At 45.5% G+C, this 53,120-nt stretch carries 50 protein-coding genes; 29 read left to right on the forward strand and 21 right to left on the reverse strand.

Annotation, left to right across the window (positions count from 1 at the left end):
* Positions 1 to 115 precede the first annotated feature (115 nt).
* Both ICN23_RS04970 and ICN23_RS04975 read left to right on the forward strand, forming a co-directional pair.
* On the forward strand, positions 116 to 667 hold the full coding sequence (locus ICN23_RS04970; RefSeq protein WP_370624756.1) for a glycosyltransferase: 552 nt from the start codon (positions 116 to 118) through the stop codon (positions 665 to 667).
* Between the two features lie 59 nt (positions 668 to 726).
* Positions 727 to 2,742: a glycosyltransferase gene (locus ICN23_RS04975; protein ID WP_216231151.1), complete on the forward strand. Its 2,016-nt coding sequence runs from the start codon at positions 727 to 729 to the stop codon at positions 2,740 to 2,742.
* Positions 2,743 to 2,748: 6 nt separating this feature from the next.
* Here the strand turns inward: ICN23_RS04975 and ICN23_RS04980 are convergent, their stop codons facing one another.
* A complete protein-coding gene (locus ICN23_RS04980; protein WP_216231153.1) occupies positions 2,749 to 4,077 on the reverse strand; it encodes an MFS transporter in 1,329 nt (442 codons plus the stop codon).
* Between the two features lie 187 nt (positions 4,078 to 4,264).
* Here ICN23_RS04980 and ICN23_RS04985 point away from each other — a divergent pair, with 187 nt between their 5' ends.
* Positions 4,265 to 4,849: a phasin family protein gene (locus ICN23_RS04985; protein ID WP_216231154.1), complete on the forward strand. Its 585-nt coding sequence runs from the start codon at positions 4,265 to 4,267 to the stop codon at positions 4,847 to 4,849.
* Between the two features lie 88 nt (positions 4,850 to 4,937).
* Here the strand turns inward: ICN23_RS04985 and ICN23_RS04990 are convergent, their stop codons facing one another.
* The 5 genes from ICN23_RS04990 to hemA form a co-directional block, all read right to left on the reverse strand.
* Complete coding sequence (locus ICN23_RS04990; RefSeq protein WP_255532702.1) at positions 4,938 to 6,131, reverse strand: DNA recombination protein RmuC; 1,194 nt, start codon at positions 6,129 to 6,131, stop codon at positions 4,938 to 4,940.
* A gap of 96 nt (positions 6,132 to 6,227) precedes the next feature.
* Entirely contained in the window at positions 6,228 to 6,536 is a 309-nt protein-coding gene (gene grxD, locus ICN23_RS04995; RefSeq protein WP_068320233.1) for a Grx4 family monothiol glutaredoxin, read from the reverse strand.
* Positions 6,537 to 6,642: 106 nt separating this feature from the next.
* Positions 6,643 to 7,485, reverse strand: coding sequence for a peptide chain release factor N(5)-glutamine methyltransferase (gene prmC, locus ICN23_RS05000; protein ID WP_216231157.1), 843 nt, complete (start codon positions 7,483 to 7,485; stop codon positions 6,643 to 6,645).
* A 3-nt stretch (positions 7,486 to 7,488) separates the two neighbouring features.
* Positions 7,489 to 8,568, reverse strand: a complete 1,080-nt coding sequence (prfA, locus tag ICN23_RS05005; protein WP_216231158.1) for a peptide chain release factor 1 — start codon at positions 8,566 to 8,568, stop codon at positions 7,489 to 7,491.
* Complete coding sequence (gene hemA, locus ICN23_RS05010) at positions 8,569 to 9,885, reverse strand: glutamyl-tRNA reductase (RefSeq protein ID WP_216231159.1); 1,317 nt, start codon at positions 9,883 to 9,885, stop codon at positions 8,569 to 8,571.
* A 1-nt stretch (position 9,886) separates the two neighbouring features.
* Here hemA and ICN23_RS05015 point away from each other — a divergent pair, with 1 nt between their 5' ends.
* Positions 9,887 to 10,183, forward strand: a complete 297-nt coding sequence (locus tag ICN23_RS05015) for a hypothetical protein (protein ID WP_255532703.1) — start codon at positions 9,887 to 9,889, stop codon at positions 10,181 to 10,183.
* Here the strand turns inward: ICN23_RS05015 and ICN23_RS05020 are convergent.
* From ICN23_RS05020 to ICN23_RS05035, 4 genes are read right to left on the reverse strand one after another with little or no spacing between them, the layout of a single operon-like run.
* Positions 10,172 to 10,927, reverse strand: coding sequence for a uracil-DNA glycosylase (locus ICN23_RS05020; protein ID WP_216231160.1), 756 nt, complete (start codon positions 10,925 to 10,927; stop codon positions 10,172 to 10,174). The genes ICN23_RS05015 and ICN23_RS05020 overlap by 12 nt on opposite strands.
* Before the next feature lie 6 nt (positions 10,928 to 10,933).
* Positions 10,934 to 12,715, reverse strand: a complete 1,782-nt coding sequence (locus tag ICN23_RS05025) for a M61 family metallopeptidase (RefSeq protein WP_216231161.1) — start codon at positions 12,713 to 12,715, stop codon at positions 10,934 to 10,936.
* A gap of 5 nt (positions 12,716 to 12,720) precedes the next feature.
* Entirely contained in the window at positions 12,721 to 13,437 is a 717-nt protein-coding gene (locus ICN23_RS05030; RefSeq protein ID WP_216231162.1) for a DsbC family protein, read from the reverse strand.
* Positions 13,430 to 14,704, reverse strand: coding sequence for an FAD-dependent monooxygenase (locus ICN23_RS05035; RefSeq protein ID WP_216231163.1), 1,275 nt, complete (start codon positions 14,702 to 14,704; stop codon positions 13,430 to 13,432). Before ICN23_RS05035 ends, ICN23_RS05030 begins: the two co-directional genes overlap by 8 nt.
* A 40-nt stretch (positions 14,705 to 14,744) precedes the next feature.
* Between ICN23_RS05035 and ychF the strand changes: the two genes are divergently transcribed.
* A complete protein-coding gene (gene ychF, locus ICN23_RS05040; protein WP_216231164.1) occupies positions 14,745 to 15,839 on the forward strand; it encodes a redox-regulated ATPase YchF in 1,095 nt (364 codons plus the stop codon).
* Positions 15,840 to 15,912: 73 nt separating this feature from the next.
* On the opposite strand, the gene ICN23_RS05045 is transcribed toward ychF, so the two are convergent.
* The gene (locus tag ICN23_RS05045; protein ID WP_216231165.1) at positions 15,913 to 16,263 is read right to left on the reverse strand and encodes a hypothetical protein; all 351 of its coding nucleotides are present in this window, start codon (positions 16,261 to 16,263) and stop codon (positions 15,913 to 15,915) included.
* A gap of 112 nt (positions 16,264 to 16,375) precedes the next feature.
* On the opposite strand from ICN23_RS05045, the gene ICN23_RS05050 reads away from it, so the two are divergent.
* Entirely contained in the window at positions 16,376 to 16,945 is a 570-nt protein-coding gene (locus ICN23_RS05050; protein WP_255532704.1) for a hypothetical protein, read from the forward strand.
* Here ICN23_RS05050 and trpC read toward each other — a convergent pair.
* From trpC to rpe, 5 genes are read right to left on the reverse strand one after another with little or no spacing between them, the layout of a single operon-like run.
* Positions 16,926 to 17,729 (reverse strand): indole-3-glycerol phosphate synthase TrpC, encoded by an 804-nt coding sequence (gene trpC / locus ICN23_RS05055; protein ID WP_216231166.1) that lies wholly within the window; start codon positions 17,727 to 17,729, stop codon positions 16,926 to 16,928. The two genes, ICN23_RS05050 and trpC, sit on opposite strands and share 20 nt — an antisense overlap.
* A 10-nt stretch (positions 17,730 to 17,739) precedes the next feature.
* Positions 17,740 to 18,765: an anthranilate phosphoribosyltransferase gene (gene trpD, locus ICN23_RS05060; protein WP_216231167.1), complete on the reverse strand. Its 1,026-nt coding sequence runs from the start codon at positions 18,763 to 18,765 to the stop codon at positions 17,740 to 17,742.
* A 20-nt stretch (positions 18,766 to 18,785) separates the two neighbouring features.
* On the reverse strand, positions 18,786 to 19,352 hold the full coding sequence (locus tag ICN23_RS05065) for an aminodeoxychorismate/anthranilate synthase component II (protein ID WP_216231168.1): 567 nt from the start codon (positions 19,350 to 19,352) through the stop codon (positions 18,786 to 18,788).
* Positions 19,336 to 20,841, reverse strand: a complete 1,506-nt coding sequence (gene trpE / locus ICN23_RS05070) for an anthranilate synthase component I (RefSeq protein WP_216231169.1) — start codon at positions 20,839 to 20,841, stop codon at positions 19,336 to 19,338. Before trpE ends, ICN23_RS05065 begins: the two co-directional genes overlap by 17 nt.
* Complete coding sequence (rpe, locus tag ICN23_RS05075) at positions 20,841 to 21,566, reverse strand: ribulose-phosphate 3-epimerase (RefSeq protein ID WP_216231170.1); 726 nt, start codon at positions 21,564 to 21,566, stop codon at positions 20,841 to 20,843. The genes trpE and rpe overlap by 1 nt, the downstream gene beginning before the upstream one ends.
* Before the next feature lie 49 nt (positions 21,567 to 21,615).
* Between rpe and apaG the strand changes: the two genes are divergently transcribed.
* From apaG to ICN23_RS05090, 3 genes are all read left to right on the forward strand, one after another.
* The gene (apaG, locus tag ICN23_RS05080; RefSeq protein WP_216231171.1) at positions 21,616 to 21,990 is read left to right on the forward strand and encodes a Co2+/Mg2+ efflux protein ApaG; all 375 of its coding nucleotides are present in this window, start codon (positions 21,616 to 21,618) and stop codon (positions 21,988 to 21,990) included.
* 129 nt (positions 21,991 to 22,119) lie between these two features.
* Complete coding sequence (locus tag ICN23_RS05085) at positions 22,120 to 23,229, forward strand: murein transglycosylase A (protein ID WP_216231172.1); 1,110 nt, start codon at positions 22,120 to 22,122, stop codon at positions 23,227 to 23,229.
* Between the two features lie 27 nt (positions 23,230 to 23,256).
* Positions 23,257 to 24,033 carry an enoyl-CoA hydratase gene (locus tag ICN23_RS05090; RefSeq protein WP_216231173.1) on the forward strand — a complete coding sequence of 259 codons (777 nt, stop codon included), beginning with the start codon at positions 23,257 to 23,259 and terminating at the stop codon, positions 24,031 to 24,033.
* 10 nt (positions 24,034 to 24,043) lie between these two features.
* Here ICN23_RS05090 and ICN23_RS05095 read toward each other — a convergent pair whose 3' ends face one another.
* Genes ICN23_RS05095 through bioA form a run of 4 tightly spaced genes read right to left on the reverse strand, consistent with a single transcriptional unit; the run spans position 24,044 to position 28,590 of the window.
* Entirely contained in the window at positions 24,044 to 25,240 is a 1,197-nt protein-coding gene (locus ICN23_RS05095; protein WP_216231174.1) for a M20 aminoacylase family protein, read from the reverse strand.
* 56 nt (positions 25,241 to 25,296) lie between these two features.
* Positions 25,297 to 26,016: a dethiobiotin synthase gene (bioD, locus tag ICN23_RS05100; RefSeq protein WP_216231175.1), complete on the reverse strand. Its 720-nt coding sequence runs from the start codon at positions 26,014 to 26,016 to the stop codon at positions 25,297 to 25,299.
* Positions 26,009 to 27,247 carry an 8-amino-7-oxononanoate synthase gene (gene bioF / locus ICN23_RS05105; RefSeq protein WP_216231176.1) on the reverse strand — a complete coding sequence of 413 codons (1,239 nt, stop codon included), beginning with the start codon at positions 27,245 to 27,247 and terminating at the stop codon, positions 26,009 to 26,011. Before bioF ends, bioD begins: the two co-directional genes overlap by 8 nt.
* Complete coding sequence (bioA, locus tag ICN23_RS05110; protein WP_216231177.1) at positions 27,244 to 28,590, reverse strand: adenosylmethionine--8-amino-7-oxononanoate transaminase; 1,347 nt, start codon at positions 28,588 to 28,590, stop codon at positions 27,244 to 27,246. The genes bioF and bioA overlap by 4 nt, the downstream gene beginning before the upstream one ends.
* Positions 28,591 to 28,679: 89 nt before the next feature.
* Here bioA and bioB point away from each other — a divergent pair, with 89 nt between their 5' ends.
* The 19 genes from bioB to lpxC all read left to right on the forward strand — a co-directional run bounded on the left by bioB (position 28,680) and on the right by lpxC (position 49,721).
* The gene (gene bioB, locus ICN23_RS05115; RefSeq protein ID WP_216231178.1) at positions 28,680 to 29,729 is read left to right on the forward strand and encodes a biotin synthase BioB; all 1,050 of its coding nucleotides are present in this window, start codon (positions 28,680 to 28,682) and stop codon (positions 29,727 to 29,729) included.
* Between the two features lie 12 nt (positions 29,730 to 29,741).
* Complete coding sequence (gene coq7, locus ICN23_RS05120; protein ID WP_216231179.1) at positions 29,742 to 30,371, forward strand: 2-polyprenyl-3-methyl-6-methoxy-1,4-benzoquinone monooxygenase; 630 nt, start codon at positions 29,742 to 29,744, stop codon at positions 30,369 to 30,371.
* Positions 30,372 to 30,674: 303 nt separating this feature from the next.
* The gene (gene mraZ / locus ICN23_RS05125) at positions 30,675 to 31,103 is read left to right on the forward strand and encodes a division/cell wall cluster transcriptional repressor MraZ (protein WP_068320686.1); all 429 of its coding nucleotides are present in this window, start codon (positions 30,675 to 30,677) and stop codon (positions 31,101 to 31,103) included.
* A 12-nt stretch (positions 31,104 to 31,115) separates the two neighbouring features.
* Positions 31,116 to 32,066, forward strand: a complete 951-nt coding sequence (rsmH, locus tag ICN23_RS05130; protein WP_216231180.1) for a 16S rRNA (cytosine(1402)-N(4))-methyltransferase RsmH — start codon at positions 31,116 to 31,118, stop codon at positions 32,064 to 32,066.
* The gene (gene ftsL / locus ICN23_RS05135) at positions 32,063 to 32,329 is read left to right on the forward strand and encodes a cell division protein FtsL (RefSeq protein WP_068320283.1); all 267 of its coding nucleotides are present in this window, start codon (positions 32,063 to 32,065) and stop codon (positions 32,327 to 32,329) included. Before rsmH ends, ftsL begins: the two co-directional genes overlap by 4 nt.
* Complete coding sequence (locus tag ICN23_RS05140) at positions 32,326 to 34,098, forward strand: penicillin-binding protein 2 (RefSeq protein WP_216231181.1); 1,773 nt, start codon at positions 32,326 to 32,328, stop codon at positions 34,096 to 34,098. The genes ftsL and ICN23_RS05140 overlap by 4 nt, the downstream gene beginning before the upstream one ends.
* Complete coding sequence (locus ICN23_RS05145; protein WP_216231182.1) at positions 34,095 to 35,645, forward strand: UDP-N-acetylmuramoyl-L-alanyl-D-glutamate--2,6-diaminopimelate ligase; 1,551 nt, start codon at positions 34,095 to 34,097, stop codon at positions 35,643 to 35,645. The genes ICN23_RS05140 and ICN23_RS05145 overlap by 4 nt, the downstream gene beginning before the upstream one ends.
* An 8-nt stretch (positions 35,646 to 35,653) precedes the next feature.
* Positions 35,654 to 37,093 carry a UDP-N-acetylmuramoyl-tripeptide--D-alanyl-D-alanine ligase gene (gene murF / locus ICN23_RS05150; protein WP_216231183.1) on the forward strand — a complete coding sequence of 480 codons (1,440 nt, stop codon included), beginning with the start codon at positions 35,654 to 35,656 and terminating at the stop codon, positions 37,091 to 37,093.
* On the forward strand, positions 37,084 to 38,253 hold the full coding sequence (gene mraY, locus ICN23_RS05155; protein WP_216231184.1) for a phospho-N-acetylmuramoyl-pentapeptide-transferase: 1,170 nt from the start codon (positions 37,084 to 37,086) through the stop codon (positions 38,251 to 38,253). Before murF ends, mraY begins: the two co-directional genes overlap by 10 nt.
* A 52-nt stretch (positions 38,254 to 38,305) precedes the next feature.
* On the forward strand, positions 38,306 to 39,889 hold the full coding sequence (murD, locus tag ICN23_RS05160; protein ID WP_216231923.1) for a UDP-N-acetylmuramoyl-L-alanine--D-glutamate ligase: 1,584 nt from the start codon (positions 38,306 to 38,308) through the stop codon (positions 39,887 to 39,889).
* Positions 39,886 to 41,157: a putative lipid II flippase FtsW gene (gene ftsW, locus ICN23_RS05165; protein ID WP_068320291.1), complete on the forward strand. Its 1,272-nt coding sequence runs from the start codon at positions 39,886 to 39,888 to the stop codon at positions 41,155 to 41,157. The genes murD and ftsW overlap by 4 nt, the downstream gene beginning before the upstream one ends.
* Before the next feature lie 20 nt (positions 41,158 to 41,177).
* Complete coding sequence (murG, locus tag ICN23_RS05170; protein ID WP_216231924.1) at positions 41,178 to 42,227, forward strand: undecaprenyldiphospho-muramoylpentapeptide beta-N-acetylglucosaminyltransferase; 1,050 nt, start codon at positions 41,178 to 41,180, stop codon at positions 42,225 to 42,227.
* Complete coding sequence (murC, locus tag ICN23_RS05175; RefSeq protein ID WP_216231185.1) at positions 42,224 to 43,660, forward strand: UDP-N-acetylmuramate--L-alanine ligase; 1,437 nt, start codon at positions 42,224 to 42,226, stop codon at positions 43,658 to 43,660. The genes murG and murC overlap by 4 nt, the downstream gene beginning before the upstream one ends.
* On the forward strand, positions 43,653 to 44,666 hold the full coding sequence (locus tag ICN23_RS05180) for a D-alanine--D-alanine ligase (RefSeq protein WP_216231186.1): 1,014 nt from the start codon (positions 43,653 to 43,655) through the stop codon (positions 44,664 to 44,666). The genes murC and ICN23_RS05180 overlap by 8 nt, the downstream gene beginning before the upstream one ends.
* Positions 44,663 to 45,520 (forward strand): cell division protein FtsQ/DivIB, encoded by an 858-nt coding sequence (locus tag ICN23_RS05185; protein WP_216231187.1) that lies wholly within the window; start codon positions 44,663 to 44,665, stop codon positions 45,518 to 45,520. The genes ICN23_RS05180 and ICN23_RS05185 overlap by 4 nt, the downstream gene beginning before the upstream one ends.
* A 9-nt stretch (positions 45,521 to 45,529) precedes the next feature.
* A complete protein-coding gene (ftsA, locus tag ICN23_RS05190; protein WP_216231188.1) occupies positions 45,530 to 46,759 on the forward strand; it encodes a cell division protein FtsA in 1,230 nt (409 codons plus the stop codon).
* 49 nt (positions 46,760 to 46,808) lie between these two features.
* Positions 46,809 to 48,149: a cell division protein FtsZ gene (gene ftsZ / locus ICN23_RS05195; RefSeq protein ID WP_216231189.1), complete on the forward strand. Its 1,341-nt coding sequence runs from the start codon at positions 46,809 to 46,811 to the stop codon at positions 48,147 to 48,149.
* A gap of 112 nt (positions 48,150 to 48,261) precedes the next feature.
* Positions 48,262 to 48,762, forward strand: coding sequence for a peroxiredoxin (locus tag ICN23_RS05200; RefSeq protein WP_216231190.1), 501 nt, complete (start codon positions 48,262 to 48,264; stop codon positions 48,760 to 48,762).
* Positions 48,763 to 48,806: 44 nt separating this feature from the next.
* Positions 48,807 to 49,721, forward strand: coding sequence for a UDP-3-O-acyl-N-acetylglucosamine deacetylase (gene lpxC, locus ICN23_RS05205; RefSeq protein WP_216231191.1), 915 nt, complete (start codon positions 48,807 to 48,809; stop codon positions 49,719 to 49,721).
* A 23-nt stretch (positions 49,722 to 49,744) separates the two neighbouring features.
* Here lpxC and ICN23_RS05210 read toward each other — a convergent pair whose 3' ends face one another.
* A complete protein-coding gene (locus tag ICN23_RS05210; RefSeq protein WP_255532706.1) occupies positions 49,745 to 50,275 on the reverse strand; it encodes a hypothetical protein in 531 nt (176 codons plus the stop codon).
* A gap of 24 nt (positions 50,276 to 50,299) precedes the next feature.
* Here ICN23_RS05210 and secA point away from each other — a divergent pair, with 24 nt between their 5' ends.
* Entirely contained in the window at positions 50,300 to 53,065 is a 2,766-nt protein-coding gene (gene secA, locus ICN23_RS05215; RefSeq protein WP_216231192.1) for a preprotein translocase subunit SecA, read from the forward strand.
* Positions 53,066 to 53,120 lie beyond the last annotated feature (55 nt).

Genomic DNA, 53,120 nt, shown 5'->3' on the forward strand with positions numbered 1-53,120 from the left:
TATCGTCGCCACGCGATTAAGTCTAGACGAGTTCTATGCAAAGACAGCGACAGGTAAATCGCTAACTCTCTACCAAGCTCCTTATTTAAATATTCAAGTTTTTCCAGAAAATAAAGTGGGCTTATCAACTATTTATAATCAAGCTATAGATAAATTCAGCAAGGATCCATGCGTATTTGTATTTGCGCATGACGATTTACATATCTTAGACTTTTATTGGGTTAATGCTATTCAAGCGGGATTGCAGCATTATGGAATTGTTGGTTGTGCTGGAAATAAAAGCAGGCAGCCATTTCAGCCTGCTTGGGCATTCAAGAATGCCCAATTTGAATGGGATGCACCAGAAAATCTGAGCGGGATTGTGGGCCATGGAAATTCACTTCCAATTGAAAGCCTAAGTGTTTTTGGCCCACCATTTCAGCAGGTTTTATTATTGGATGGCCTTTTATTGGCGGCAAACAGTGAAACGTTAATAAAAAATCATCTCCGTTTTGACGAGCAATTTAATTTTCACTTTTACGATATGGATTTTTGTAGACAGGCAGAAACTAAAGGCGTGACTATGGGAACCATACCCATTTCTTTGATGCATGAAAGCGGTGGTAATTTTGCCTCTGATGCTTGGAGGCTAAGTTATCAAAAATATCTTCAGAAGTGGAAAGAGTAATGGATTATCTTGCGTTACCACACACCGACTTTCTTTAATTTAGTGGGTTAATTTTTTTAATGAATATTCTAATATTTGCTCATACCACTGACTATGGCGGAGCAGAAAGAGCCTTATTTGACTTGGTTTCACTTCTAATTCCGAAGCATCAGGTTTCCGTGATGTTCCCATCCTCAAAAGGGGTTTCGGTTGATAAATTTAGGGAGGCAGGAGTTAAGTGCGGCGTCATACCAATTGATCCCTCTCTTCCTGCGCCCTTTGAGACCTTGTTAAAGATTTGTGATCCAAAAATAGAGGACCTTATTAGAAGTTTGAAAAAAAGTCGATACGATTTAATCATATGTAATACGATAACTACGTTGCATGGAGCAGTAATAGCGCAAGAACTTAAGATCGCTTGCATCACTTATGCGCATGAATTTTTGCCTGATGAGTCTGATTTAATTCCCCATGGCTGTAGTGATGAATTTTATTTAGACGTAATAAGAAAACTCTCAAATCACTTACTGTGTGCTTCTGAGTATGTCAAAAGCTCATTTAAAGATAATAAAAAATGTAGCGTTCTTTACCCATTTACTCCATATCAAGACATTAAAACTAACTGCGATAGTAGTTTGTGTACGGACCAATTTCATATTTTGGTAATTGGATCGAAGTCAAAAAGAAAAAATTCTCACTTTGCTATTACTGTTTTGAAGGCATTAAGGCTCAGAGGCGTATTAGTCAATTTGCATATTATTGGCTCGGAGAATTCTGGCTCATACAAGTTAAATCAGCAGGCGATAATAAGAGATGAAGATAATTTTTTTATCCATTCACATCTAGATGATCCGTATAGCATTTCAGGAAAAAAAATAAACTTAGTATGTTCTTTAAGTGAACCTTTTGGCTTAACAATACCTGAATCTTTATTGAGAGGGATTCCTGTAGTGTCGTCTAAGTGCGGCGGTCCTGAGGAGATTTTGCCGCCTGCACTTCTTTATGACGTTAATGATATTGACAGCTGTGTAAGAGTCATTGAAGCCGTTGTCAAAGAATATGATCACTTTTCTGCAAAAGCCAGAGAGCAATATCTAGAGCTTGCTGAAAAAAATAACATCGAATCTAGGAGGCTTATAGTTAATCAAGCTCTAGAAAGGGCTACTCAAGATTTTCAGGCTAATTCAAATGAGAGCGATTTTTTAAATGTGGATAGCTTTAAGAGGGTGTTAAACCCACCAATATCATTTGATCAAATTGTAGAAAATATTTCTACCGTATCAAATAAGTCCCCCTTTCCGCTATCTACTTCCCAGGTTCGCTCTTTGGTGAATGCTGAGATCCAGACGCCAGGGTCAGCTGTAATGAGAGATATTCAAAATTTCGATGTTGTCCCGTTCGGATACTCGGAAAATATGGAGCATTTATATAAAAACGGGCTGGGATTGGCAGCTGAATTACTTGCTAATTTAGAAAATATTGGAAAACAACATATGTTGGCATATATTGTTTTGAGACTAGATGAATTGCGAAAAACTAAGCCTAATTTGAAGATATTAAGCTTGGGGGATGGCTTGGGAGTTGATTCTATTGTCTTGGCCTCTTGTGGTTTCAATATTGAATATATTGATTTTGATAAGTCGCTAATGAGCCAATGTGCAGAGCTTAATTTTAAGACCGCTGCGATGAATTTTGGTAAGCCCCTTTCGCTCTCAATACTCTTAGAGCCCTCATCTTCTTATGATGCGATTATCTCCTTGGAGGTTATTGAGCATGTATCAGATCCAAAGTCCTTTATGAGGTACATCAGTAATCTTTTGATACCGGGGGGATTGCTCTTTATGTCTGAATGCTTTGATGGTATTTATGATAGGTGGCCCACACACCTTTATTCAAATGAGAGATATGCCTCCATCTTGCCGGTTTTGGCCGCCCCTTATTTTAAGCTTCTAGATATCAACACCCATCCTATTGGTAAGCCATATCTATTTTCTAAAAATGTTACCGATAAAATTGAGGATGATGCTTTGATATTTTTTGATCATCCAAACTTCTTTGGATCAATGGGAAATGGACAGATAAGAATAGGCTTTTAATTGGCCCTAATTTGACAGTGTTACGTCCCGTGTTTCGGGAAGATATAGCCAGGCTATGACAAAAGCAGCCCCCAAAAAAATGGTCGGATACCAGAGCCCAGCAAGTGCATTCCCCCATTCTTGATTAAGCCAAGTAACAATTAACGGCAGTAAACCACCAATCCAACCTGCTGCTAAGTTATGAGGAAGCGTTGCCGCACTATTTCTGGTTTTAGCTGGAAACAGTTCTGCCAGCATTGCTGTTTGTGGCCCAACCACCAGAGCAAGGGCTAGAGATAAGCAAACTAGTAGCAGTCCAATAAAGATGAGGTTAAGACCTTTGCTTGGGTCATTTAGGTATTGCGCCCCCAAAGCCGTAAGCAAATAGAACGCCGGCAAAATAAATAGTGCCCCCAAGCAAAGCCCGCTGACTACAACTGGTTTACGGCCAATTTTGTCGGATAACAAGCCCGCAAGTATGGTCAGTGGAAATAATGCAAGCGTTGCATAAATACTGAGCTGGTCAACTACCTCGGGAGGTAGTTTTACCGAGGCCTTTAGAAAAATCGCTGTGTAGACTTGTACGCAAAAGAAAAGTACTGCGCCGCCTGCAGAGATGCAGAAGAAAAGTAAAAACATACGCTTGCGAGTATGTGGGTCGCGGAAATTATTGAGTAGTGGGCTCTCATTTTTTTGTTGGGTTTTACTCAGTTCTAAAAAAATGGGCGTTTCTTCAAGTGCCATGCGAGCTTTGAATGCTATTAGCAGCAGCAGAATGGAGATCCAGAAAGGCACCCGCCAGCCCCAGGACTGAAATTCCTCTGGAGAAAGATATCCTCTGAGAAAAGTAATTTGCAGGGTGGAAAACAAAATCCCAAGTGGACCCATGAGTTGTAGAAAGCTGGTTTTGAATCCTCTGTAATCATTTCCAGCATGCTCTGTAAGATAAACAGCGCTTCCGCCGATTTCACCGCCTGCTGAGAGTCCTTGGAGCAGCCTTAAGCTGACCAGTAGGATTGGCGCCCAAATTCCAGCTTGAGCGTAAGTTGGCAAAAACCCAACGCAAACGGTTGCAAAACCCATTAATGCGATAGTGATCATAAATACAGGCTTTCGGCCGATACGATCGCCCATAGAGCCAAAAAGAGCCGCCCCCATGGGTCTGACTACCATCCCAACCCCAAACGTCGCTAGGCTGGCCAATAAGGCTGCGTTGGGATCGCTGGAGGGGAAGAAGAGCGGGGCAAAAACCACGGCAAGAGTGGCAAAAGTGAGAAAGTCATACCACTCTAAAAAGGTGCCAAAGCAGGCCGCAATCGCCACTTTTCGATAGGGGTGAGAATCTTTTTTAGACATTAAGTTATTGATTTAAATGAGTTTTTAAGTTTAATTGAATATATTTGTTGCATAGCAGCAAATAATTCTTGATTTGTCATTTTCGTTCGGTTACAGTTCTATGGTGCAGTGCAATATTTAAGGCAACCTGCAATCTCCTTAAATGCACTTAATGAACAGTTGTACCACTTAATTTCTGGAGAAATACATGAACCAAGATCAAATCACCGCAAAATTGTCTCAAATTAACAGCAAGGGCCTCGAAGCTACATTTTCTTTGAGCGAAGCTGCTTTGGAAAATGCTCAAAAATTAGCTGAATTGAACTATGCAGCCTCTAAGGATGCATTGGTAAATACACAAGACGGCATTCAGCAAGTATTGACAGCTAAAGATCCTAAGCAAGTTACCGAGATCTTCACTGCTGATGCATTGCAAGCTGCTGGCAATCAAGCCGTTGCTTATCAAAAGAAAGTAAGCAAAGTATTGCGCGATAGCAATAAAGAATTTGTAAATGTTGTTGATGCCAGCATCGACCAGTTACAAGATGGCTTCCAGGATTGGATCAACACTGTTGCTGCTAACGCACCAGCCGGTTCCGATGCGTTCTTATCTTCATTCAAGACTGTATACGGTAGTGCATTGCAAGGTTTTGAGCAGTTCCGCGCTGCTAGCAAAGAAGCATTTGCTACTGCAGAGAAAACAGCTGATCAAGCAATCGAAACAGTACAAGGTCAAATTGCTCAAGTGAAGAAAGCTGCTACACCTGCGTCACGTAGCCGTAAAGCTGCTTAATTTAGCGCTACTTCAGATTTAGATTTATTAGTAAGTCTTAAAAAGAAACCCCGCTTAGTGCAAACTAGGCGGGGTTTTTATTTGAATGTTATTCAAAGTCCGAAGAGGACTCAATTAAGGGTGGGGCCAGGTTCTTACTGGGTTTGACGCCCAGCTCACGAACCTTTTCTGCAGATCGGATGAGATTGCCTTTACCAGTTTTTAGCTTGTTGAAAGCATCGTGATAGCTAGTTTGCGCTTGATCTAAGCGCTGGCCAAGTTTCTCCAAGTCATCCACAAACCCAACAAACTTATCGTAGAGATTGCCGCACTGTTTTGCGATCTCCAGTGCATTGCGATTCTGATGATCTTGTCGCCAGAGGTGGGCAACCGTTCTGAGTGTTGCCATTAAAGTACTTGGACAAACTAAAACAATATTTTTTGCTAGCGCTTCTTGGTATAGATTGGGTGCAGTCTTGAGCGCAAGTAAGAAGGCTGGTTCAATCGGCACGAACATTAAAACGAAGTCTACGGAGCCTACTCCATAAAGAGAGCTGTAGTTCTTTCCAGAGAGGCCTTGGATATGTTGGCGCAGAGATTGTATATGTGCAGCTAACTCTTGGTCTGCAGTTGCGGGATCTGTGGTTTCGGCATGTCTTGCGTAAGCAGTAATCGATACTTTGCTATCAACGACCAGACTTCTACCCTCCGGCAGTTTAATAACAACGTCTGGTTGAAGGCGTGAACCATCAGTTTGGGTATGACTATCCTGTACTAAATACTCCTCACCCTTGCGCAGGCCGGAGGATTCCAAAATAGATTCCAGCACCAGCTCTCCCCAGTTACCCTGGACCTTGGAGTCGCCTTTTAATGCCTGGGTGAGGGAGCGGGTCTCATCTGACATGCGTAGATTGAGATTGGCTAGGCGCTCAATTTCACTTTTGAGTGCATGGCGTTCGCGAGCTTCATTGCCGTAAGAGCTACTAACTTGCTCCTTAAATTCGGTGAGCTTAGTTTGCAAAGGCTTAAGAAGGGCATCTAAGCTAGCTGCGTTTTGTTCGGTAAAACGCTTGGATTTATCTTCCAATATTTCATTAGCTAAATTTTTAAACTGATTCGTTAGTGCTTCTTTAGCTTCATTTAGAGATTCAATTCTTCCTAAGCCTTGCTTGCGTTCTGAATCTAACTCCGCCTCTAGTCGGATGGCATTTTGGAGTGCTTGATCACGTTCAGCGCGAAGACTTTGGCTTAATACAAGCTCTGTTTGGGCCTGTAGCTCAGTACGAGTAAGAGCAGAGCGCAAATTGAGCGCATAAACTAAAAGGCCTGCACATAATCCTAGGGGCAGGCCAAATAGTAAGAGGGAGCTTAGGTCAAAGGTCAAAATAAAAAAGATTGATTAGGCTTTAACGAGTTTTTGTAGTTCACCGGATTGAAACATTTCCGTCATGATGTCAGATCCGCCAATGAATTCACCGTTGATATAAAGCTGAGGAATCGTTGGCCAATTTGCATATTCCTTAATACCTTGACGAATTCCTGCATCTTCCAAAACATTCACTGTATGTAGCTTTTCAACTCCGCTGGCACGCAAGATATTCACGGCATTCCCAGAAAAGCCGCACTGGGGAAACTGTGCAGTCCCCTTCATGAATAGAACAACGGGATGGCTAGTAACGATTTCTTTAATTTGTGCTTGTGTGTCCATATATTCTTTCTACTAAGTTTCTACTGCAGCGGTCTTGTTGCAAAGACAGTTTAAAAATAGGGTTTGGTTGATTTTAAGACTTAATATGAAAAAGGGTTATTTCACCTTATTTTCTGCCAGATGCGACTCGGTAATGTCCGGCCAAATCTAAATGGGTCTGAATATTACTTAACCCAGCTAGCTTCATTAGGGCCACTACGGCATCCGATTGGTCAAACCCATGCTCGACCGCAATCAAACCGTTTGGATTGAGGTGCTGTTTAGCCTCAGAAATAATCATCTCTAGGCAACTAAGTCCATTTTGATGGTCGGTAAGCGCCGAGAGAGGCTCGAAACGGAGGTCGCCTTGTTTTAAATGTGGATCTTGAGAGTCTATATATGGAGGATTGCTAAGGATGACGTCAAAGGTGGTGCCAGCTTGTAAAGCCGTATACCAGCTGCCCTGGAAAAACTGCACTTGATCAGCAACCTTTAGTTGCTTCGCATTCGCTTTAGCAATTTCTAAAGCCTCATGAGATTGATCTGTCGCAGTAACAATTGCTTGTGGGGCTTCATGCGCGATTGCAAGGGCGATTGCTCCAGAGCCCGTGCCCAAATCCAATATTTTTGCTGGAGCATTCAATCGATTGATTTCCTGTAAGCCAACTTCAACCAATAACTCGGTTTCAGGCCGTGGGATCAAAACACCGGGGGCAATGTAAAGCTCGATATTGTAAAAACCTCTTTTACCGATGAGATACGCAATGGGTTCACCCAGAAGTCTCTTGGATTCGAGCGACTTCCATTCATTTAGTGCTTGCTCGTTAAGCTCTAGTTCATCTTGTGATAGCAGGGCGGAGCGTGGAAGCTTGTAGTACTTCTCAAGAATGTAAGCCATCAGTATTTTTGCTTCAGCAGGATTAAGTGCCGTGGCACTTAATAATGTACGCAGACTAAAGTCTTTACTCACAGATTAGTTATCACCTAGTGCAGCCAGTAACTCCGCTTGATGCTCTGAGGCAAGAGCATTGCATAGATCATCAATGTCCCCATCCATCATCGCATCAATCTTGTAAAGAGTAAGGTTGATGCGATGGTCTGTGATACGACCTTGTGGAAAGTTATAAGTACGAATGCGATCACTACGGTCGCCTGAGCCAATCAGAGATTTTCGAGTCTGCGCTTCTAATTGGTGTTTCTCGCGCTCGCGGGCATCCATGATGCGTGAGACTAATACTTTCATGGCCTGCTCGCGATTGCGATGTTGGCTGCGATCATCTTGACATTCAACTACCGTGCCAGTGGGCAGGTGAGTAATGCGTACTGCGGAATCTGTTTTATTGATGTGCTGACCACCAGCACCGGAGGCGCGGAAGGTATCAATGCGTAATTCTGCAGGATTAATTTTGACTGCCTCAAGCTCGTCTGCCTCTGGCATTACAGCAATAGTGCAAGCAGATGTGTGGATCCGACCTTGTGTTTCAGTTTGCGGAACTCGTTGAACGCGATGGCCACCAGACTCAAATTTCAGACGAGAATAAACTGCTTGGCCTACAAGACGTAATACCACCTCTTTATATCCACCTAAATCTGATTCGGCAGCGCTCACTACTTCCACTTTCCAACCTTGACGTTCAGCAAAGCGGGTGTACATGCGCAGAAGATCACCGGCGAATAATGCGCTTTCATCACCGCCAGTGCCAGCACGAATTTCTAAAAAGACATTGCGTTCATCATTTTCATCTTTAGGAAGCAGGAGCTTTTGTAATGTACCCTCAAGCGCTTCCATGGTCGCCAAAGCCTGTTTTTGCTCTTCGTCGGCAAAGTCTTTCATCTCGGGATCTTTGCGCATGTCTTCTGCTGCTTGAGCGTCTGCCTCCGCTTGCTTATACAGGCCAAACTGCTCCACTACAGTAGCGATATCGGAATGTTCGCGCGTGAGCTTCCGATAGGCATCCATATCTTTGGTTGCTTCTTCGGAAGTTAATAAGGAATTGAGTTCGGCTAAGCGTGTATCTAGATGGTCTAGCTTAGCCCGCATGCTGGGCTTCATCTAATGTTCTTCTGGCTTGGAGTGCGAGGCAAATAGTTTTGGTAACAACTTTATCAAGGCGTCACGCTCAGCGCCATTGGAGTGTTGCAGTGCATGGAGTGAGCCATGCAAAAATTTATTGGTGAGACCTTGAGCCATCGCATTCAGAACTTCTTGTGGATCGTCGCCGCGCATTAAACGTTTCATTGCGCGCTCAAGTTCAAGCTGGCGCAAGCGTTCACCTTGTTGTTGAATATCTTGAATGAGTGGGACAGCATTGCGGCCTTGCATCCAATGCATAAAGTTACCAACACGATCTTCGATAATTGCTTCTGCCTGACTTACTGCTGCTTGACGTAAGTTGGCGCCAGTCTGAATCATGACTCCCAAGTCATCGACTGTGTAGAGATAAACGTCATCCAAGCGGGAGATCTCTGGCTCAAAGTCACGAGGTACCGCTAAGTCAATCATTACCATTGGCTTGTGGCGGCGCTGTTTAAGAGCACTCTCCACCATGCCAAGACCAATAATCGGCAGTGATGAGGCGGTGCTAGACACAATAATGTCGAACTCGTGGAGTCGTCCTGGCAGCTCTGAGAGCTTAAATGATTCAGCTTCTACATCCTGTGCAGAAATAGAGTCTGCCAATTCTTGTCCGCGCTCAATAGTGCGATTTGCAATCGCTACATTTTTTGGCTTACGTGCAACAAAATGAGTTGCGCATAAAGTAATCATCTCACCTGCACCAATAAACAAAATTTTCTGATCAGCAATTTTTTCAAAGATGCGTTCGGATAGCCGAACAGATGCTGCAGCCATGGAAATAGAGTGAGCGCCGATTTCAGTTGAACCACGTACCTCTTTGGCGACTGCAAATGTTTTTTGAAAGAGTTGGTTGAGATAGGTTCCTAAAACGCCAGCGTCATTTGCAGTGCGAACCGCATCTTTCATTTGACCTAAGATTTGAGTCTCGCCGATCACCATCGAGTCTAAGCCGCATGCCACTCTGAATGCATGTCGAACTGCATCGGATTGTGGCAAGGAATAAATATGCGGCTCAAGACTACTTGGCGCGAGTTGTTGGGTTTTTGCTAACCAATCAAAAGTCGCCTCATGCAAGATACCTGCGGCACTGTCATCATTAGCAGCGCAATACACTTCCGTGCGGTTGCAAGTCGACAAGATTGTGGCTTCGGGCAGCCCAGCATGATTCGCGCCAACTAAATGTTGGCGAAGATCGTGCAACGCTTCTTGAAGAAATTCGGGGTCAAAGGCGACCTTTTCCCGAATGGCGACCGGCGCTGTGTGATGATTGATGCCGAGTGTCAACAACTTCATAATGGCGATTATAGATTTGATGGCAGCATTAATGGGGGTATCAATGGGGTTTTTAGCTTTTCTAGTGATTGGGGGTATTTCCGGGGTATCAGCCTGGATTTTTTATCCCGGACCCTCTCACGGCTTTAGGCCATGGAAGATCCTTGTAGCCTTCTTCCTCGGCTTTACGGCAGCCGCTGCTAGCTCATTTTTAGGGCAATACTGGGGTATTTTTCAGTCAGGGCAAATTCTGGAGTGGGCCAGTGCTATTTTTATCTCTTGTGCGGCAGGATGCCTATTTACCGCTCTAGCTAAATAAGTCAGTTTGTACACCCTCCACCCACTGTATGGGCGAGAGCTGGCAATCTTTCAGCCATTGATTGGCCTGAGTGAAGTGTTGGCAACTTGCTTTGGCGCCAGGCTCTAAAAATGGCTTATTAGTCTTATATACGCCAAGACCTGATGGATGCGAAGATTGCAAAATCAATTGCTTCTGACCGTTTTCAATCAGTGGGAGTTTGGACTGGGCGTGACCACCCCAAAGCATCCAAACTAAGTTTTGTTTTTTCTTGGTAAGGGCGCTGATTAAAGAATCAATCAAACTTCTCCATCCCAAATTTGTATGACTGCCTGCCTCACCCAATTTCACGCTCAAAGCGGTATTCAGGAGAAGTACTCCTTGTTTGGCCCAGCTGTGCAGATCCCCATTTGGTAAATGGCCGTAACCTTCCAGTGCAAGTGCTTTGCTGATATTGCGTAGCGAGCTCGGAAATGCGCGCGAATTGATGCCAATTTCAGGGGGGATGGAGAATGCCAATCCTTGGGCCAATCCTGGTGAGTGGTAGGGGTCTTGTCCCAGAATAACTACTTTTACTGAATTTACTGGCGTGAGTTCGAGGGCTTTAAAAAAGTTGTGAGGCTCCGGCCTTACAACGCTCGAGTCAAGATCTAGTTCAGCTTGCAAATTCTTTTCTAGTGATTGCCAATCTGTCGACTCGAAATAGTCTCCCAATAATGCGCGCCAATCACTGGGAATAGCGTCTTTTGAAAATAGCGCTTTCAATTTCGACTAAGCATCTTTTTTAGGTATCAATTCATATTGCGCAGGCACCGGAACTGATTGCAGAGATACCATACGCTCATGCTCTAGATCATCGCGATAGAAGGTCATGCGAGCATTAGAATTTTCAGCAAGGCTACCCAAGACTCTGTCCCAGCGTGCACTGGTAATGCGTTGCCCATCAACGCTGGCCAGTAAGTCGCCAGCTGATAAGCCTGCAGCTTGAGCAATACCGCCATCGAGAACATGAGTAACCTTAAGCCAACCATTGGCATCTGTATGTCGCATGCCAAATTTCAACTTGAGTTTTTCAAGTGTTGTTTGAGGTTTAAGTTTTACCGCAACTAAATTGGAGTCAATCCATTTTTGGATTGGAATATCCTCCACCCCAAACACATAACGTGCTTTTATGTCGTTCCAGGTTTTGCTAAAGCCGTCACCCAGTAATTCCAAGAGCAAATTATCTAAACCATTTTCTGTAATGCCATCAAGAGTGATGCCATGCTTTTGCCAAATGAGGCGCATGAGGTCATCTAGAGATTGTTTGTTCTTGGAAAATGCGCGGATCTGTAAATCTAGACCGAGAGCTAGTAATGCCCCCTTGCCATAGTAGCTAACAACTGCATTCGGAGTATTTTCATCTGCCTGGTAATACTTGGTCCAAGCATCAAATGAGCTGTCAGCTAGACTTTGCTTTTGACGCCCGGGGCCACGCAAGATACCGTTCCAGTTATCAGAAACAAGTCTGAGGTAAGTTTTTAGGTTAATCCGCTTACTGCGCAACAGTTGAAGATCATCGTAATAGCTGGTGAATCCTTCAAACACCCAGAGCAGGCGAGTGTGATTTCTCTTAGCTAGATCGTAAGGTTGAAATGCTTTTGGCTGAATACGTTTGACCAACCATGCATGGAAATACTCGTGGCTGCATAAACCTAAAAATTCTCTGTAAGAAGATTCTTCAAAGAGAATATTTTCTTGGGGAATTTGATCTCGCCGACACAGTAATGCAGTGCTATTGCGATGCTCAAGACCGCCATACCCATTTAAGACGGCATTCACTAAAAACAGGTATTCACCAAAAGGCGCACGTTTAGTTTTTGGTTCAAATAACTCAATGGTGCTGCTGCAAATTGCATGTAGATCATTCGCAAGGCGCTTAGAGTCGACTATATGATTGCATCCTTGAATGGCCATGCGGTGAGCCGTACCGTTTGATTTCCAATGCACCAGCTGAAATTCGCCCATCGCAACAGGATGATCAAGTAAATCATCATAATTTCTTGCCAGATAAAAACCAAATCCACGCCCATCAGTCTTGGCCGCTCTTAAAGTAGTTTGAACTGTCCAATGATCAGCAAAAGCTGCTTCCGGTGCGGTAATGGCAAGCGAACAAGGTAAATGCTCTTGCCCTTTGACTGCCAAACAAAGACTAGTTGCGTTAAAGAATGCGCGTTCAGAATCCAAATAGGCTGCGCGCACTGAGGAATCAAACGCGTAGACAGTTGTCAATATCTCAATAGGACCATTCACTGGCGGTAGGCGCCAATGGTCATTATCAATACGTTCTAGTGTGATTTTTTTCTTCGCGCCAATTGCAGAGACTGCTTCAATCGACTCTATATGTTTACTGAAATCACGTATTAAATAGCTTCCCGGAATCCAAGTAGGCATTTGCAACACCTGACCGCTGGGATCGGGATTAGCAATATGTAACTTGACTCGAAAGCGATGACCATGAAGGTCGGCCGGCCAGACCGTATATTGGATTGCAGGTAAGTCGGCGATATTCATAGTGCTTATTTCAGTGAGTTAAATTTCTTTTCGATATCGGTAATTTGTACAGCACCAGGGAAGCGGCTGCCATCAGTAAAGAATAATGTTGGTGTACCCGTAACTCCATAAGTCTTTGCAAAAGCCATATTCTTATCTAGCGGTGTACTGCACTCCCCCTTGCCGCTTGGCGCAATACCGTTAATCATCCAATCCATATAGGCCTTATTCGCATCTGGAGAGCACCAAATTTGTTTTGATTTCTGTGCAGAGTCCGCAGATAGGATTGGGATTAGATAGGTATAGATGGTCACGTTATCCAATTGCTGCAGTGATTTTTCTAGACGCTTACAGTAGCCGCAGTTGGGATCAGAAAATACAGCAAGCTGACGACTTCCGTTTCCGCGAACATTTTTGATCGCATTGGCAGGACTTAAGTCACTCCATTTAATTCGATTTAAATCAGCCTGTCTTTGCTCTGTAATATTTTTGCCAGTTGCAAGCTCAATGATTTCGCCTTGAATCAAGTACTTTCCAGAGATATCCGTATAAAAAATATCATTGCCAACCAATACTTCATACAAACCTGACACCGGGGCGGGTGAAACACTTTTTACTTTGGCGTTCGTACCCAGTTTCTTCTGAATTTCTGTTTTTATTTGTTGCTCTGGTTGCGCATGAGCTATTGCAGTACAAAATAGCACAGCACCAATCATGGCAAACGTAGATAAGAATTTATTCAAAATCAATTTCCCCTAAAGCGCGTTCAATGAGGCGCTGTTTTATAAAGTGACTTTTGTTGACAAGACCTAGACCCCAGTTACGAAGTTGTCGTTCTGTATTGCTGCTAGCAGAAAATAATTTCTTGAGTTTATCGGTAACCCATAATAGGGCGCTGGTATCGCCTTGGCGTTGTCGTTCATAGCGACGGAGCAATACGATGTCATTTGGTAAGCGAAAGGATTCTCTCTTGCCTAAAATATTGAGTAATACAGCAACATCACGTAAGCCTAAATTGAGGCCTTGTCCTGCCAGTGGGTGCATCACGTGGGCCGCATCACCGATAAGGACAACCTTCGGAGAGGCTTCTGGGCCGATAAAGCGTTTGGCTCGAATTTTTCGCAAAGGATAAGCGGCTGGTGTGGAGTTTAGTGTGAGTTCACCAAGTTGTTTTGCAATAACACCATTCGCAATGGTACTGAATTGATCTCGCCATTGATCTTGATTTAAGTTTAATAAATAAGTTGCATGCTCAGGGGATGTAGACCAAACCATGGAAACTTGTTTTCCTGGTAAAGGGAGCATGGCCACAATATCACCGCCTGGCAAAAACCACTGGAATGCTGTTTCTAAATGCGGGTAGGTGCAAGTCCAATTGGCAACTACCGCACTTTGCGAATAACTCTCTTCGCTAACATCAATACCAAGCTCATTGCGAATGGGTGAGTTAGCACCATCTGCTGCTATGACTAGTTGTGCACGAATACGGTCACCATTTTTTAAATGCAGAGTACTTCCGTCTGCATCTACATCAATCTTTTCCACTACATCACTGATACGTTCTAACTTGTTCTGAAAGCGGGATGCTTGATCAAGTGTGTGCTCAATTAAATTGGATTCTCCAATCCAAGCAAGTTGTGGTGTACCAGCTTCGAATGCCGAAAGATGAAGTTGGTCATCTTTTTCGCCTCGATCACCATAAATTCGCATATCTCGAACAGGCTGAAGACGGCTGTGATCAATGGCGTCCCAAATTTGCAAATGGGCTAGTAATTTTTGGGTGCCGGGAGAAAAGGCATAGATTCTTTGTCCCCACTGGACGCCTTGCGGATTAGGGACGTTTTGCCCTAAATCAGGGGCTATTTCAATGGTTTGAAGGCCAAGCTGAGCTAAGCCCAGCGCGCAGGCCTTACCAGCAATGCCTCCGCCGACCACGACAACATCCGCCGCACGCATTGGGGCGGAGTGATTGGGGGATTTGGAAGGGTAATTTGGCTGAACTTCTGACATAACTCGATGATATCGAAACAAGCCCCTTTACAATAACGCTATGTCTTTGAAATGTGGCATCGTCGGCCTGCCTAACGTCGGCAAATCTACCCTCTTTAATGCGCTTACCAAGGCTGGAATCGCAGCGGAAAACTATCCTTTCTGCACGATCGAGCCTAATGTGGGCGTTGTTGAGGTTCCTGACCCCCGTTTGGCCGCACTGGCTGAGATCGTGAAGCCTGAGCGCATCCTGCCGGCAGCAGTCGAATTTGTCGATATTGCAGGTCTAGTGGCTGGCGCCTCAAAAGGTGAGGGTCTTGGCAATCAGTTCTTGGCAAATATTCGAGAGACGGACGCCATCACCCATGTGGTGAGGTGTTTCGAGGATCCAAACGTCATTCACGTTGCTGGAAAAATCGATCCCATTGCTGATATTGGGGTGATTGATACTGAATTGGCTCTATCTGATTTGGCCACGGTTGAAAAGACCCTGAATCGCTCTAGTAAGGCTGCAAAGTCTGGTAACGATAAAGAGGCAGCAGCTTTAGTTGCCGTGCTCACTAAAGTGCAGGCCCACCTCGATTCTGCTTCGCCAGTTCGCAGCTTAAATCTTAGCGATGACGAAAAATTACTGATTAAACCTTTATGTTTAATTACTGCTAAGCCCGCAATGTATGTTGCTAACGTAAAAGAAGATGGCTTCTCAAATAATCCACACCTTGAGGCTGTCAAGCAACATGCTGCAAAAGAAAATGCTCCAGTCGTAGCAGTTTGTGCTGCGATTGAGGCTGAAATTGCAGACTTAGATGAAGCAGACAAGATTGAGTTCTTGGCTGATCTAGGTATGGAAGAGCCTGGCTTGGATCGCGTGATCCGTGCAGGTTATTCATTATTGGGATTGCAGACTTACTTTACCGCTGGTGTTAAAGAAGTTCGTGCTTGGACTATTCATGTGGGCGACACGGCGCCTCAAGCTGCCGGCGTTATTCACACCGACTTTGAGCGTGGATTTATTCGAGCTCAAACTATTTCTTATGATGACTTTGTTCAGTTCAAAGGTGAATCAGGTGCCAAGGAAGCAGGCAAGATGCGCGCTGAAGGTAAGGAGTATGTTGTGAAGGACGGGGACGTATTGAACTTCTTATTTAACGTCTAAATTATTCTGATCCAATAAAAAAGCCCTGAAAAGGGCTTTTTGCTTATGTGGCCAAGAGAGGCTAGAGTGCTTATCAGCCAGCTTTAGCAGCCTTTTCTAGACACCTAGAAATTTCTTCATAACGTTTTAGCGCCATCTTGGTAGGCAGTACTTCTTTTTTACGACCATCTGCATTGGCTGCCATTTTGATGTAGCCCATTACGCTCAGATTTTTGAGGCGCCCATGCAATGTGGCTTGCGAGCCTAAATCAGCGAGTGAAATTAGGTCACCAACCAAAATTGCCTGTTTTGTATGAGCGCATGCGACGATCTTATCGAGCAAGCTTTCCTCAATACAGTCAAGCTTCTTGCCTGGGTTAATGCGATCGATAGCATCAATCAGGTTGAGAAACTTAATATAAGACGAGGTTTTTGGAATTGGCATTTTTAGAGAGTAATTATTGTGTATTAGCTTTTGAGCTAACATGAGTGTATTCCTAGTTGCCAGTCTTAGCAATTGACGCATATCAATTAAAAAATAATCCATACTGATTGCAATGTCTAAATTCTTCACAGTTTCTTCAGAATGGTTAATTGGATGCGCGATTAGTGCGATGGCGTACACATTTCTCTTTTACTTCAATGGTTGGTTAACGAATAGTTTGGTATTTGGTTTGGGGGTAAATTGGATTTATCTTCCCGCCGGATTACGTTTATTTCTAACCTTGATTTTTGGATTACCTGGCGCTCTCGGAATCGCAATCGCCTCTTTCCTAATTAGCTACTACGGCGACTTCCCGCATGAATTAACGCTTTGCATTGGCATTGGATTGATTTCAGGATTTGCACCGTACTTAGCCAGATATTTTGTATTTAGTAATCTTCGGCTGGAGTCAGATTTAAGTAATCTGAATTTCCCAAAACTCATTGCTTGTATTTTGATCTATTCCTTGCTCTCAGCAGGCTTACATCAATGGTGGTTTTCTACCATGACTCTGGAGGATACGGGCAGCATCAATCACTTTGTGGTGATGTTTATTGGCGATGTATTGGGTTCACTGCTGCTGATCTCTTTGATCAAATATTGCTTGGATCTATTGAGAAAAGTTAGGAAAACAGCTCACTAAGGGCGGCGCCAGGGTCGGCGGCACGCATAAAGGCCTCTCCCACTAAGAATGCGTTTACTTGGTGTTCACGCATGAGCTGAACATCGGCACGACCCAATATCCCAGACTCTGTTACCAATGTTTTGCTACTTGGAACCATAGATAGCAGAGAAAGTGTGGTTTGCAGAGTGACCTCAAAAGTTTTGAGGTTGCGGTTGTTGATGCCAAGCAAAGGCGTCTTAAGCTCTAAGGCTTGCTCTAACTCTGGGGCATTGTGAACTTCAACCAGAACATCTAGACCCAGCTCATGAGCGCAGGCTTCTAAATCTTTCATTTGATTTAATTCAAGGCAGGCCACGATTAACAGAATTGCGTCTGCACCAATCGCACGAGCTTCATAAACTTGATAGGGGTCTATGGTGAAATCTTTGCGTAGCACGGGAATGCTGCACGCTGCTCGAGCCTGCTGAAGATAAGCATTGCTGCCTTGAAAGTAATCTACATCCGTTAAGACCGATAAACAGGCGGCACCATGTTTTTCATAAGACTGCGCAATCTCGGCTGGCGCGAAGTTCTCACGCAAGATGCCTTTACTTGGACTTGCTTTTTTAATCTCAGTAATGACTCCAGCCTTGCCGGCAGTAATCTTTTGTTCAATCGCTTGAATAAAGCCTCTTGGCTTCAGAAGTGCATCCTGATTATTCGCCTCTGCCTGTTCACGTTGATTAGTAAGTGATACTTTTTGAAGGCAGTTAGCAACCTCAATCTTTTTAGTTGCAACAATTTTGTCGAGAATATCGCTCATGAATGATGACTTATTTAGATTGAGTTGCCGCAACAAAGGCATCTAACTTTTGACGAGCGGCCCCTGATGCAATGGCAGCTTTAGCTAGTGATATACCACTAGCAATATCTTTTGCTACCCCAGCTACATATAGTGTTGCGCCAGCATTAAGACAAACAATATCGCTTGCAGGGCCCAACTTGCCGTCAATCACATCTAATACGATCTGTTTAGATTCTTGAGCATTAGCTACCTTAAAGCTATTGGTCGGAGCAGTAGTTAATCCAAAGTCTTTTGGATGAATTTCATATTCACGTACCACGCCATCTTTGAGTTCTCCCACTAAGGTAGAGCCCTCAAGGGAAATCTCATCTAGACCATCGCGACCATACACTACCAGTGCATGTTCCATTCCTAGGGCTTGCAGTACGTGAGCTTGAATACCCACGAGGTCTGCATGAAATACACCCATCAGAATACGTTTGGCATCTGCGGGGTTGGTAAGTGGGCCTAAGATATTAAAAATGGTTCGTACACCAAGCTGTTTTCGGATTGGCACCACGTTTTTCATTGCTGGATGATGGTTTGGGGCAAACATAAATCCTGCGCCTACCGTTGAAATGCATGTAGCTACTTGTTCGGCAGGCAGCGCGAGATTCACGCCAAGCGCTTCCAATACGTCAGCGCTACCTGATTTGCTGCTCACACTACGATTACCGTGTTTAGCAATCTTTGCTCCTGCACCTGCGGCCACAAACATTGCCGCAGTAGAGATGTTAAATGTGTGTGCGCCATCGCCGCCTGTGCCAACCACATCTACTAAATGACTACGGTCTGCTACCTGCACTGAAGTTGCAAATTCACGCATCACTTGTGCGGCAGCTGCGATTTCGCCAACGGTCTCTTTTTTAGTGCGTAAAGCTACTAACAAGCCAGCCACCAACTCTGGTGGCATCTCTCCGCTCATGATGAGGCGCATCATCGCTGTCATCTCATCATGAAACAATTCGCGATGTTCTATGCAGCGTTGTAGGGCTTCTTGCGGAGTGATTGACATAGCGCTGTGATTAAGGTGGATTACTTGTTTTGTAAAAAATTCTTGAGCAAGGCATGACCATGTTCAGAAAGAATAGATTCTGGGTGGAACTGTACGCCTTCAACAGCTAGCTCACGATGCCGTACACCCATGATTTCACCATCAGAGGAGGTTGCAGTTACCTCTAGCATGGCAGGCAAAGAACTTTTCTCTATGGCAAGAGAGTGATAGCGTGTGACCTTAAATGGATCGGGGAGATTTTTAAATACACCCACTCCGGTATGGTGAATACTGTCGGTTTTCCCATGCATCACTTTTTGGGCGCGAATGACTTTACCCCCAAATGCTTCGCCAATTGCCTGGTGCCCTAAGCACACCCCGAGAATTGGAATCTGTCCGGCATAACGTTTAATAGTTTCTACAGAGATTCCAGCTTCAGCTGGGCTACATGGTCCAGGTGAGATGCAGATGCGCGCAGGATTAAGCTGAGCAATATCCTCAACAGCAATTTCATCATTACGAAATACTTTTACCTCTTCACCGAGTTCTGCAAAATATTGAACGAGGTTGTAGGTAAATGAATCGTAGTTATCAATCATTAGGAGCATCAAGTCCTCCTTGTACTAAATCTGCGGCAGTAAGTACTGCGCGTGCTTTGGCTTCTGTTTCTTTCCATTCGGCAGTGGGATCAGAATCAGCGACAACGCCTGCGCCGGCCTGAGAGTGCAACATGCCATCGCGAATAACGCCCGTACGAATAGCAATGGCGACATCCATGTCACCTGAAAAGGAGAGGTAGCCTACTGCACCACCATACACACCGCGCTTCACAATTTCCATCTCATCGATGATTTCCATTGCCCGAATTTTTGGCGCGCCAGACAAAGTGCCTGCTGGGAAGGTAGCTCGCAATACATCCATATTGCTCATATTGTCTAAAAGATCACCCTCTACTGAGCTCACAATGTGCTGAACGTGAGAGTACTTCTCAATAGACATCGAGTCAGTTACTTTTACTGAGCCAGTTTTTGCTATCCGACCTACGTCATTGCGTGCCAAATCAATCAGCATGACGTGTTCAGCGATTTCCTTAGGGTCTGCCAATAGCTCTTTAGCCAAGCGTTTATCTTCCTCGGGGTTTGCTCCACGAGGACGGGTGCCTGCCAGCGGTCGTATTGTGACAATTTTCTCGGCAGCCCGTTTTTCTTGGCGAACCAGAATCTCAGGAGATGAGCCCACAATTTGCATATCCCCAAAGTCATAGAAGTACATATAGGGTGACGGGTTGAGTGAGCGTAAGGCTCTGTAGAGCGCTAAAGGAGAATCGGTGAATGGTTTGCTGATGCGTTGACCAATCACTACCTGCATACAATCGCCAGCCAAAATATATTCTTTGGTTTTCAGGACCGCAGTTTCAAAATCTGCGGCCTTAAATTTACGAATGAGATCTGTTTTGCTGCTTGGTAAAGATGCTGGCATATTTGCTGGCTTACCAAGGCAAGTCATTAATTCTTTTAAACGCTCTTGCGCTTTTTCAAAACTGTCTGCAACGCTGGGGTCTGCATAAACAATGAAGTAAATTTTTCCGGCGACGTTATCAACCACTGCCAACTCTTCAGTCAACATAAGTTGAATATCGGGCACACCTAATTCATCTGGAAGTTGATGATGCGCTAATCGTGACTCGATATAACGGACAGTGTCATAGCCAAAGTAGCCCGCTAGGCCACCACAAAAACGTGGCATGTCAGGCTGCAGTGCTACCTTGAAGCGTTTGAAATAAGTATCAACAAAATCGAGTGGATTCTCATGATTCGTCTCAACGATTTTTCCATCGGTCACGACTTCATTCATTGGTGCACTAGGTGTGCCAACAGTTTTGATGATCGTCCTGGCAGGCAGACCAATAAAGGAGAAGCGCCCAAAACGTTCGCCACCTAAAACGGACTCTAATAGGTAGGTATTTTTCTTGCCGAATGCTTGGCTCAGTTTGACGTAAAGTGACAATGGAGTTTCAAGATCAGCCAAAACCTCTTTAATGAGAGGAATGCGATTGAAACCCTGTTTAGCTAAAGCATTAAATTCTTCGCGTTGCATTAGGATCTTCCAGACTTTCCTAATTCAGCACGCATTGCTGTGATTACATCTGCATAATTTTCTTTGCCATAAATCGCTGAGCCTGCAACAAAAGTATCAGCACCTGCTTTTGCTACTTCGGCAATGTTGTCCACTTTAATGCCGCCATCCACTTCAAGACGAATATGTCGACCAGTTTCTGATTGATAACGATCTAGACGTGCGCGCACCTGAGCAATTTTATTCAGAGTGCTTGGAATAAATGATTGACCACCGAATCCTGGATTGACTGACATTAGTAATACGAGATCAATTAATTCAAGAGTGTGATCGAGATGATCTAGCGGAGTTGCTGGATTCAATACAAGACCTGCTTGACAACCCTGGTCTCGAATGAGATTCAATGTGCGATTGACATGAGGACTTGCCTCGGGATGAAAGCTAATTAAGTTTGCACCTGCTTTCGCAAAGTCGGGCACGATGCGATCCACAGGTTCGATCATGAGGTGCACATCAATCACTGCAGGCTTGCCATCTTTTATTGCGTAAGGGCGAATAGCCTCACAAACCAAGGGGCCAATAGTGAGATTGGGTACGTAGTGGTTATCCATCACATCAAAGTGAATCCAATCAGCGCCCGCCACTAAAACGTCCTGCACTTCCTTACCTAGACAGGCGAAGTCAGCGGACAAAATCGACGGAGCAATGACAAATTGACTATTTGAGGATGTTTTTTGGCTTTCCATCCCTAGATTCTAGCTTGCAGTTGGCCTTAGGATGGAGCAGAATTCGAGCATGAATCCCCACGAAATGAGCATTACGGTCAAAGCCCAGTATCTTCCAGAGCAATCTGACCCCGATAACCGCCAATTTGCCTTTGCCTATACCGTCACCATTCGAAATACCGGTACGGCCAGCATTCAGCTCATTGCCCGCCATTGGTTTATTACTGATGGGGATAACGATGTCCAGGAAGTACGGGGCTTGGGGGTGGTAGGCCAGCAGCCACTATTGAGGACTGGGGAGCATTTTGAGTACACCAGCTGGGCAACCCTGCCTACGCCCGCAGGAACCATGCGCGGGGAGTATTTCTGCGTTACTGAGGACGCCCAGTTTTTTCAGGCCCCCATTCCTGAGTTTGCCTTGGTAATGCCGCGCACCCTGCACTAAAAAGGGTCGCAAAAATGCTATTTTTTACCTTTGCCTGTCCAGAGGACAATAAATAGCAGAAGTCCTAAGGCAAGAGCACCCTCAAAGACAAACAGTAGCATTGGGTATTCATCGAGTAAATTGGCGATCATGATTTCTAAATTTAAATTTGTTGTATTAAGTGTATTCGCAATTCTGCTCACGAGCTTGATTGCAGGATGTTCTACTCCCCCTACTCGCGGTGCGGGATTTCGCTCCAGTAGCTCGGGTGCGTCACCATCGAGCTACAGCTCTTCCATTGCCAGTTTCAGCGCAGTATCTTGGCAGGCGTTGCCGGGATGGCAAGAAGATGACTTGTCTCAAGCATGGCCTGCATGGTTAAAAAGTTGCGATGCTCTACGCAAAAAAAATAGTGAAATCAATTGGCGTCCGGTATGCGCTCAAGCAAGTAATGTTTCAAGTCGTGATGCGCAATCGATTCGGAAATATTTTGAAAGTAATTTTCAGGCCTATGAAATTCGTACTAGCTCTGGAAGTGATACCGGATTAATCACCGGCTATTACGAGCCCGTGATTAATGGTTCGTTAACTCGTACTAGTACTTACACCGTCCCTCTTTATAGTTACCCAAGTGCTTGGCGCAAATCAAAACCTAATCCCGGCCCAACCCGTGCAGAGCTAATAAATTCAGGGGTTTTAAAGGGTTCGGAAATTGCTTGGGTACAAGACCCAGTTGAAGCTGCCTCCATGCAAATTCAGGGCTCGGGAAAAATTCGTCTCGAGGACGGCAAAATTATGCAACTAGGGTTTGCTGGAACAAATGAACAGCCCTTTAAATCATCGGCACAATGGTTGCTTGATCGAAAAGAAATCACTCGTAGCGAAGCAACCATGCAGGGTATCTCGCAATGGGCTAAGCGAAATCCTGAGCGTGTGAATGAAATGCTCAATGCCAATCCCCGTTTTGTCTTTTTTAAAGAAACCTTTGGCACTGTTGGTGCTCTGGGTGTGTCATTAACTAGCGAGCGCAGTATCGCGGTTGATCCCCAAGCAATGCCTTTGGGGGCTCCAGTGTTTCTTGCAACCACTAAACCGCTGAGCAATCAGTCTTTACAAAAGCTGGTAATGGCCCAAGATACGGGTAAAGCGATTGTGGGCGGCGTCAGAGCAGACTACTATTGGGGATCAGGAGATTCTGCTGGAGAGATGGCGGGTCGCATGAAACAAAACGGTAGGATGTGGTTGTTGCTTCCGCGTTAATAGTGTACTTATTACTGAAAGAAATTCATGAGCTACAAAACAATTTTGACTGAAGTAGACGGTAGAGTTGCCACGATTACTTTGAATCGTCCTGAGGTGCTCAATGCGTTGAATGATCAACTGATGGATGAGCTTGGTGCTGCGTTGTTGGCATTTGACGCTGACGATAACATTGGCTGCATGATCATTACTGGTAGTGAAAAGGCATTTGCAGCCGGTGCAGATATTGCTTCAATGGCGAAGTATGGTTTGAAAGACGTTTATCGCGAAGACTTTATTACCCGTAATTGGGAAGAGATTAAAAAAGTCCGTAAGCCAGTCATTGCTGCAGTCTCTGGCTATGCTCTAGGTGGTGGGTGCGAGTTAGCGATGATGTGCGACACCATTATGGCTGCTGATAATGCGAAGTTTGCACAACCCGAGGTGAAGTTGGGCATCATTCCTGGTGCGGGTGGTACACAACGTTTGCCCCGCGCTGTATCAAAAGCCAAGGCAATGGACTTAGCATTAACAGGGCGCATGATGGATGCTGCAGAAGCTGAGCGTTCTGGATTGGTTGCCAGAATATTTCCTCAAGCAGACTTGCTAAAAGAAGTGAAAGCAATTGCTAAGGGAATCGCGGATATGCCTTTATTGACTGCCATGATGGTCAAAGAGAGTATCAATACTGCATACGAAACGACCTTGTCCGAAGGAATTCATTTTGAGCGCCGTCTGTTTCATGCCTGTTTTGGTACAAACGATCAGAAGGAAGGTATGGCTGCGTTTATGGAAAAACGCCCAGCCAAATTTACTAATTCTTAATTAAAAGAATTTAGATTTTCTCTAGGAAGCGTTGAGCTAATTTGACCCAATAGCTCACGCCCACTGGAATCAAAGAGTCATTGAAGTCGTAGGAGGGATTATGTAGGTGGCATGGGCCCATGCCGTGACCTACGGAGCGATGATCGCCATCCCCATTACCCAGGAATACATAGCAACCCGGCTTCTCCAGCAACATAAATGCAAAATCTTCAGCGCCCATCGTAGGATCGATTGAAGCATTAACATTTTGCTTGCCCACCAATTCGCTCATGACTTCAGTAGCAAATTCCACTTCATTCGCATGATTAATAAGTGGCGGGTAATTTCGTGCAAATGTAATTTCCGCTTGGCAATCGAAAGCGCTCGAAACGCTGTGAGCAATTTCTCGTAAGCGTTGCTCAATGAGGTCCAACACATCTAAAGTGAAGGTGCGGACTGTGCCGCCGATAAAGGCGCTATCAGGAATAACGTTGCTAGTTTCACCCGCATGAAATTGGGTGATCGATAAAACAGCCGCATCCACAGGGCGTTTATTGCGCGTAATGATACTTTGTAATGCAAGCACTACTTGTGCACCAGTAAAAACTGGGTCAGCGCTGTTGTGGGGTAAGGCTGCGTGACCACCTTTACCTTTGATAGTAATTTCAAATGTATTGCTAGAGGCCATCATAGGTCCAGGCGTTACGCCAAAGTGACCTTCTGCTAAACCAGGCCAATTATGTAAACCGAATACGGCATCACATGGAAACTCTTTAAAGAGTCCATCTTTGATCATTTCATTTGCACCGGCACCACCTTCTTCAGCAGGCTGAAAAATAAAAATTACTGTGCCTTTGAAATCGCGGTGATTTGATAAATACTGTGCAGCACCAAGAAGCATGGCGGTGTGACCATCATGACCACAGGCATGCATTTTTCCTGGATTTTTTGAGGCATGTGCAAAGTTATTGTGTTCTTGAAGTGGCAGTGCGTCCATATCGGCACGTAGACCAATCATCTTGCCTGGACCTAAGTCGCCATCTAAGCGACCCACTACGCCAGTTTTTCCCATACCGCGGTAAACGGCAATTCCCCAGCTGGAAAGTGCTTCTGCTACCAAGTCGGCTGTGCGATTCTCTTCAAAACGCAATTCAGGATGCGCATGAATATTGCGTCTAATTTCTTGAATAGCTTCTGCGGAGTCAGTAATTTCTGGGATTAAATGCATCCCTTCATCTTATCCGAAAGTCTTTTGCGATGTCTTTGAATGGTGATGGATGCTGATTATTGCTTGGGTAATTGAATGTGCTGTGCAGCAAAATTCAAAGCATCAATTGAATAAGGGCTATTAGCAGCTTTCCAAAACTCTTTTGGGAGGGGCGGAATAAGGCCTAAAAATGGCGCTCCAATTCTGGCTTGCAAGGTTTGTAGGTTTTCTTGCAGCAGCGGCATTTCTTCGCTAAGAGCATTGGCTACCCATCCAGAAATCTTTAAATTACGTGCCTTGATTGCTTCATAAGTCAGGATAGCGTGATTGATGCAGCCTAATTTCATACCCACCACGAGAATCAGTGGCATATCAATGATTTTTGCAAACTCTCCAAGGTCTTCATCTGCATTCAGTGGAATGAGTAAACCGCCAGCACCTTCAACCACAATGCAATCTGCATGTTGGCGAATATTCTGAAAAGCTTCAGTCATCACACTCATTTCCAGTTGAATTCCCTGCTTTTCTGCTACGAGGTGGGGGGCGGCAGCTTGATCCAGCACATAAGGGCACAGATTGAATTCATTGGAGTCAAGGTTTGACGCAATGCGCAGCGTTTCCAAATCCTCGTTGAGAGTGATTCCCTGTGCATCTTTGTAGGTGCCGGCGACAACAGGTTTAAAGCCAATAGTTTTAATGCCTTGCGCACGCAACTTCAGTATGAGAGCGCCACTTACCAATGTTTTGCCAACCTCGGTATCTGTGCCGGTAACAAAGAATCCAAACTGCTTATTCATCAGATGCCTTTTGGATTGCTGCTTGTTCTATGGTCTTCAAAGTGGTGATTAGCTGACGTAAATCTGCTTCGCTATGATTGGCAGAAAAGGTAATCCGTAATCTTGCACTTCCAATAGGAACGGTGGGCGGGCGAATGGCCGGAATCCAGTAACCTGCTTCATCTAATAATTTGGCGGCTAATAAAGCATTAGCGTTACTGCCCAAAATGACAGGCTGAATGGCAGTGCAAGAGGAGACTTTTTCCCATTGAGAAAAATGCATTTCATCTTGCCAAATACGAATGAGTTGATTCAGTTGGGCGCGGCGATTGGCCCCTTCATCCCCCTCAATAATGTCTAAACTCTTTGTGAGTGTGTGCGCTATTGCTGGTGGCGTAGCAGTACTGTAAATAAACGGACGGCCTTTTTGAATTAGCCATTCAATCAAGGTTTCGTGTGCACAAACAAAGGCGCCACTAACACCAGCAGCCTTGCCAAGGGTGCCGATATAAACAATGCGTTCTGAGCAGATATTTTCCTGCTCCAAAATGCCATGCCCTTGTTTTCCGAGCACGCCAAAGCCGTGCGCGTCATCTACCAATAGGAGCGCATCATGTTGCTCTGCGAGCTCCAATAGTTTCTTCACGGGAGCGAGGTCGCCATCCATGCTAAAGACGCCATCGGTAACGATCATCTTGAGATCACTTTGATCCGCCTTTAGTAATTCGCTTAAAGTATTTACTTCCTCATGATCAAATAAGCTCACGCGTGCATTTGACTGTGCGCTTGCGAGACGAACACCATCAATTAGTGAAGCATGATTTAGCTTTGCAGAGTAAATGCTGATAGACCCTTGTGGTGCAAGCCTTGCAAAGGCTGTAATAGCTGTCAGGTTAGTAAGATAGCCGGTGCTAAAAAAGAGCGCGCGTGCATCTGGGATATGTTGCTTTTGGAAAGCAGCTAACTTGGCTTCAAGAATCTCATGAGCAACACTGTGACCGCTAATGAGATGGGAAGCGCCACTACCAACACCATATATCTTGGCACCTTCTGCAATGGCTTGAATTAAATCGGGATGGTTTGCGAGCCCTAGATAGTCATTGCTACAGAAGGCTTTTAACTCACGCCCATTAACTACGGCTTTGGTGTCGCATGGGGATTGAGTCGCTTTGAGTTTTCGCTTGAGTAGTTGCAGATCTAAATCCGCAATTTGATCTTGAGCTAAACGAAGGGCACTAAATGAGTTCGTCATGCTAATGCCTTTTCTAGAGCAAGCTTTACTGCGCTACCCAATTGCATCGCTTCTTCGGATGACAAAATATATGGGGGCATCACATAAATCGTGTTGCCGATAGGTCTAATTAATATTCCCTTTTCTAAACTATGAGCAAACATAATTCGTGCAAAAGTTTTTGCGTCCTTAAGACAGTCATTTTTAATATCGAATGCCAAAATCATTCCCTGCTGCCGCCAATGCTCGATACGTTCATCGGTCTTTGCCCACGCAAAAGCTTTAGCTAAATCTTTTGAGCGCTCAATATTTTTTTCCAATACATTTTCAGCTTCAAAAATCTCAAGGCAAGCCAGAGCAGCAGCGCATGCTAGTGGATTGCCGGTATATGAGTGGGAGTGTAAAAACCCTTGCGATGTTTGGTCACCATAAAATGCTTGGTAAATCTGCTTGGTAGTAAGGCATAGAGATAGTGGCAAGTAACCGCCACTAATTCCCTTGGAAAGGGTTAAGAAGTCTGGCCAGATACCAGCATGTTCACAGGCGAAAAACTTACCGCTCCGCCCACAGCCAACGGCAATCTCATCTGCAATCAGATGCACTTCATAGCGATTGCATAGCTCTCTGACTAGGCACAGATATTCGGGAGAGTGCATAGCCATTTGTCCGGCGCATTGCACTAAGGGTTCGACAATAAAGGCGGCTATCTGTTGATGCTCTTTTGCAAATAACTCTTCAAGCTGTTTGGCTGCGTGTTTTGCCACATCTTCTGCGGTCTCACCAACTTTTGCTTTGCGTGCATCGGGGGAGGTGACTGTGTAGACATCTTGAAGCAGCGACCCGTAAGCTTCTCTGAAAATGGCTACGTCAGTTACCGCTAATGCACCTAGCGTTTCTCCGTGATAACCATTCTCTACACAAACAAACTTTTTCTTTTGTGGTTTGCCATTGAGTTGCCAATAGTGATGACTCATCTTCAGCGCAATCTCCACAGCAGAAGCGCCATCAGATGCGTAAAAGACGTGGCCTAAATGATGATTGGTAAGTGCCGACAGTTTTTCGGATAACTCCACTACTGGTGGATGCGTGAATCCTGCGAGCATCACATGCTCAATTTTTTCTAGCTGCTCTGTAATTGCTTGATTGATACGTGGATTGGAGTGGCCAAATAAATTGGTCCACCAAGAGCTAATAGCGTCGAGCAGGGCATTGCCGTTTTCGTCATATAACCAAGCGCCCTTACCTTTTGTAATGGCAACCAGCGGAAATGACTCATGCTGTTTCATCTGAGTGCATGGGTGCCAAACTGCGGCTAGGCTGCGGTCAACAAGGGGAGCTTGATTTAAGTCGGAAATAACCTTCATGTTTGATATTTGACCACTAGTTTTCCCAATTTCAGGCCTGTATCTGTTATGTTTATGCCTTGAATCTACCTAATTTCTGGAATTTGCCCATGCAGGACACTCAAACCGTTGAAAAACCTTTAACCCAGTTCAAATCGAAGGCTGAATTGCACCAGGGTGCAAATGCAGAGATCGTGGCAGCTGGAGAGTGGTCCGTGCCTCAAATTGAGGCCTTATTTGCGCTTCCCTTTAATGAATTGATGCTTAAGGCCCAAGAGACTCATAAGGCTTATTTCCCTGAGGCTGATGTGGAATTAGCCACCTTGTTGTCAATCAAGACAGGTGGTTGTCCTGAGGATTGCGGCTATTGCCCTCAAGCTGCGCGTTATGACACCGACGTTAAGGCCGAGAAGTTGATGGGCTTGGACGAGGTTTTAGAGGCTGCCAAAGCAGCTAAAGCGGCTGGCTCTAACCGTTTCTGTATGGGTGCTGCTTGGCGCGAACCTAAAGACCGCGATATCGAAAAAGTCACTGCCATGATCAAGGGCGTAAAGGCCTTAGGACTTGAAACCTGCGCCACCTTGGGCATGCTGGAGGCCGATCAAGCTCAGGCGCTTCAAGAGGCTGGTTTGGACTTCTACAACCATAATCTAGATACCAGTGAAGACTTTTACCGCTCAGTAATTTCTACTCGGGGCTACCAGGATCGTTTAGATACGATTTCAAACGTCCGTGCTGCTGGTATGTCAGTGTGTTGTGGCGGCATCGTGGGTATGGGTGAGTCTAGAGAGCAGCGTGCCGCCTTTCTGGCGCGCTTAGCCAATCTGAGTCCATATCCAGAATCGGTGCCTATTAATCATTTGGTACCAGTTGCTGGCACTCCTTTGGCAGACCAAAAGCCCTTAGATCCACTCGAGTTTGTGAGAACCATTGCAGTTGCAAGAATCACCATGCCTAAAGCCCGTGTACGCCTTTCAGCAGGCCGTCAGGAGCTGGGCAGAGCTGTTCAGGCCATGTGCTTCTTGGCTGGCGCTAATTCGATTTTCTATGGTGAGCAATTACTCACTACTGGCAATCCAGAAGCCGAACAAGACCGTGAGCTCTTGGCTGAGTTGGGTCTAAAGACTAAGCAAAGCAGTAAAGCAGAGGTTTTGATCTAACTTTTCTCCAGAATGTCCCCAATAGATCGTCTTATTCTGGAGTTTGACACCGCCCTTCGGTCGGTTGTTGGGGGCGCTAATGCTCAAAGGCCTATTCCAGGGTCAAATTTAGCGAGTAACTCAGGGTTAGATGCCGCTGAACGAAAACATGCTGCAGGTCTCATGCGAGTAAATCACGTTGGCGAAGTTTGTGCTCAAGCGCTATATCAATCACAAAAATTAGTTGCACGAAATCCAGAAATTCAGGAGATGCTGAATCACTCAGGTCAAGAAGAGATGGATCATCTTGCGTGGTGTGAAACTCGCCTCCAAGAACTTGGTTCGCATACGAGTTATCTTAACCCGTTGTGGTATGCAGGATCCTTTGCAATCGGCATGGCAGCAGGCTTAGCGGGCGATAAGTGGAGCTTAGGTTTTGTGGCTGAAACAGAAAAACAAGTTGAGAATCACTTAGAAAGTCATCTCCAAAAATTGCCAAAAGAGGATCAACGCTCACGCGCAATTGTTGATCAAATGCGCGTTGATGAAATTGCTCACGGACAAGCTGCAAAAAATGCAGGCGGTGCACATTTGCCAGAACCCATTCAGAAAATAATGCAGGCAATGTCCAAGGTAATGACTACTACTGCTTACAAAATTTAAAACTGAAATACGATTTAATTCGCAAAATCTATTTCTGATTAACTTTGATATATTTTTTCGCCTATTACTGTTTTTAAATACAGTATATTTAGGGATTATCTAGCCCAATAGCTAAGATCTATTCTTAAGTATATTTTCCAAGCCATTGTTTCAAGTAGCTATTTTACTAACACCATTTTCTGAACACACGACGCTAAGTGTTTGTAAACACTAGAGAAATTCCTAAAAAAACTCCCAAAAACACTTGACCCTCTTAGTGCGATCCTCTAAAGTGGGAGGAAGTGTGAAAAAGTGGGGTAAATGGTGTTTCAAGGTGCGTCAGCTCTCAATTTAGATGCAAAAGGCCGCATGTCTGTGCCGGCAAAGCATCGCGACGCCTTGTTGGTACAAGGCGAGGGCCGAATCACGCTCACAAAACACCCCGATGGCTGCCTACTTCTCTTCCCAAGGCCTGAGTGGGAAACCTTCAGAGCGAGAGTTGCGCAATTGCCAATGGATGCTCACTGGTGGCGTCGCATCTTCTTGGGTAATGCAGCAGAAATGGATTTGGATAGCGCTGGTCGCGTGTTGGTTAGCCCTGAATTGCGCGCAGCAGCTGGAATAGAAAAAGAAGTGATATTGCTTGGCATGGGAAGTCACTTGGAATTGTGGGACGCAGCTACATACGCTGCAAAAGAACAGGCTGCGATTGCGCAAGGCATGCCTGAAGCACTCAAGCAATTTAATTTTTGATGACAGGGTGCTATGAACATAACTCATCGCCCAGTGTTACTGGCCGAGGCGGTGACGGCGCTAGTTGGTGGCCCACTGATTCAAAATCAAAATTCAGCAAAACAAATTCTGGTAATCGATGGAACCTTTGGGCGTGGCGGTCATACTCAAGCGCTGCTCAAAGAATTGAATCCATCAGCACGCATGATTTCCTTCGACAAGGATCTGGATGCGATCGCAGTAGCACAACAAATCAACGATCCGCGCTTGAAAATTGTTCACGACAGTTTTGCGCAAATGGATCAGTACGCAGAAACAGAATCGGTCGATGGAATTTTGTTGGATTTAGGAATCAGCTCGCCGCAAGTGGACGAAGCACATCGGGGATTTTCATTTCGTCGCGAAGGTCCGCTCGATATGCGCATGAATACCGATCATGGTTTGACGGCAGCAGAGTGGTTGGCGCAAGCACCGGTGGAGGAAATCACGCACGTGATTAAGACTTACGGAGAAGAGCGTTTTGCATTTCAGATTGCCAAAGCCATAGTGGCCAAGCGTGAAGAGGGTTTGTCCCCAAAAACAACAACAGCGTTGGCTAGTCTAGTTGCTAGCGTTGTCCGCACGCGTGAAGCAGGTCAAGATCCTGCTACTAGAACTTTTCAAGCCTTGCGTATTTTTATTAACCGAGAGTTAGAGGATTTAGAGCTTGGTTTAAAGGCGGCTTTGAAATTATTAAAGCCTGGCGCCAGACTAGCGGTGATTAGTTTTCACTCTCTTGAAGATCGAATTGTGAAGCAGTTTATGCAGGCACATGCAAAAGTGGAAGTCCCACGTGGCCTACCTGTGCGTGATAGAGATCTGCCGCAAAGCGTACTGGAAATTATTGGTCGTGTTAAGCCAAGTGATGCTGAGGTTTCTGAGAATCCGCGTGCACGTTCAGCAATTATGCGTGTTGCTGAAAAGCGCATGGGAGTAGTTGCATGAATCGTGCGACATTGACCTTGCTCGCATTGTTATTAATTTGTGCTCTATCCTTAGTAGCCGCGCAGCAGCGTGCGCGTAAGTTATTTATTCTGCAGGAACGTGCGCAAATTGAAGAGCGCAAGTTAAATCAAGAATGGTTACGTCTTGAATATGAGCAACGTAATCTTTCGAAGTCTGCGCGTATTCGTGATGTTGCGCGTAATCAATTGCGCATGTCCCCAATTTCTCCTGAACGTACTTTGTATCTGAGGGAGGCTAAATGAGGCCGGTCGGTTTTTCTACTACGCCTAATTTAGTGTTGCGTCTGCCAATGTGGCGGTCGCGTTTAATGCTATTCCTCTTATTCTTTGTTTTCATGATGCTATTACTGCGCGCATTTTGGATTCAGGGTCCAGGCAATGCGTTCTATGAGGCAAAAGGTGTACGAGGTACTCAGCGCGAGTTAGAGCTACCTGCGAGTCGTGGAAAAATTTTGGATCGTAATGGCCAGGTGATTGCAACCAGCTTGGAGGCTAAGTCGGTTATTGCCTATAACGATACAGTTCCTGATGATTTGGCCGCTGACAAAGTACAAAAGTTAGCTAGCCTTTTGCAGATCAGTGAAGCAGAGTTGCGTAAAAAATTAAAAGAAGAGCGTAAGCAGATCTTCTTAAAGCGCCAGGTTGATCCAGCAATTGCGCAACAAATTAAGCAATTAGAAATCCCAGGCATTGGTTTAAATAATGAATATCGCCGCTTCTATCCAGAGGGCGAGGCGATGGCGCACGTAGTTGGCTTTACAAATGTTAACGATAAAGGCCAAGAGGGTATGGAGCTTTCGAGAGAGAAAGATCTTGCCGGACACCCAGGGCAGAGACGTGTAGTGGTTGATCGTCTTGGGCGCGTTGTCGATGAAATGGCTATTTTGCAATTGCCACAAAATGGCAAGGACTTGAATCTTTCGATTGATAGCAAGATTCAGTTCTTAGCCTATAACGCTGTGAAAGATGCAGTTGAAAAGCATCACGCTAAAGCGGGTGGTGCGGTAGTGCTTGATACACAAACGGGCGAGATCTTGGCTTTGGCAAATTACCCGAGCTATAACCCGAATGATCGAAGAGTGCTAACAGGCGAGCAATTACGCAATCGTGTATTGACGGATACTTTCGAGCCTGGTTCAACTATGAAACCTTTGACTATTGCAATCGCTTTAGAAAAGGGAGCTGTTAAGCCGGACACCAATATGGTGATTGGTGCGAAATATTTAATTGGGCCTAAACCAATTACTGATACGCACCCCTATGGAAATCTAACGGTCTCTCAAATTATTCAAAAGTCTAGCAATATTGGTACAGCAAAGATTGCAATGAATAGTCTTTCCGCTGAAGAGATGTGGGATTTCTATACTGCAGTTGGCTTTGGACAAGCACCAAAAATTGGTTTCCCTGGCGCCGTTGCTGGAACGGTGCACCCATTTAAAAAGTGGATGCCGACAGATCAGGCGCGTATTGCATTTGGTTATGGTATTTCCGCCTCTTTATTTCAGGTTGCACGCGCATACACAGTATTTGCTCGGGATGGTGAATTAGTGCCTTTGACAATTGAGCGCAGTCCAGAGTTCAAGCCAGGCACTAAAGTTCTTTCTCCAAAAACTGCTATTGAAATGCGCAGCATGATGGAGTCTGTTACCGAGCCTGGTGGCACTGCTATTAAGGCGCAGGCTGAAGGATTCCGTGTCGGCGGCAAGACTGGAACAGCGCATAAGTTAGTTGGTAAGGGGTACGGCAATAAATATCGGGCTTACTTTGCTGGTTTAGCTCCCATTAGTGCGCCGCGGATTGTGGTTGCAGTGATGATTGATGAGCCTACTGGTGGAAGTCACTACGGTGGCGACGTAGCAGCTCCTGTGTTTTCAACAATTGTGAGCGAAACACTCCATACCTTAAATGTTTTGCCAGACAACAAAGTCAAGCAAATGGTATTGCAGGATAAGAGTCCACAGGAGATTCAAGCTGCAAATGCCCAAGCTCAACATGTGGTTTTGAAGCGATGAGGGTGGACTTGAAAATAGACACCAATCACTTGATTGACCACTTACACACTTTGGCGAACTCTTCCGCAAAAGTGTGTGCGGATAGTCGCCAGATTCAGTCTGGCGATATCTTTTTTGCATATCCTGTGGGTCATGGCAATGCATTGCGCGATGGCCGTCAATTTATCAACGCTGCTTTGGAAGCTGGTGCAGCAGCCGTAGTGTTTGATCCAGCGGGTATGGGTAATCAATTTGTTGATCATCCACAATGTTTCGCAGTTGCAAATCTTGCTGCACACGCAGGCCAATTGTGCTCGCAGTGGTATGAGCACCCTAGCAAGGAATTAAGCATCATCGGTGTGACTGGTACTAATGGGAAAACGAGCATTACTCAGTGGCTCGCCCAAGCTTTAGATACTAGCAATCACCGCGCTGCGGTTTTAGGCACCTTAGGTACTGGCTTTCCGGGATCTTTAGTTCAAACTGGCTATACCACTCCAGATGCTCCAAAGTTACAAACTCAGCTAGCAGAGTTGCGTAGCGCAGGTGCAAAGCAAGTAGCCATGGAAGTATCTTCACACGCATTAGATCAATATCGCATCTCTGGAACTGACTTAAATTGCGCGGTCTTCACCAATCTCACGCAAGATCATTTGGATTACCACGGCAATATGGCCGATTATGCTGAAGCAAAAGCAAAGCTATTTCAGCAGTCTGGGCTTAAGCACGCGGTGATCAATTTGGATGATGTATTTGGCCGTGAGTTAGCCATGAACTTATTGGCGAAAGATGGCCTGAAGGTATGGGCATATGCATTGTCTCCAGCAGCATTCTCGGGTTTTGAGAAGTTTGGTGAGCGCCTACAACGTAGTTATGCAAAAGATTCAGTCCTGAGCGGGGCGGGTTATCTCTCCACTTTTATTTGTGATGGCCTGGGCAGTGTCCAGCTTCATATTCCTTTGTTAGGTGAATTTAATTTAAGCAATGCCCTTGCAGTATGGACGGTATTGCTTTCGCAAGGTATGGGCTGTGAGCTTGCGTCACAAAAGGTTAGTCAATTAAATCCAGTGCTCGGTCGCATGGAGTTAATTCAACTTGGCAAACCTCAAAAAACAGAAGGTTTGTTGGCAGTTGTGGACTATGCACACACCCCGGATGCTTTAGAGAAAACTTTGCGCGCTTTACGCCCTATCGCGGATCAACGTGGCGGAAATATTTGGTGCGTATTTGGTTGTGGTGGTGATAGAGATGTCGGCAAGCGATCGTTGATGGGCGCTGTTGCTGAGCGTTACGCCGATCAGGTTTTGATTACAAGCGACAATCCGCGGTCAGAAGATCCACAGGCCATCATGCAGATGATTCGTGATGGTATGAGATCTGAAGCACAAAATGTTCAGATGATTGCTGATCGTGCGGCTGCCATTATGGCTGCCATTCGTCATGCAGGTCCTCGCGATATTGTATTGGTTGCTGGTAAGGGTCATGAGACTACCCAAGAAATCAATGGTAAGAAATTTGATTTCTCGGACCAAGAACATATTCGCTTAGCTGCTGGGGGCGGAATCTAATGCCCATCATGACAATGCTTGCGCAAGCACAGGCTATGCTGCCTGGAAGCACATTAATTAATGCTTCTACTGACACTGCCAAAGAATTAACTATTTCTCGAGTAGGTACTGATAGTCGCCAAATTGAGCGTAATGAGTTATTTGTGGCTCTAGTGGGCGAGCGTTTTGACGCGCATGACTTTTTATCTGATGTAGCGAAAGCAGGTGCAGGGGCTGCGTTAATTAGTAGCCAGGATAAATGTCCGGCAGACTTACCAGCCATTTGTGTTTCCAATACTCGCGTTGGTTTAGGAAACTTAGCTAAAGCATGGCGCGTCAATCATCCAGTTCCTTTGGCATTAGTTACTGGGAGTAATGGCAAGACTACTGTTAAAGAAATGATCGCATCGATTTTTAAGGCTGCGGTTGGCGAACAACATACCTTGGTAACTAAGGGTAACTTAAATAACGATATTGGCTTACCTTTAACACTATTAAAGTTACGCTCCACTGATCGCCTGGCAGTTGTTGAGCTGGGAATGAATCATCCAGGCGAGACTGCACAGTTAGCTGCAATTGCACAGCCCAATATTGCGTTAATCAATAATGCCCAACGTGAGCATCAGGAGTTTATGGCAACGGTAGCGGCCGTAGCTGAAGAGCACTCGGATGCAATTCGTGCGTTGCCAGGTGACGGTGTTGCTGTATTTCCAGCGGATTCAGAATTTTCAAATGTGTGGCGACAAGCTGCTGCCGGTCGAAAAGTAATGGATTTCGTTCTGTCATCTGCGCAGAACAAGGTTTCAGCTGCGGTGACGGGAACTCTATTAAGCAATGGGCTGGTAAAGATTCAAGCGGAACAGGGCTCTATCGAAGTTCAATTAAATACATTGGGCAGTCACAATGTGCGTAATGCCCTGGCAGCAAGTGCTGTCGGCATTGCAGCAGGCATTGGTCTTGAAAAAATCAAACAAGGTCTTGAGTCTTTCTCACCTGTGAATGGCCGCATGCAGGCTAAAGTAATAGATTCAAATCGAACCCTCATTGATGATAGCTACAACGCTAATCCCGATTCTGTGCGAGCAGCGATCGATGCCTTAAAGCAATCAGGCAATTTATCTTGGTTGATTTTGGGTGATATGGGTGAGGTTGGTAATCAAGGCCCTGAGTTCCATCGCGAGGTAGGTGCATACGCGGCTGAGCAGGGAGTCAGTAAGCTGTTTGCTCTAGGTGAGCAGTGTCAATTTGCATTGCAGGGATTTAACGAGTCCGCTAACAATAATGCAACTTCATTGCATGCAAAACATTTCACAGATATGGATAGTTTGATTGTGCAATTAAAAGATGCACTTCATGCTCAGTCCAGCGGCAGTAATCAGCATTTAAATATTTTGGTTAAAGGTTCACGGTTTATGCGCATGGAGCGTGTAGTGCAGGCCTTGTTAGAGGAGGCTAAAACATGCTCTTAATGTTGGCGCAATGGTTGCAGGATGACTTCGGATTTTTCCGGGTGTTTAACTACATCACTTTTAGAGCGGTGATGGCAACGGTGACTGCATTGTTAATCGGTTTGGCTGCAGGACCTTGGGTTATTCGCAAGCTCACTGCCTTAAAGATGGGTCAAGCAGTAAGAACTGACGGACCGCAAACGCATTTAGTGAAATCAGGCACTCCAACAATGGGTGGTGTTTTGATTTTGATTGGTATCTTTATTTCATGCATATTGTGGGCAGATCTTAGCAATCGATTTATTTGGATTGTGATGATTGTTACCTTTGGCTTTGGCTTGGTAGGTTGGGTAGATGATTACCGTAAAGTGGTCTACAAAGATCCTAAGGGTATGGCCTCGAAAGAGAAATTCTTTTGGCAAACCTTGATTGGTTTATTTGCTGCAATCTATCTCGCATTCTCTGTTTCTGAAGTTAACAACCTCAAGGTGCTGCAACTGTTCTATGAGTGGCTCAGAAGCGGCTTTGCTTTAGACCTACCAGCAAAAACGAACTTGCTATTACCGTTTATGAAGGAAGTAAGCTACCCATTGGGAATTATGGGCTTCATTATTTTGAGTTACTTAGTCATTGTTGGTAGCAGTAACGCAGTGAATCTAACTGATGGTCTTGATGGTTTGGTCATCATGCCGGTGATTCTGGTGGGCGCGGCTTTAGGTGCTTTTGCCTATGTGATGGGTAATGCGATTTATGCGAAGTACCTCCTCTTTCCTTATATCCCGGGTGCTGGTGAGTTGATGATCTTCTGCGGTGCTATGGGTGGCGCAGGATTGGCTTTCCTTTGGTACAACACCCATCCAGCCCAAGTATTTATGGGTGACGTAGGTGCGCTAGCTTTAGGCGGTGCACTCGGCACTATTGCAGTCATTGTTCGACAAGAAATTGTCTTATTTGTGATGGGCGGCATTTTTGTTGCCGAAACCCTTTCAGTCATGCTCCAAGTATTTTGGTTCAAAGTAACTAAAAAACATTTTGGCGAAGGTCGTCGTATTTTCCGAATGGCACCATTGCATCATCATTTTGAATTGGGTGGCTGGAAAGAAACACAAGTAGTTGTGCGCTTCTGGATCATCACGATTCTCTTAGTCTTAATTGGCTTATCTAGCTTGAAGTTACGGTGATCCAAAAGTAAATATGTTGATTTTAGAAAATACCTTCGCTAATTCAGCTTTCATGACTGATGAAGGCTATCAAGCACCAAGCCGATTCCTCATTTTAGGTTTGGGTGAATCTGGTGTCGCCATGGCTAAGTGGTGCTTGCGTAATGGTGCAGAAGTCCGTCTCGCCGACACTCGTGAGCAATCATCATTAAGTGAGCGTCAGAATTCTTGGTTGCAAGAGCTTCATATTGCGGGTCTAAAAGATACCTGTTTTGGGCCTTTGAGTGATGACTTACTCAAAGGGATTGATGTGGTTGGTATCAGTCCAGGACTTTCTCCGGTGCAAGATCCAACATATTCTTTCTTGGTAAAAGCTGAAGAAGCTGAAATCGACGTTTGGAGCGAAATTGAATTTTTTGCTCGTGCAATTTCAGCTTTAAGCCGTATGGCGCAGGCACAAGAGTCCAGTTATGAGACTGCAGTATTGGCAATCACTGGCACCAATGGCAAAACAACCACTACCGCATTAACAGGGCAACTCTGTGAGCGTGCTGGCAAGAAAGTAGCTGTTGCGGGCAACATCAGTCCAGCTGCGTTAGAAAAGCTCATGAGTTGCTTAGATTTGGCAGATCAAATTGTGGATATGCCAGACGTATGGGTCCTCGAGTTATCTAGCTTTCAGTTGGTCTACACCCACACATTAAATGCTACTGCAGCAACGGTTCTCAATATTACTCAGGACCATTTAGATTGGCACGGAGATATGTCGGCTTATGCAGAAGCTAAGTCAAGAATATTTGGCCCCGATACAGTGTGCATTCTGAATCGCGATGATTCATTGGTGATGGGATTGCTTTCGGAAGATCAAAAAGCGGAGAAGTCTATTGTGACTTTTGGTTCTAATCGTCCAGATGAGCAAGGCGCCTTTGGTATTGAGCATGACTTGCGTGCTGGCGGTATTGATTGGTTAGTCTGGGCTGAAGTTGATGAGGATGTGGAGCCCAAGCCTAAGCGTCGTCGTAAGTCCGCAGTTGTAGAGGATGATGAGCCGTTACGCCTTAAGCGTTTAATTCCGGCTGATGCATTAAGAATTCGTGGTCGACACAATGCATTAAATGCCTTAGCTGCGCTTGCCTTGGCGCGTGCAGCGAAACTACCGATGAACGTGCTCTTGCATGGTTTACGTGATTATCATGGCGAGCCTCATCGAGTACAAAGCATTGCGATTGTTAAAGACGTTGAGTATGTGGACGATAGTAAAGGCACTAATGTGGGTGCTACTGTTGCCGCATTAAATGGTTTAGGTAATAACGAATTAGGTAAACGTATTTGGTTAATTGCTGGTGGAGATGGTAAGGGGCAAGATTTCAGCCCACTTCGTGAACCAGCTTTGCGTTTTGTAAAAGGCGCCTTCGTAATTGGTAAAGATGGTGTTGCCATTGGCGAAGCATTAGGCGCTGGAATACCTGTCACTAATTGCGGTGACTTGGTGACTGCAGTTCAGGCTGTAGCTGCACAGGCAATATCTGGCGACATAGTGTTGTTATCTCCAGCTTGCGCTAGCTTGGATCAGTTCCGTGACTATAAAGAACGTGCTCAAGTATTTGCTGCAGAAGTCGAAGAGTTGGGAATGCGCTTTGAAGGGGTCCAAGCATGAACTTAAAAGAGAAATTCTTTCCTGAAAACCGTCTTGGATTAAATCGTTTCTGGAATTTTTCTAGAGGCGGAATCGATAACTTCCGTACTGGCTTGCGAGATGCGGTATCTGGCGTAGAGCAAACTCGTTCGCGCATGATGGAGTATGACCAGTTACTTGTTTGGGCAATTTTGTCCCTCATGTTGATTGGTCTAGTGATGGTGTATTCAGCTTCTATTACTTTGGCTGATGGACCTAAGTATGCAAACTACAGTAGCAACTTTTTCTTGATCCGCCATATGATTTCTTTGGCGATTGCTATTGGAGTGGGGATTTGGGCTTTCAAGATTCCTACAAAGGTGTGGGATCGCTATTCGCCAGTCATTTTTGGATTTACCGTTTTACTGCTTATCGCGGTACTCATTCCAGGTGTGGGCAAAGGGGTGAATGGCGCTAAGCGCTGGATTCCTCTGGGATTAATGAACTTTCAGCCTTCCGAGTTAATGAAATTTGCTGCAGTGATCTTTGCGGCAAGCTATACAGTGCAACGTCAAGAATATCTCCATTCATTTGTTAAGGGCATGCTACCTATGGGTATTGCAGTTGCCTTGGTTGGTGGCTTGCTGATGGCTGAGCCGGATATGGGTGCATTCGTAGTGGTTGCATTGATTGCATTTGGCATTCTCTTTTTGGGCGGTATCAACGCTAAATTATTCGGTGGTTTGATTGCAGTTGGCTTGATGAGCGGTGCAACGATGATTGCGCTCTCACCATTCCGTCGTGGACGTATGTTGGCATTTATGGATCCATGGCAGGTAGATAACGCAGCCAATAAGGGGTATCAATTAACCCATTCACTCATGGCTTTTGGACGTGGCGAGTGGTTTGGTACAGGTCTTGGCGGTAGCGTAGAAAAATTACATTACTTGCCTGAAGCCCATACCGATTTCATCATGGCAGTGATTGGTGAGGAGCTTGGTTTTGTTGGCGTAGTCGTGATGATCTTCTTGTTCTACTGGATCGTACGTCGCGCATTCTTAATCGGACGCACCGCATTGCAATTAGATCGTAGCTTTGCAGGACTTGCTGCTAAGGGTGTGGCTATTTGGATTGGTTGGCAGGCCTTTATTAATATGGGTGTGAACCTTGGGCTGTTACCAACTAAAGGTTTGACTTTGCCATTGGTGAGTTATGGTGGCTCCGGAATTTTGATGAATGCTGTTGCAATGGCAATGCTGTTACGCATTGATTTTGAAAATCGCATTCTGATGCGTGGAGGGAAGCTTTGACAAAACCCTCAATTCTTGTGATGGCTGGTGGAACTGGTGGGCATATCTTCCCAGGCCTAGCTGTCGCTGAATACTTGCGGATTTGTGGTTGGAATGTCTCTTGGTTGGGTAATCAAGCAGGCATGGAGTATCGACTCGTGAAATCTTGTGACTTTCCATTCGAGGCGGTTGATTTTGGTGGTCTGCGTGGCAAGGGCTTAAAGACAAAGTTGATGCTGCCTATTAATCTCATGCGTGCGTGTATCCAAAGTTGGAAAATCATGCGCCGTGTTAAGCCGAATGTTGTTCTGGGTATGGGAGGGTACATTACTTTCCCAGGCGGCTTGGTGACTAAATTCCTAAAGCGCCCGCTAGTTTTGCATGAAGCCAATTCAGTGGCTGGTAGCGCCAATCTTGCGCTGAGCAAAATTGCTATGCGGACTTTGACTGGATTCCCTAATACGATGGCTCATGCTGAATGGGTTGGCAATCCGATTCGCGAAGAGTTTGATCATATGCTTGCACCAGCAGTGCGTTATGAGCAGCGCCAAGGACCGCTTTCTATTTTGGTGGTGGGCGGTAGCTTAGGGGCCGCAGCTTTAAATGAAAATATTCCAGCTGCATTGGCATTGATTCCTGAGGCATCTCGTCCAAGAGTGATTCATCAAGCAGGGGATAAGCATTTGGCGGATCTTGAAAAGCGTTATGCCGAGCTGGGTGTCGTGGCAGATATTCGTTCATTTATTGATGACATGCCCTCAGCGTATTCGCAGGCGGATTTAGTAATTTGTCGCTCAGGTGCAATGACAGTTTCTGAAATTGCGGCTTGTGGTGTTGCCTCTTGCCTCATACCTTTCCCATTTGCAATTGATGACCATCAAACTGCTAATGCACAGTTTTTGTCAAATGCAGACGCAGCAGTTTTATTGCCCCAGCCTTTACTTAATCCACAAGATTTGGCGTTGATGATTCAAAACTTGGATCGCACAGATTTAAAAGAGATGGCATTGCGTGCGTATGCCTTAGCGAAGCCGCATGCAACTCAGCGAGTAGCTGAAGTGTGTGCAGATTGTGCGGGGGTGGGTAAATGAAGCATATCGTTCAGCAAATTCACTTCATCGGCATCGGTGGCGCTGGTATGAGCGGCATTGCTGAGGTGCTGTTGAACTTGGGGTATCAGGTTTCAGGGTCAGACCTTGCTGAGGGCGCTGTTACTAAGCGCCTGCAGGAGCTGGGCGCCGTTATTCACATTGGCCATGATCCTAAAAATATTGGCACTGCAGAGGCGGTTGTGATCTCAACCGCTGTCGCTGGAAATAATCCAGAAGTATTGGCTGCTCGTGCTGCAAAAATTCCCGTCATTCAACGTGCTGTGATGTTGGGTGAGCTGATGCGTTTAAAGCAAGGTATTGCGATTGCTGGAACGCATGGTAAAACAACTACCACCAGCTTAGTTGCATCAGTTTTGGCTGAGGGCGGTTTAGATCCTACATTTGTGATTGGCGGAAAACTCAATTCGGCTGGGGCTAATGCCCGCTTAGGACGTGGCGACTTCATTGTGGTTGAGGCCGATGAATCTGATGCATCTTTCTTGCAATTATTTCCAGCGATGGAAGTAGTTACCAATATTGATGCAGATCATATGGATACCTATCAGCATGATATGGCCCGCTTAAAGCAAGCGTTTGTGCAGTTTATTCAGCGCATGCCGTTTTATGGTGTCGCAGTACTCTGTATTGATGATGCAAATGTGCGCGACATCATTCCGTTCGTATCTCAGCCAGTACTTCGCTACGGTTTATCCGAAGATGCTGATATCCGCGCTAGCAATGTACGTGCCGATGGCACTCGCATGCACTTTACTGTTGATCGTCGCACCGTTCGTAGACATGGCAATAAACCTGGTCCGCTCAATGTGACACTGAACTTGCCTGGGCTACATAATGTACGTAATGCTTTGGCGGCTATTGGAATAGCAACAGAGTTAGGCGTCGGCGATGAAGCAATAACAAAAGCGCTTTCTGAATTTAGCGGTGTTGGTCGTCGCTTCCAGCGTTATGGAGAAATTCCGCTGGCATCGGGCGGCAGCTTTACTTTGATTGATGATTACGGTCATCACCCAGTAGAGATGGCGGCAACCTTGGCTGCTGCACGCGGAGCCTATCCAGATCGCCGTTTAGTTCTGGCGTTCCAGCCACATCGCTTTACTAGAACACGTGATTGTTTTGGTGAGTTTGTACAGGTCCTTAGAAGCTTTGATGCATTGGTGTTGACTGATGTCTATCCAGCAGGCGAAGCCAAAATTCCGGGGGCAGATGGTAAGAGCTTGATGAAAGCCGCTATTGCTGAAGATAAGAATTCAAAAGCCTTATTAAATTCAGGTGCAGTTGCTTATGCTGCAAGCATTGCTGAGATGCCAGAAAAATTAAGTCAAGTTTTAAAAGATGGGGATGTTTTAATTACGATGGGTGCAGGATCAATTTCTGCTTTGCCGCATACGTTAGCGGAGGCAAAGCATGTCTAAGGTAGTTGCTAACTTAAGTTCTTGGGGTGATCGCGTTAAGTCGACCCTGGCTAGTTTGGATATCAAGTCTTTCGGCCGCGTGGGTGTATTGCTTGGTGGTAAATCTGGCGAGAGAGAAATCTCACTGATGTCAGGCAATGGTGTGCTGGAAGCCTTGCGCTCTAAAGGTGTGGATGCCCATGCCTTTGATACCGGTTTGCGTTGCCCAACTGAACTAGCTAAAGAAAAATTTGATCATATTTTCATTTCGCTACACGGTCGCTTTGGTGAGGATGGCACGATTCAAGGTCTGCTTGAATTACTGGGTCTGCCCTATACCGGAAGTGGCGTTTTAGCCTCTGCTTTAGCAATAGACAAGATCGTTACTAAGCAAGTCTGGATTAGTAATGGACTCGCAACTCCTGAGTATGAAGAATTAACTGCAACAAGCGATTGGAATGCGGTTGTTCAGCACTTAGGTTTGCCATTAATTGTGAAGCCCGCACATGAAGGCTCTTCTTTGGGCTTAACCAAGGTGAAATCAGTAGAAGAGCTACCAGCTGCCTACAAACTTGCGGCCGGGTTAGATAAAAAAGTGATTGCAGAGACCTGCATTGTTGGCGATGAATTAACTTGTCCATTGGTTGGTCAAGGAAAAACAGCTGAAGCATTGCCTGTCATCAAAATTATTCCGCCACAAGCAAATTATGATTTCCACAATAAGTATTTCTCTGATGAAACTCAGTACCTATGCCCAACAGGACTTGCACCAGAGGTGAATGCAGCCGTGCAGGAATTAGCCTTGGCGGCTTACAAGGCTTTGGGTTGCCGGACTTGGGGCCGCGCTGATGTGATGCTGGAGCAAAAAACTGGCAAACCTTATTTGCTGGAAATGAATACTTCTCCAGGCATGACCTCTCATTCATTGGTGCCAATGGCTGCTAAGGCCGCGGGTATTGAGTATGCGGATTTGGTACTTTGGTTACTGAGTCAAACGCTGCAGCAAAAAGAGGGTGCTCTTGCATGAGTAACTTCATGGACCGTTTCGGTGAAATTTTCTCCATGTTGATGGCCCCGCTCTGGAATCATTCAGATCGCATGGAAAAGCTGAGTCGTTTCTTGATCCGTTGCTTTGTAGTGATGCTCGTCATTGGCATTTTGGTATGGCTTAGTCAACGTCCAGTGTTTGCCTTAAAGCAAATTCAAATTGAGCCGGTTGCAGGGCAAACACTCAAGCATATTAAGAAACCTATTGTGAAACAACAGGTCTTAGAAACGGTTCAGGGTAATTTCTTTAGTGTTCGCCTTGAGGATGTAAAGCGTGGATTTGAAAGCATGCCTTGGGTACGACACGCGAATGTCCGTCGGGTTTGGCCAAATGGATTAGTGGTGAGCATCGAAGAACAAAAGCCCTTTGGTACATGGGGTGGCGCTGAAAGCCACACTTTGATGAATACACACGGCGAGCTGTTTGCTGGACGCGTCTCTGAGATAGGTGACGATATCCGTTTGGTAGATTTCTCTGGTCCCCCAGATTCCGGTAAAGAGGTGATGAGTCTTTATGAAAAAGCGAATAACTGGTTTAAGCCATGGGGCGCAGAAGTTACCAGCCTTGCTCTCACAGAGCGTTATGCATGGCACGTCAGGCTATCTAACGGCATGAAGGTCGAGTTTGGGCGTGATGAAGAAAGCTCCGATAAAAATTTGACCGAAGAGCGTGTGGCACGCTTGTTTAAATATTGGCCCCAAGTACAGGAAAAGTGGGCAAATCGAATTGATGCAATTGATTTGCGATATGCGAATGGTTTTGCAGTTCATCTTGCCTCTGCAAGTTTGAAAAAGAGTGATGTAGATGGCAAAAAAAGCGAGATGAAGCAATGAGGAATGGTGATGAGTAAAGACAATCGCGATGTTTTGGTTGGGTTAGATATTGGTACATCTAAGGTCGTCGCCTTAGTTGCTGAACTGTCTCCTGATGGTCAATTTAATGTAGTCGGTGTTGGTCAAACTGCATCTAAGGGGCTCAAGAAGGGTGTTGTAGTCAATATTGAGGCGACTGTTCAATCGATTCAAAAAGCGCTTGAAGAAGCTGAAGTCATGGCAGATCGCCAGATCGTTCAAGTGTTTACCGGTATTGCCGGTAACCATATTGTGAGTTTTAACTCGAGCGGCATGGTTGCGATACGCGATAAAGAGGTTGGTGCTGGTGATGTGGAGCGCGTACTCGAGACTGCCAAAGCAATCAATATTCCAACGGATCAGCAAATTTTGCACATCCTCGTTCAAGAATTCATTATTGACGGACAGGAAGACGTGCGTGAGCCAATCGGTATGAGCGGTCTTCGTTTGGAGGTGAAGGTTCATATCGTTACTGGCGCTGTGAGTGCTGCACAAAATATTGTGAAGTGCGTACGTCGTTGTGGACTTGAAGTGAATGACTTAATTCTGCAGCCATTAGCCTCCAGTTTGGCGGTCTTAACTGAGGATGAGAAAGAGCTTGGCGTGGTCTTGGTAGATATTGGTGGTGGAACCACTGATATTGCAATTTATTGTCAAGGATCAATTCGCCATACTGCAGTGATTCCAATTGCAGGTGATCAAATTACCAATGACATAGCAATGGCATTACGTACGCCAACGATTGATGCTGAAGATTTGAAGATTGCGCATGGCATTGCTCGTCAAGATATGGCTGATCCCACTGCGATGATTGACGTTCCAGGAGTGGGTGATCGTGAGCCACGCCCGATGTCTAAACAAGCTTTGGCAGCAGTAATTGAACCGCGTGTTGAAGAGCTATTTACGCTCGTGCGCGGCGTAGTTCGTGACTCCGGTTACGAAGATATGGTTTCTTCCGGAATTGTTTTAACTGGGGGTACAGCACTGATGCCTGGCATGGTGGAATTAGCTGAGCAAGTCTTCTTAAGACCGGCTCGCATAGGTACTCCGGAATACCGTGGTCACTTACATGAAGTTTTACGTAGTCCCAGATATGCCACCAGCATTGGTTTGCTGATGGAAGGTCAAGCGCAGTTGTTGCGTGGCCGCCGTGTTTCTCAATCAGGCGCACTACAGGGAGTGATCTCGCGCATGAAGGAATGGTTCGCAGGAAATTTTTAAGTTTTTTTCGTCGTCGTCAATGTAGTACGTTTTTTACCTAGGAGGGTATATGGAATTTGAAATGTTAGATCAAGAAACAGCTGGCAAGACCATTATTAAAGTGGTTGGAGTCGGTGGCGCTGGTGGTAATGCTGTCCAGCACATGATCCGTCGTGGTGTTAACGGCGTAGAGTTCATTTGCATGAACACCGATGCTGGCGCTTTACAGCGCTCTGAGGCATCTGTGAATTTGCAACTGGGCTCTAGCGGATTGGGTGCAGGGGCTAAACCAGAAATCGGTGCAGCATCTGCTGAAGAGGCGCGAGCTCGTATTGCCGATACCTTGCAAGGCGCGCATATGGTGTTCATCACTGCTGGTATGGGTGGCGGCACTGGAACTGGTGCAGCTCCGATTGTTGCTCAAGTGGCAAAAGAAATGGGCATTCTCACTGTTGGCGTGATTAGTAAGCCATTTGATTTCGAGGGTGTAAAGCGTTTGAAGGTAGCTGAGAACGGCGCTGCAGAACTCGAATCTTATGTGGATTCATTGATTGTGGTTCTCAATGAGAAACTTTTTGAAGTGATGGGCGAAGATGCTGAGTTCGATAAAGCATTCGCTTGCGCTGATGACGTGTTGCATAACGCGGTTTCTGGCATTGCAGAAATTATTAATGTTCAAGGTTTGATCAACGTTGACTTTGAAGACGTTAAGACTGTGATGGGTGAGCAAGGTAAAGCCATGATGGGAACAGCAACTGTTTCCGGTATGGATCGTGCACGCTTGGCTGCTGAAGCTGCAGTTGCATCACCATTGCTCGAAGGTGTTGATCTGTCTGGTGCACGCGGTGTACTGGTGAATATTACTGCTAGCCGTTCATTGAAGTTGTCTGAGACTCGTGAAGTGATGGCTGCTATTCGTGGCTATGCTGCAGATGATGCAACTGTGATCTTCGGTACTGTGTATGACGAGAGCTTGGGTGATGCATTGCGCGTGACGGTGGTTGCTACTGGTTTGAATAATCCTCAAGCTCGTAAAAATAACCAGCCAGAAGTAGTTTGGAGACAGGCTACTGGTACACACGATGCAATGCCAACAATGGCAGATCTTAATAGTTTTGCACCTGCAAGCCCATCCGCTGCAATGAGCAAGGTAAGCATGGACTCTGCTTTGGGAACTAGCGCAGGTTTGGCCTTGACTGGTGCTGGTAGTGCTCCAGCAATGGCAACTCAGCCAGCAACTTCTGGAGTTGATTACAGCCAATATGATTTGCCACGTGTTTTTCGTAGCTCTCGTGAAGCGACTCCTGCGCCTACATTAGGTGCAGATAGTTCTCCACAGGCCAAATCCATGTTGGACAAAGGGGCTGATTACTATGAAATCCCAGCCTTTTTGCGTAAGCAAGCAGATTAATTGACTGCTTAATACAATAGGTAATTGCAAAATGCCAGCGCGGCGCCCCTCCGGACGACGAATCCCGCGCTTGCGTTGGCATGCTTACTAACAATTATTTATTGGAGATGTCATGATTGCTGTTGGACAAAAATTACCAAACGCTACTCTTTATGAATTTATGAATGAAGAGACTGAAGGCTGCTCCTTGGGGCCAAATGCCTTTGAAGTTGAGAAGTTGGTAGCAGGAAAAAAGATTGTTATCTTTGCATTGCCTGGTGCATTTACACCTACTTGTTCTGCAAAACACGTGCCTGGTTATGTCGAGCATTGTGATGCGATTAAAGCAAAGGGTGTTGACGAGATTTGGTGTATCTCTGTGAATGACCCATTTGTGATGGGTGCATGGGGTCGTGATCAGAAGGTGGGCAAAAAGATTCGCATGTTGGGCGATGGTAGCGCTGAGTTCACTAAAAAACTTGGTTTAGAGTTAGATTTAACAGCTCGTGGATTGGGCGTGCGCTCTGATCGCTATGCAATGATTATTGAAGATGGTGTTGTAAAGTCACTGGATCGTGAAGCGCCAGGTAAGTTTGAAGTAAGTGACGCCGCTTCTATTTTGAAAAAGCTGTAATTAGAATTTCTTAACAAATATCCCCTGAATTTAAATAGCTAAATATGATGAAGCAACGCACTATCGCAACTCCGGTGAAAACCGTGGGGATTGGCTTGCATTCTGGTCGTAAGGTCACGATTTCTATTAAACCTGCGCCGGTAAATTCAGGAGTTCAGTTTGTTAGGGTAGATACACCTGAGCAGTCTGTTGTTCCCGCAACCGCTTTAGCGGTATGTGATACCAGGCTGGCCTCTGTGATCCAGAAAGATGGCATACGCGTCTCTACGGTTGAGCATTTGTTATCAGCCTGCGCTGGACTCGGTCTTGATAATTTATTCATTGAGCTCGATGGTGAGGAAGTGCCTATCATGGATGGTAGCGCTGCCTCTTTTTTATTTTTAATTGAATCAGCAGGTATTGCTGAACAAGAGGCACCGCGTCAATTTGTCGTTATTAAAAAGCCGGTAGAGGTTCGTGAAGGCGACAAGCTTGCACGTCTAGAACCATTCTTTGGATTTAAGTTAGATTTCACGATTGACTTCAAGCATCCTGCTGTAGATAAAACGGGTCAACGTTTTGTAGTGGATTTTGCAGAACATGCTTACCGCAGCGAAATTGGTCGTGCGCGTACTTTTGGATTTGCTCACGAAGTTGAGGCGCTACGTGAAATGGGTTTAGCGCGTGGCGGCAGTTTAGATAACGCAATTGTTTTGGATGAGCATCGAATTTTAAATAACGAAGAACTTCGTTATGAAGATGAATTTGTGCGTCACAAAATCTTGGATGCGATTGGCGATCTCTATCTCATTGGTCATCCGATTGTGGGAGCTTATGTTGCCGAGAAATCAGGTCACGCTCTCAATAACGCACTTTTACGTAAGCTTCTGGAAGATCCAAACTCTTATGAAATCAGCTCTTTTGCTGAAAATAAGGCGCCCAGTGCCTATTCTCAAGAAAGTCAGCCACTCTTTTTCTAAGAGATCTGAGATAGTCTTTTAAGTTATTTAGGCTTGTTTTTAAGAAGCTTCTCGATAGATGAGCGCAAGCTTGACTCTGGCTCTAGTCTTTCTAAAAGAGACTCCCAGGATTTCCTGGCTACATCATTTAACCCCTTTGGCTTCTCACGTTGAGTATCAGGGCGAGGTTTTACCTCCCAGGCTGGTGGTGCAGGCTTAACCCGTACCATAATTGCCTTGCAAGAGACCCCTTTTTTCTCTAACTCTTTGATTAAGCTAGGTAAAATCTGCTGGAGGCGGCTGGCAATACTGGCGCTATTAACCAGCAAAAAAAGCTCTTCTTGGGGGCCGGAACGCCACCCCGCCTCAATTTTGGGGCTGAGATGCCCTAAATCCAGAGCTGTCAGGGCGGCGTGGATATTCGCCTTGAGCTTAGCTAGGTCTTCTGTTTTGGCCAAAATGCCCCCAAGACCATTGGATTCTCGTAGGTAATCCATCCAGTCATGAGCTGTGTGCTTGCGGGAGGATTTAGGGGTGAAGTTCATAAAAAATGGGGTTGCGGGTGATAAACTCAAGGACTTAATTTTCTTCAATATCCCATGGTAATCGGTCTTCTTAAAACCCTGGTCGGCAGTCGTAACGACCGCCTCTTAAAACAGTATCGCAAAGTCGTTGCCAAGGTCGGCGCTTTTGAAGCGAGCCTGCAATCTTTGGATGATGCTGCACTTGCTGCAAAGACTGCAGAATTCAAGTCACGCCTTGCATCTGGCGAATCATTGGACGACATTGCAGCGGAAGCTTTTGCGGTAGTTCGTGAAGCAAGCGTTCGCGTGATGAAGATGCGTCACTTCGATGCTCAGATTTTGGGTGGCTTAGCCTTGCATCAGGGCAAGATTGCCGAGATGGGCACGGGCGAAGGAAAAACCTTAACTGCGACCCTTCCAGTTTATTTAAATGCATTAACTGGTAAGGGCGTCCACGTTGTAACTGTGAATGATTATTTGGCACAGCGTGATGCTGAATGGATGTCTAAGCTCTACAACTTCTTAGGTATGAAAGTGGGTGTCAATCTATCTCAGATGGATCACACCACTAAGCAAGAAGCTTATGCGGCAGACATTACTTACGGCACAAATAATGAGTTTGGCTTTGACTACTTGCGTGACAACATGGTTCAAGATTTGGGTCAGCGAGTACAGCGTGGCTTAGCATACGCAATTGTTGACGAAGTTGACTCTATTTTGATTGATGAGGCACGCACCCCATTAATTATTTCTGGCCAGGCAGAAGATCATACCGATCTGTATATCAAGATCAATGCACTGCCATCTTATTTAGAGCGTCAGATTGGCGAAGAGAAGGCTGACGGCACTGGTGTTGAGAAGCCGGGTGACTACTGGGTAGACGAGAAGTCTCAACAGGTTTATCTGACAGAGCAAGGTCATGATAAGGCTGAGGCTGTATTGGTACAGTTAGGTGCGCTAAATGATGGCGACTCCCTATACGCGCCACAAAATATTACTTTGATGCATCACGTGTATGCAGCCTTGCGTGCACACTCTTTGTATCACCGCGACCAACATTATGTTGTTCAAAATAATGAAGTAATCATTGTTGATGAATTTACTGGCCGTTTGATGCAAGGTCGTCGTTGGTCTGATGGATTGCATCAAGCTGTGGAAGCTAAAGAAGGCGTGCAGATTCAAAATGAGAATCAAACTTTAGCTACGATTACTTTCCAAAATTATTTCCGCATGTATGGCAAGTTGGCTGGTATGACTGGTACCGCTGACACAGAGGCTTATGAGTTTAAGGAAATTTACAACCTAGAAACAGTTGTAATTCCTCCTAACCGCATTAGCCAAAGAAAAGATAAACAAGATCAGATCTACAAGTCCTCTAGCGAACGCTATGATGCGGTGATTAAAGATATTCAAGACTGTTATGAGCGTGGGCAGCCAGTATTGGTGGGTACTACCTCGATTGAAAACTCCGAGTTGATCGCAAAGCTACTTGATCAACGTAAGTTGCCGCACCAAGTTTTGAATGCTAAACAGCATGCTCGTGAAGCAGAAATTATTGCCCAAGCAGGCCGTCCAAAAATGATCACGATTGCTACCAATATGGCGGGTCGTGGTACTGACATTGTGTTGGGCGGTAATGTGGGCAAGCAGTCTTCATTGATTGAGGCTGATAGCGCTCTTTCTGAAGCTGAAAAAGCAGCCAAGATTAAGCAATTACAAGATGAATGGCAAAGTATTCATGACCAGGTTCTTGCATCAGGTGGATTGCATATCATCGGTACTGAGCGCCATGAGAGCCGCCGTATTGATAATCAGTTAAGAGGTCGTTCCGGTCGCCAAGGTGATCCTGGCTCTTCCCGTTTCTATCTTTCATTAGATGATGCACTTCTTCGTATTTTTGCGGGCGATCGTTTGCGCGCTGTGATGGATCGACTGAAGATGCCGGATGGCGAGCCGATTGAAGCAGGCATGGTGACTCGTTCTATTGAGTCAGCTCAGCGCAAAGTTGAAGGCCGTAACTTTGATATTCGTAAGCAGTTGCTAGAGTATGACAACGTTGCCAATGATCAGCGCAAAGAAACTTACCGCCTCAGAAATGAAGTGCTTGAGAGTGATGATATTGGCGACTTAATTGCTAATTTACGTGAAGATGTATTGCGTTCAGTATGCTCACTTTACGTACCTCATGAGTCCATGGAAGAGCAATGGGATCTCACTGGCTTGGAAAATGTTTTGGCCAGCGAGTGGGGCCTGACTGTTGACTTGAAGAATTGGGTTGAGGGCGCCGATACCGTAGATGATTCTGAAATCGTTGAGCGTGTATTGCAGGCTGCTAAAGACGCATACGATTCAAAAGTAAATCTCTCCGGTCGCGAATCCTTTGCCGGTTTTGAGCGCTCAGTGCTTTTATACAGCCTCGATAGCCACTGGCGCGAGCACTTAGCTGCCTTGGATCATTTGCGTCAAGGTATTCATTTGCGTGGTTACGCTCAAAAGGATCCTAAGCAAGAATATCGCCGTGAAGCATTCGAGTTGTACGGTGAATTACTTAATGTCATTAAGAATGATGTTGTGAAGAACATCATGACAGTCCAGATTCGAAGTGCAAGCGAGCTAGATCAAGCTTCTGAATCAATGAATGACGACTTAGCAAGACTATCCGACGTTCAATACCAGCATGCCGATCCAGATAAAGAGGTAGCAGGCTCAACAGGTGATCGTGGTGCTGCAATTGATATTCAGCCAGCGCCACTTCGAGTGGGGCCAAAGGTAGGGCGTAATGATCCCTGCACCTGCGGTAGCGGTAAGAAATACAAAAACTGCTGCGGTGCACTAGCTTAACTAATAAGGGTTTTAAAAAGTGTTATCCAAGGGGGCTTAAAGCCCCCTTTCTTTT

The sequence above is a fragment of the Polynucleobacter sp. MWH-Jannik1A5 genome (assembly GCF_018881795.1).
GTDB lineage: Bacteria > Pseudomonadota > Gammaproteobacteria > Burkholderiales > Burkholderiaceae > Polynucleobacter.

What these genes read in the sequence shown, in the direction of transcription:
- ICN23_RS04975 (WP_216231151.1), top strand. Translation starts at nt 727, where the DNA reads ATGAATATTCTAATATTTGCTCATACCACTGACTATGGCGGAGCAGAA.
- ICN23_RS04980 (WP_216231153.1), bottom strand. Translation starts at nt 4,077, where the DNA reads ATGTCTAAAAAAGATTCTCACCCCTATCGAAAAGTGGCGATTGCGGCC.
- ICN23_RS04985 (WP_216231154.1), top strand. Translation starts at nt 4,265, where the DNA reads ATGAACCAAGATCAAATCACCGCAAAATTGTCTCAAATTAACAGCAAG.
- grxD (WP_068320233.1), bottom strand. Translation starts at nt 6,536, where the DNA reads ATGGACACACAAGCACAAATTAAAGAAATCGTTACTAGCCATCCCGTT.
- prfA (WP_216231158.1), bottom strand. Translation starts at nt 8,568, where the DNA reads ATGAAGCCCAGCATGCGGGCTAAGCTAGACCATCTAGATACACGCTTA.
- hemA (WP_216231159.1), bottom strand. Translation starts at nt 9,885, where the DNA reads ATGAAGTTGTTGACACTCGGCATCAATCATCACACAGCGCCGGTCGCC.
- ICN23_RS05015 (WP_255532703.1), top strand. Translation starts at nt 9,887, where the DNA reads ATGGCGATTATAGATTTGATGGCAGCATTAATGGGGGTATCAATGGGG.
- ICN23_RS05025 (WP_216231161.1), bottom strand. Translation starts at nt 12,715, where the DNA reads ATGAATATCGCCGACTTACCTGCAATCCAATATACGGTCTGGCCGGCC.
- ICN23_RS05035 (WP_216231163.1), bottom strand. Translation starts at nt 14,704, where the DNA reads ATGTCAGAAGTTCAGCCAAATTACCCTTCCAAATCCCCCAATCACTCC.
- ychF (WP_216231164.1), top strand. Translation starts at nt 14,745, where the DNA reads ATGTCTTTGAAATGTGGCATCGTCGGCCTGCCTAACGTCGGCAAATCT.
- ICN23_RS05045 (WP_216231165.1), bottom strand. Translation starts at nt 16,263, where the DNA reads ATGCCAATTCCAAAAACCTCGTCTTATATTAAGTTTCTCAACCTGATT.
- ICN23_RS05050 (WP_255532704.1), top strand. Translation starts at nt 16,376, where the DNA reads ATGTCTAAATTCTTCACAGTTTCTTCAGAATGGTTAATTGGATGCGCG.
- trpC (WP_216231166.1), bottom strand. Translation starts at nt 17,729, where the DNA reads ATGAGCGATATTCTCGACAAAATTGTTGCAACTAAAAAGATTGAGGTT.
- trpD (WP_216231167.1), bottom strand. Translation starts at nt 18,765, where the DNA reads ATGTCAATCACTCCGCAAGAAGCCCTACAACGCTGCATAGAACATCGC.
- ICN23_RS05065 (WP_216231168.1), bottom strand. Translation starts at nt 19,352, where the DNA reads ATGCTCCTAATGATTGATAACTACGATTCATTTACCTACAACCTCGTT.
- trpE (WP_216231169.1), bottom strand. Translation starts at nt 20,841, where the DNA reads ATGCAACGCGAAGAATTTAATGCTTTAGCTAAACAGGGTTTCAATCGC.
- rpe (WP_216231170.1), bottom strand. Translation starts at nt 21,566, where the DNA reads ATGGAAAGCCAAAAAACATCCTCAAATAGTCAATTTGTCATTGCTCCG.
- apaG (WP_216231171.1), top strand. Translation starts at nt 21,616, where the DNA reads ATGAATCCCCACGAAATGAGCATTACGGTCAAAGCCCAGTATCTTCCA.
- ICN23_RS05085 (WP_216231172.1), top strand. Translation starts at nt 22,120, where the DNA reads ATGATTTCTAAATTTAAATTTGTTGTATTAAGTGTATTCGCAATTCTG.
- ICN23_RS05090 (WP_216231173.1), top strand. Translation starts at nt 23,257, where the DNA reads ATGAGCTACAAAACAATTTTGACTGAAGTAGACGGTAGAGTTGCCACG.
- ICN23_RS05095 (WP_216231174.1), bottom strand. Translation starts at nt 25,240, where the DNA reads ATGCATTTAATCCCAGAAATTACTGACTCCGCAGAAGCTATTCAAGAA.
- bioD (WP_216231175.1), bottom strand. Translation starts at nt 26,016, where the DNA reads ATGAATAAGCAGTTTGGATTCTTTGTTACCGGCACAGATACCGAGGTT.
- bioF (WP_216231176.1), bottom strand. Translation starts at nt 27,247, where the DNA reads ATGACGAACTCATTTAGTGCCCTTCGTTTAGCTCAAGATCAAATTGCG.
- bioA (WP_216231177.1), bottom strand. Translation starts at nt 28,590, where the DNA reads ATGAAGGTTATTTCCGACTTAAATCAAGCTCCCCTTGTTGACCGCAGC.
- bioB (WP_216231178.1), top strand. Translation starts at nt 28,680, where the DNA reads ATGCAGGACACTCAAACCGTTGAAAAACCTTTAACCCAGTTCAAATCG.
- coq7 (WP_216231179.1), top strand. Translation starts at nt 29,742, where the DNA reads ATGTCCCCAATAGATCGTCTTATTCTGGAGTTTGACACCGCCCTTCGG.
- rsmH (WP_216231180.1), top strand. Translation starts at nt 31,116, where the DNA reads ATGAACATAACTCATCGCCCAGTGTTACTGGCCGAGGCGGTGACGGCG.
- ftsL (WP_068320283.1), top strand. Translation starts at nt 32,063, where the DNA reads ATGAATCGTGCGACATTGACCTTGCTCGCATTGTTATTAATTTGTGCT.
- ICN23_RS05140 (WP_216231181.1), top strand. Translation starts at nt 32,326, where the DNA reads ATGAGGCCGGTCGGTTTTTCTACTACGCCTAATTTAGTGTTGCGTCTG.
- ICN23_RS05145 (WP_216231182.1), top strand. Translation starts at nt 34,095, where the DNA reads ATGAGGGTGGACTTGAAAATAGACACCAATCACTTGATTGACCACTTA.
- murF (WP_216231183.1), top strand. Translation starts at nt 35,654, where the DNA reads ATGACAATGCTTGCGCAAGCACAGGCTATGCTGCCTGGAAGCACATTA.
- mraY (WP_216231184.1), top strand. Translation starts at nt 37,084, where the DNA reads ATGCTCTTAATGTTGGCGCAATGGTTGCAGGATGACTTCGGATTTTTC.
- murD (WP_216231923.1), top strand. Translation starts at nt 38,306, where the DNA reads ATGACTGATGAAGGCTATCAAGCACCAAGCCGATTCCTCATTTTAGGT.
- ftsW (WP_068320291.1), top strand. Translation starts at nt 39,886, where the DNA reads ATGAACTTAAAAGAGAAATTCTTTCCTGAAAACCGTCTTGGATTAAAT.
- murG (WP_216231924.1), top strand. Translation starts at nt 41,178, where the DNA reads ATGGCTGGTGGAACTGGTGGGCATATCTTCCCAGGCCTAGCTGTCGCT.
- murC (WP_216231185.1), top strand. Translation starts at nt 42,224, where the DNA reads ATGAAGCATATCGTTCAGCAAATTCACTTCATCGGCATCGGTGGCGCT.
- ICN23_RS05180 (WP_216231186.1), top strand. Translation starts at nt 43,653, where the DNA reads ATGTCTAAGGTAGTTGCTAACTTAAGTTCTTGGGGTGATCGCGTTAAG.
- ICN23_RS05185 (WP_216231187.1), top strand. Translation starts at nt 44,663, where the DNA reads ATGAGTAACTTCATGGACCGTTTCGGTGAAATTTTCTCCATGTTGATG.
- ftsA (WP_216231188.1), top strand. Translation starts at nt 45,530, where the DNA reads ATGAGTAAAGACAATCGCGATGTTTTGGTTGGGTTAGATATTGGTACA.
- ftsZ (WP_216231189.1), top strand. Translation starts at nt 46,809, where the DNA reads ATGGAATTTGAAATGTTAGATCAAGAAACAGCTGGCAAGACCATTATT.
- ICN23_RS05200 (WP_216231190.1), top strand. Translation starts at nt 48,262, where the DNA reads ATGATTGCTGTTGGACAAAAATTACCAAACGCTACTCTTTATGAATTT.
- lpxC (WP_216231191.1), top strand. Translation starts at nt 48,807, where the DNA reads ATGATGAAGCAACGCACTATCGCAACTCCGGTGAAAACCGTGGGGATT.
- secA (WP_216231192.1), top strand. Translation starts at nt 50,300, where the DNA reads ATGGTAATCGGTCTTCTTAAAACCCTGGTCGGCAGTCGTAACGACCGC.